This is a genomic window from Geobacillus sp. YHL (assembly GCF_022341265.1).
Lineage (GTDB): Bacteria > Bacillota > Bacilli > Bacillales > Anoxybacillaceae > Geobacillus > Geobacillus thermoleovorans.
Map to the genome: position 1 here is coordinate 172,608 of NZ_JAEIGB010000001.1, position 56,652 is coordinate 229,259.

General features: G+C 54.0%; 58 protein-coding genes, 1 riboswitch and 3 other annotated features (2 of these 62 running past the window's edge). Of the genes, 54 read left to right on the forward strand and 4 right to left on the reverse strand.

Going from position 1 to position 56,652, the window contains the following annotated elements; genetic code table 11:
• The 17 genes from polA to JCR24_RS00875 all read left to right on the forward strand — a co-directional run.
• Positions 1 to 1,345, forward strand: partial view of a DNA polymerase I gene (gene polA, locus JCR24_RS00795; protein ID WP_047758145.1) — the 3' portion only. 1,292 nt of this gene lie to the left of the window's left edge; 1,345 of the gene's 2,637 nt are visible here — the last part of the coding sequence; the start codon falls outside the window, past its left edge; it ends in the stop codon at positions 1,343 to 1,345.
• A 330-nt stretch (positions 1,346 to 1,675) separates the two neighbouring features.
• Positions 1,676 to 2,500, forward strand: coding sequence for a DNA-formamidopyrimidine glycosylase (gene mutM / locus JCR24_RS00800; protein ID WP_238979918.1), 825 nt, complete (start codon positions 1,676 to 1,678; stop codon positions 2,498 to 2,500).
• Between the two features lie 27 nt (positions 2,501 to 2,527).
• A complete protein-coding gene (gene coaE, locus JCR24_RS00805; RefSeq protein WP_014196518.1) occupies positions 2,528 to 3,133 on the forward strand; it encodes a dephospho-CoA kinase in 606 nt (201 codons plus the stop codon).
• A 116-nt stretch (positions 3,134 to 3,249) separates the two neighbouring features.
• Positions 3,250 to 4,278, forward strand: a complete 1,029-nt coding sequence (locus JCR24_RS00810; protein WP_014196517.1) for a glyceraldehyde-3-phosphate dehydrogenase — start codon at positions 3,250 to 3,252, stop codon at positions 4,276 to 4,278.
• A gap of 314 nt (positions 4,279 to 4,592) precedes the next feature.
• Entirely contained in the window at positions 4,593 to 4,967 is a 375-nt protein-coding gene (speD, locus tag JCR24_RS00815; protein WP_011232199.1) for an adenosylmethionine decarboxylase, read from the forward strand.
• A gap of 123 nt (positions 4,968 to 5,090) precedes the next feature.
• Complete coding sequence (locus tag JCR24_RS00820; protein ID WP_069304458.1) at positions 5,091 to 5,489, forward strand: aminotransferase class IV; 399 nt, start codon at positions 5,091 to 5,093, stop codon at positions 5,487 to 5,489.
• A gap of 67 nt (positions 5,490 to 5,556) precedes the next feature.
• Positions 5,557 to 6,018: a transcriptional regulator NrdR gene (gene nrdR, locus JCR24_RS00825; RefSeq protein ID WP_013144522.1), complete on the forward strand. Its 462-nt coding sequence runs from the start codon at positions 5,557 to 5,559 to the stop codon at positions 6,016 to 6,018.
• A 104-nt stretch (positions 6,019 to 6,122) separates the two neighbouring features.
• Positions 6,123 to 7,508, forward strand: coding sequence for a replication initiation and membrane attachment family protein (locus tag JCR24_RS00830; RefSeq protein WP_131872166.1), 1,386 nt, complete (start codon positions 6,123 to 6,125; stop codon positions 7,506 to 7,508).
• An 11-nt stretch (positions 7,509 to 7,519) separates the two neighbouring features.
• Complete coding sequence (dnaI, locus tag JCR24_RS00835; RefSeq protein WP_013144524.1) at positions 7,520 to 8,461, forward strand: primosomal protein DnaI; 942 nt, start codon at positions 7,520 to 7,522, stop codon at positions 8,459 to 8,461.
• A gap of 333 nt (positions 8,462 to 8,794) precedes the next feature.
• A complete protein-coding gene (gene ytxC, locus JCR24_RS00840) occupies positions 8,795 to 9,670 on the forward strand; it encodes a putative sporulation protein YtxC (protein WP_011232194.1) in 876 nt (291 codons plus the stop codon).
• Between the two features lie 45 nt (positions 9,671 to 9,715).
• Positions 9,716 to 9,946 (forward strand) — a binding site (T-box leader).
• A 59-nt stretch (positions 9,947 to 10,005) separates the two neighbouring features.
• Complete coding sequence (gene thrS / locus JCR24_RS00845) at positions 10,006 to 11,964, forward strand: threonine--tRNA ligase (protein ID WP_081130549.1); 1,959 nt, start codon at positions 10,006 to 10,008, stop codon at positions 11,962 to 11,964.
• A gap of 226 nt (positions 11,965 to 12,190) precedes the next feature.
• Positions 12,191 to 12,324, forward strand: a sequence feature (ribosomal protein L20 leader region).
• Entirely contained in the window at positions 12,319 to 12,903 is a 585-nt protein-coding gene (gene infC / locus JCR24_RS00850; RefSeq protein ID WP_075261478.1) for a translation initiation factor IF-3, read from the forward strand. Its footprint overlaps the feature before it by 6 nt.
• 13 nt (positions 12,904 to 12,916) lie before the next feature.
• Positions 12,917 to 13,117, forward strand: a complete 201-nt coding sequence (gene rpmI / locus JCR24_RS00855; protein ID WP_011232191.1) for a 50S ribosomal protein L35 — start codon at positions 12,917 to 12,919, stop codon at positions 13,115 to 13,117.
• Between the two features lie 25 nt (positions 13,118 to 13,142).
• The gene (gene rplT, locus JCR24_RS00860; RefSeq protein ID WP_011232190.1) at positions 13,143 to 13,502 is read left to right on the forward strand and encodes a 50S ribosomal protein L20; all 360 of its coding nucleotides are present in this window, start codon (positions 13,143 to 13,145) and stop codon (positions 13,500 to 13,502) included.
• Between the two features lie 57 nt (positions 13,503 to 13,559).
• Complete coding sequence (locus tag JCR24_RS00865) at positions 13,560 to 13,811, forward strand: DUF1294 domain-containing protein (protein ID WP_047758142.1); 252 nt, start codon at positions 13,560 to 13,562, stop codon at positions 13,809 to 13,811.
• A 418-nt stretch (positions 13,812 to 14,229) separates the two neighbouring features.
• Positions 14,230 to 14,715 carry a dUTP diphosphatase gene (locus JCR24_RS00870; RefSeq protein ID WP_011232188.1) on the forward strand — a complete coding sequence of 162 codons (486 nt, stop codon included), beginning with the start codon at positions 14,230 to 14,232 and terminating at the stop codon, positions 14,713 to 14,715.
• Positions 14,716 to 14,808: 93 nt separating this feature from the next.
• A complete protein-coding gene (locus JCR24_RS00875; RefSeq protein WP_074044327.1) occupies positions 14,809 to 15,894 on the forward strand; it encodes a M42 family metallopeptidase in 1,086 nt (361 codons plus the stop codon).
• A gap of 31 nt (positions 15,895 to 15,925) precedes the next feature.
• Here JCR24_RS00875 and sspI read toward each other — a convergent pair whose 3' ends face one another.
• A complete protein-coding gene (sspI, locus tag JCR24_RS00880; protein WP_013524294.1) occupies positions 15,926 to 16,135 on the reverse strand; it encodes a small acid-soluble spore protein SspI in 210 nt (69 codons plus the stop codon).
• 127 nt (positions 16,136 to 16,262) lie between these two features.
• Here sspI and JCR24_RS00885 point away from each other — a divergent pair, with 127 nt between their 5' ends.
• From JCR24_RS00885 to pheT, 6 genes are all read left to right on the forward strand, one after another.
• Complete coding sequence (locus JCR24_RS00885; protein ID WP_068894906.1) at positions 16,263 to 17,006, forward strand: HI0074 family nucleotidyltransferase substrate-binding subunit; 744 nt, start codon at positions 16,263 to 16,265, stop codon at positions 17,004 to 17,006.
• A gap of 128 nt (positions 17,007 to 17,134) precedes the next feature.
• On the forward strand, positions 17,135 to 17,659 hold the full coding sequence (gene msrA / locus JCR24_RS00890; protein ID WP_238979919.1) for a peptide-methionine (S)-S-oxide reductase MsrA: 525 nt from the start codon (positions 17,135 to 17,137) through the stop codon (positions 17,657 to 17,659).
• Positions 17,656 to 18,411: a TrmH family RNA methyltransferase gene (locus JCR24_RS00895; protein WP_238979920.1), complete on the forward strand. Its 756-nt coding sequence runs from the start codon at positions 17,656 to 17,658 to the stop codon at positions 18,409 to 18,411. Before msrA ends, JCR24_RS00895 begins: the two co-directional genes overlap by 4 nt.
• A 40-nt stretch (positions 18,412 to 18,451) precedes the next feature.
• On the forward strand, positions 18,452 to 18,823 hold the full coding sequence (locus tag JCR24_RS00900) for a hypothetical protein (protein ID WP_011232182.1): 372 nt from the start codon (positions 18,452 to 18,454) through the stop codon (positions 18,821 to 18,823).
• 55 nt (positions 18,824 to 18,878) lie between these two features.
• Positions 18,879 to 19,114: a binding site (T-box leader), on the forward strand.
• Between the two features lie 100 nt (positions 19,115 to 19,214).
• A complete protein-coding gene (pheS, locus tag JCR24_RS00905; protein ID WP_238979921.1) occupies positions 19,215 to 20,249 on the forward strand; it encodes a phenylalanine--tRNA ligase subunit alpha in 1,035 nt (344 codons plus the stop codon).
• A gap of 21 nt (positions 20,250 to 20,270) precedes the next feature.
• On the forward strand, positions 20,271 to 22,685 hold the full coding sequence (gene pheT / locus JCR24_RS00910) for a phenylalanine--tRNA ligase subunit beta (RefSeq protein ID WP_238979922.1): 2,415 nt from the start codon (positions 20,271 to 20,273) through the stop codon (positions 22,683 to 22,685).
• Between the two features lie 303 nt (positions 22,686 to 22,988).
• Here the strand turns inward: pheT and JCR24_RS00915 are convergent, their stop codons facing one another.
• Positions 22,989 to 23,912 (reverse strand): helix-turn-helix transcriptional regulator, encoded by a 924-nt coding sequence (locus JCR24_RS00915; RefSeq protein ID WP_238980004.1) that lies wholly within the window; start codon positions 23,910 to 23,912, stop codon positions 22,989 to 22,991.
• Positions 23,913 to 24,048: 136 nt separating this feature from the next.
• On the opposite strand from JCR24_RS00915, the gene modA reads away from it, so the two are divergent.
• The 3 genes from modA (at position 24,049) to crcB (JCR24_RS00930) (ending at position 25,736) form a co-directional block, all read left to right on the forward strand.
• Positions 24,049 to 24,840, forward strand: coding sequence for a molybdate ABC transporter substrate-binding protein (gene modA / locus JCR24_RS00920; protein ID WP_033025967.1), 792 nt, complete (start codon positions 24,049 to 24,051; stop codon positions 24,838 to 24,840).
• A 48-nt stretch (positions 24,841 to 24,888) separates the two neighbouring features.
• A riboswitch (Fluoride riboswitch) is annotated at positions 24,889 to 24,951 on the forward strand.
• A gap of 45 nt (positions 24,952 to 24,996) precedes the next feature.
• A complete protein-coding gene (gene crcB, locus JCR24_RS00925; RefSeq protein ID WP_238979923.1) occupies positions 24,997 to 25,386 on the forward strand; it encodes a fluoride efflux transporter CrcB in 390 nt (129 codons plus the stop codon).
• The gene (gene crcB, locus JCR24_RS00930) at positions 25,386 to 25,736 is read left to right on the forward strand and encodes a fluoride efflux transporter CrcB (RefSeq protein WP_011232176.1); all 351 of its coding nucleotides are present in this window, start codon (positions 25,386 to 25,388) and stop codon (positions 25,734 to 25,736) included. The genes crcB (JCR24_RS00925) and crcB (JCR24_RS00930) overlap by 1 nt, the downstream gene beginning before the upstream one ends.
• Before the next feature lie 311 nt (positions 25,737 to 26,047).
• Here the strand turns inward: crcB (JCR24_RS00930) and JCR24_RS00935 are convergent, their stop codons facing one another.
• The gene (locus JCR24_RS00935) at positions 26,048 to 27,328 is read right to left on the reverse strand and encodes an alkaline phosphatase (RefSeq protein ID WP_238979924.1); all 1,281 of its coding nucleotides are present in this window, start codon (positions 27,326 to 27,328) and stop codon (positions 26,048 to 26,050) included.
• Positions 27,329 to 27,605: 277 nt separating this feature from the next.
• Here JCR24_RS00935 and JCR24_RS00940 point away from each other — a divergent pair, with 277 nt between their 5' ends.
• The 5 genes from JCR24_RS00940 (at position 27,606) to JCR24_RS00960 (ending at position 33,564) form a co-directional block, all read left to right on the forward strand.
• Complete coding sequence (locus tag JCR24_RS00940) at positions 27,606 to 28,058, forward strand: MarR family winged helix-turn-helix transcriptional regulator (RefSeq protein ID WP_011232174.1); 453 nt, start codon at positions 27,606 to 27,608, stop codon at positions 28,056 to 28,058.
• Positions 28,055 to 31,219 carry an MMPL family transporter gene (locus tag JCR24_RS00945; protein ID WP_238979925.1) on the forward strand — a complete coding sequence of 1,055 codons (3,165 nt, stop codon included), beginning with the start codon at positions 28,055 to 28,057 and terminating at the stop codon, positions 31,217 to 31,219. Before JCR24_RS00940 ends, JCR24_RS00945 begins: the two co-directional genes overlap by 4 nt.
• A gap of 354 nt (positions 31,220 to 31,573) precedes the next feature.
• A complete protein-coding gene (locus tag JCR24_RS00950) occupies positions 31,574 to 32,107 on the forward strand; it encodes a matrixin family metalloprotease (protein WP_081130547.1) in 534 nt (177 codons plus the stop codon).
• Between the two features lie 33 nt (positions 32,108 to 32,140).
• Complete coding sequence (locus JCR24_RS00955; protein ID WP_021322151.1) at positions 32,141 to 32,767, forward strand: hypothetical protein; 627 nt, start codon at positions 32,141 to 32,143, stop codon at positions 32,765 to 32,767.
• A gap of 131 nt (positions 32,768 to 32,898) precedes the next feature.
• Positions 32,899 to 33,564 carry a type 1 glutamine amidotransferase domain-containing protein gene (locus JCR24_RS00960; RefSeq protein ID WP_081132331.1) on the forward strand — a complete coding sequence of 222 codons (666 nt, stop codon included), beginning with the start codon at positions 32,899 to 32,901 and terminating at the stop codon, positions 33,562 to 33,564.
• Positions 33,565 to 33,841: 277 nt separating this feature from the next.
• Here JCR24_RS00960 and rnhC read toward each other — a convergent pair whose 3' ends face one another.
• On the reverse strand, positions 33,842 to 34,771 hold the full coding sequence (rnhC, locus tag JCR24_RS00965) for a ribonuclease HIII (RefSeq protein ID WP_021322153.1): 930 nt from the start codon (positions 34,769 to 34,771) through the stop codon (positions 33,842 to 33,844).
• A gap of 111 nt (positions 34,772 to 34,882) precedes the next feature.
• Here rnhC and zapA point away from each other — a divergent pair, with 111 nt between their 5' ends.
• From zapA to JCR24_RS01075, 23 genes are all read left to right on the forward strand, one after another.
• Positions 34,883 to 35,158, forward strand: a complete 276-nt coding sequence (gene zapA / locus JCR24_RS00970; RefSeq protein WP_021322154.1) for a cell division protein ZapA — start codon at positions 34,883 to 34,885, stop codon at positions 35,156 to 35,158.
• Complete coding sequence (locus tag JCR24_RS00975; protein ID WP_020755584.1) at positions 35,151 to 35,690, forward strand: CvpA family protein; 540 nt, start codon at positions 35,151 to 35,153, stop codon at positions 35,688 to 35,690. Before zapA ends, JCR24_RS00975 begins: the two co-directional genes overlap by 8 nt.
• A gap of 41 nt (positions 35,691 to 35,731) precedes the next feature.
• Positions 35,732 to 37,456, forward strand: coding sequence for a DNA polymerase/3'-5' exonuclease PolX (gene polX, locus JCR24_RS00980; protein ID WP_238979926.1), 1,725 nt, complete (start codon positions 35,732 to 35,734; stop codon positions 37,454 to 37,456).
• Between the two features lie 20 nt (positions 37,457 to 37,476).
• Entirely contained in the window at positions 37,477 to 39,831 is a 2,355-nt protein-coding gene (locus JCR24_RS00985; RefSeq protein ID WP_370643283.1) for an endonuclease MutS2, read from the forward strand.
• Between the two features lie 14 nt (positions 39,832 to 39,845).
• Positions 39,846 to 40,253, forward strand: a complete 408-nt coding sequence (locus JCR24_RS00990) for a DUF350 domain-containing protein (RefSeq protein WP_015375560.1) — start codon at positions 39,846 to 39,848, stop codon at positions 40,251 to 40,253.
• 13 nt (positions 40,254 to 40,266) lie between these two features.
• Positions 40,267 to 40,431, forward strand: a complete 165-nt coding sequence (locus tag JCR24_RS00995) for a hypothetical protein (RefSeq protein WP_162833771.1) — start codon at positions 40,267 to 40,269, stop codon at positions 40,429 to 40,431.
• 83 nt (positions 40,432 to 40,514) lie between these two features.
• On the forward strand, positions 40,515 to 42,215 hold the full coding sequence (locus JCR24_RS01000) for a long-chain-fatty-acid--CoA ligase (RefSeq protein ID WP_025038953.1): 1,701 nt from the start codon (positions 40,515 to 40,517) through the stop codon (positions 42,213 to 42,215).
• A gap of 59 nt (positions 42,216 to 42,274) precedes the next feature.
• Positions 42,275 to 42,862, forward strand: a complete 588-nt coding sequence (locus tag JCR24_RS01005; protein ID WP_011232163.1) for a fatty acid metabolism transcriptional regulator FadR — start codon at positions 42,275 to 42,277, stop codon at positions 42,860 to 42,862.
• 25 nt (positions 42,863 to 42,887) lie between these two features.
• A complete protein-coding gene (locus JCR24_RS01010) occupies positions 42,888 to 43,661 on the forward strand; it encodes an enoyl-CoA hydratase (RefSeq protein ID WP_015375558.1) in 774 nt (257 codons plus the stop codon).
• Positions 43,662 to 43,726: 65 nt separating this feature from the next.
• Entirely contained in the window at positions 43,727 to 44,503 is a 777-nt protein-coding gene (locus JCR24_RS01015) for an electron transfer flavoprotein subunit beta/FixA family protein (protein WP_013144555.1), read from the forward strand.
• A gap of 65 nt (positions 44,504 to 44,568) precedes the next feature.
• Positions 44,569 to 45,546, forward strand: a complete 978-nt coding sequence (locus JCR24_RS01020; RefSeq protein ID WP_238979928.1) for an electron transfer flavoprotein subunit alpha/FixB family protein — start codon at positions 44,569 to 44,571, stop codon at positions 45,544 to 45,546.
• 151 nt (positions 45,547 to 45,697) lie between these two features.
• Positions 45,698 to 46,012, forward strand: a complete 315-nt coding sequence (trxA, locus tag JCR24_RS01025; protein WP_014196485.1) for a thioredoxin — start codon at positions 45,698 to 45,700, stop codon at positions 46,010 to 46,012.
• Between the two features lie 247 nt (positions 46,013 to 46,259).
• On the forward strand, positions 46,260 to 47,258 hold the full coding sequence (locus JCR24_RS01030) for a sulfonate ABC transporter substrate-binding protein (RefSeq protein WP_014196483.1): 999 nt from the start codon (positions 46,260 to 46,262) through the stop codon (positions 47,256 to 47,258).
• 150 nt (positions 47,259 to 47,408) lie between these two features.
• Positions 47,409 to 48,194, forward strand: coding sequence for an aliphatic sulfonate ABC transporter permease SsuC (gene ssuC / locus JCR24_RS01035; RefSeq protein ID WP_138187795.1), 786 nt, complete (start codon positions 47,409 to 47,411; stop codon positions 48,192 to 48,194).
• Positions 48,195 to 48,228: 34 nt separating this feature from the next.
• A complete protein-coding gene (locus tag JCR24_RS01040) occupies positions 48,229 to 49,011 on the forward strand; it encodes an ATP-binding cassette domain-containing protein (RefSeq protein ID WP_014196481.1) in 783 nt (260 codons plus the stop codon).
• A gap of 30 nt (positions 49,012 to 49,041) precedes the next feature.
• A complete protein-coding gene (locus JCR24_RS01045) occupies positions 49,042 to 50,001 on the forward strand; it encodes an aliphatic sulfonate ABC transporter substrate-binding protein (protein WP_223812691.1) in 960 nt (319 codons plus the stop codon).
• A gap of 157 nt (positions 50,002 to 50,158) precedes the next feature.
• Positions 50,159 to 50,701 carry an NADPH-dependent FMN reductase gene (ssuE, locus tag JCR24_RS01050; RefSeq protein WP_014196479.1) on the forward strand — a complete coding sequence of 181 codons (543 nt, stop codon included), beginning with the start codon at positions 50,159 to 50,161 and terminating at the stop codon, positions 50,699 to 50,701.
• Between the two features lie 12 nt (positions 50,702 to 50,713).
• Positions 50,714 to 51,835: an FMNH2-dependent alkanesulfonate monooxygenase gene (ssuD, locus tag JCR24_RS01055; protein ID WP_020278119.1), complete on the forward strand. Its 1,122-nt coding sequence runs from the start codon at positions 50,714 to 50,716 to the stop codon at positions 51,833 to 51,835.
• A 141-nt stretch (positions 51,836 to 51,976) separates the two neighbouring features.
• Complete coding sequence (locus JCR24_RS01060) at positions 51,977 to 53,188, forward strand: hypothetical protein (protein WP_238979930.1); 1,212 nt, start codon at positions 51,977 to 51,979, stop codon at positions 53,186 to 53,188.
• Positions 53,189 to 53,343: 155 nt separating this feature from the next.
• Complete coding sequence (locus JCR24_RS17450) at positions 53,344 to 53,466, forward strand: hypothetical protein (protein ID WP_014196475.1); 123 nt, start codon at positions 53,344 to 53,346, stop codon at positions 53,464 to 53,466.
• Positions 53,467 to 53,506: 40 nt separating this feature from the next.
• A complete protein-coding gene (locus JCR24_RS01065; protein ID WP_011232156.1) occupies positions 53,507 to 54,451 on the forward strand; it encodes an NAD-dependent epimerase/dehydratase family protein in 945 nt (314 codons plus the stop codon).
• Entirely contained in the window at positions 54,441 to 55,373 is a 933-nt protein-coding gene (locus JCR24_RS01070; protein ID WP_031212294.1) for a lysylphosphatidylglycerol synthase transmembrane domain-containing protein, read from the forward strand. The genes JCR24_RS01065 and JCR24_RS01070 overlap by 11 nt, the downstream gene beginning before the upstream one ends.
• Positions 55,370 to 56,652: the 5' portion of an alkaline phosphatase family protein gene (locus tag JCR24_RS01075; RefSeq protein ID WP_238980005.1), read on the forward strand. 217 nt of this gene lie beyond the right edge of the window; 1,283 of the gene's 1,500 nt are visible here — the first part of the coding sequence; the start codon lies at positions 55,370 to 55,372; its stop codon lies beyond the right edge, outside the window. The genes JCR24_RS01070 and JCR24_RS01075 overlap by 4 nt, the downstream gene beginning before the upstream one ends.

Below are 56,652 nucleotides of genomic sequence, written 5' to 3' on the forward strand. Positions count from 1 at the left end.
TGGCAAAGGGGCGAAGCGGGCCGTGCCGGATGAGCCAGTGCTCGCCGAGCATTTGGTCCGCAAGGCGGCGGCGATTTGGGCGCTCGAACGTCCGTTTTTGGATGAGCTGCGCCGCAACGAACAAGATCGGTTGCTCGTCGAGCTCGAGCAGCCGTTGTCTTCGATTTTGGCGGAAATGGAATTTGCCGGAGTGAAAGTGGATACGAAGCGGCTCGAACAGATGGGCGAAGAGCTCGCCGAGCAGCTGCGCACGGTCGAGCAGCGCATTTATGAGCTCGCCGGCCAAGAATTCAACATCAATTCACCGAAACAGCTCGGCGTCATTTTATTTGAAAAACTGCAGCTGCCCGTCTTGAAAAAAACGAAAACCGGCTACTCCACTTCGGCGGATGTGCTTGAAAAACTTGCGCCTTATCACGAGATCGTGGAAAACATTTTGCATTACCGCCAGCTTGGCAAGTTGCAGTCGACGTATATTGAAGGATTGCTGAAAGTCGTGCGACCCGATACAAAGAAGGTGCATACGATTTTCAATCAGGCGTTGACGCAAACCGGACGGCTCAGCTCGACGGAGCCGAACTTGCAAAACATTCCGATTCGGCTTGAGGAAGGACGGAAAATCCGCCAAGCGTTCGTGCCGTCGGAGTCTGATTGGCTCATTTTCGCTGCCGACTACTCGCAAATTGAGTTGCGCGTCCTCGCCCATATTGCGGAAGATGACAATTTAATGGAAGCGTTCCGCCGCGATTTGGATATCCATACGAAAACAGCGATGGACATTTTCCAAGTGAGCGAGGACGAAGTGACGCCCAACATGCGCCGTCAGGCGAAGGCGGTCAACTTTGGGATCGTTTACGGGATCAGTGATTACGGCTTGGCGCAAAACTTAAATATTTCACGCAAAGAGGCCGCTGAATTCATCGAGCGCTACTTCGAAAGCTTCCCTGGCGTGAAGCGGTATATGGAAAACATTGTGCAAGAAGCAAAACAGAAAGGGTATGTGACGACGCTGCTGCATCGGCGCCGCTATTTGCCGGATATCACGAGCCGCAACTTCAACGTCCGCAGCTTTGCTGAACGGATGGCGATGAACACGCCGATTCAAGGGAGCGCCGCTGACATTATTAAAAAGGCGATGATCGATCTGAACGCCAGACTGAAGGAAGAGCGGCTGCAAGCGCGCCTTTTGCTGCAGGTGCATGACGAGCTCATTTTGGAGGCGCCGAAAGAAGAGATGGAGCGGCTGTGCCGGCTCGTTCCGGAAGTGATGGAGCAAGCGGTCACACTTCGCGTGCCGCTCAAAGTCGATTACCATTACGGCTCGACATGGTATGACGCGAAATAAAAAGGAGTCTTGGTGTGGATCGCCGGCACCCTTAAGAAGGCCTGTGATGGAATGAAAAAGCAGTTTCACAACGACTCTTCTCCAGTTGAGAAGCCTTGGAACATCGAGTCGTCCTTCTCAACCAACATGGCCGATTTTGCGAAAATCAGCGTTTCTCACCGGCCTTCTAGGCAGAATCTTTCGGTGCGACGATTCTCGGCTGCAACTCGATGAATTGGAGCGAAACAGCTGCCGCCCCATGGAGAATCTTTCTCTCGGCGGATGAACCGGCGTCAATGCGAAAGCGTCGGCGGGAACGATGCAGGAAAACGGAGGAAAGGGGGGATCGCCATGCCGGAATTGCCGGAGGTGGAAACGATCCGTCGTACGCTTTTGCCGCTTATTGTCGGAAAAACGATTGAGGATGTGCGCATCTTTTGGCCGAACATCATCCGCCATCCGCGAGACCCCGAGGAGTTTGCGGCAAGAATGATCGGACAGACGGTGCGTGGTTTGGAACGGAGAGGGAAGTTTTTGAAATTCCTGCTCGACCGCGATGCACTCATTTCCCATTTGCGCATGGAAGGGCGCTACGCCGTTGCTTCTGCCCTCGAGCCGCTCGAACCGCATACGCACGTCGTGTTTTGCTTCACGGACGGCAGCGAACTCCGTTACCGCGACGTGCGCAAGTTCGGAACGATGCACGTTTATGCCAAAGAAGAAGCTGACCGTCGGCCGCCGCTTGCTGAGCTTGGGCCGGAGCCGCTTTCCCCGGCGTTTTCCCCAGCTGTATTGGCGGAGCGGGCGGTGAAAACGAAACGGTCGGTCAAAGCGTTGCTCCTTGATCAGACGGTCGTGGCTGGGTTTGGCAATATTTATGTCGACGAATCGCTGTTTCGCGCCGGCATTCTTCCCGGCCGGCCGGCCGCCTCTCTCTCCAGCAAAGAGATCGAGCGCCTGCATGAGGAAATGGTGGCGACGATCGGCGAGGCGGTCATGAAAGGGGGAAGCACGGTGCGCACGTATGTGAACACGCAAGGCGAGGCCGGCACGTTTCAACATCATTTGTACGTGTATGGCCGCCAAGGCAATCCGTGCAAACGATGCGGCACGCCGATTGAAAAAACGGTCGTCGCCGGCCGCGGCACGCATTATTGCCCGTGCTGCCAGCGCTAGGCGGCGTGTAAAAAGGAGAGAGGTTCCATGACGTTGACGATCGGATTGACCGGCGGGATCGCCAGCGGCAAAAGCACGGTGAGCGCGATGATGCGCGAGCTCGGCCTTCCGGTCATTGATGCTGACGAAGCGGCGCGCGCCGTCGTCCGACCGGGGGAAGACGCCTACCGTCAGATTGTCGCCGCCTTCGGTCCGGGCATTTTGCAGACAAATGGAGAGATCGATCGGGCGAAACTCGGGGCGATCGTGTTCAACGACGAAGAAGAACGGAAAAAGCTAAACGCCATCGTTCACCCGGCGGTGCGTCAGAAAATGCTCGCGGAGAAAGAAGCGCTCGTCCGTTCCGGGGCGAAAACGGTCGTATTGGACATTCCGCTTTTATTTGAAAGCGGATTGACATCCTGGGTCGATAAAGTACTTGTCGTGTATGTTGACGATGACATCCAGCTTCGCCGGCTGATGGAGCGGAACGGGTTCACTGAGGAAGAAGCGCGCGCCCGCATTCGCGCTCAATGGCCGCTGGCGGAAAAAATGAAGCGGGCCGACGCGGTCATCAACAATAACGGAACGAGGGAAGAGACACGCCGTCAGCTGTTGGCTATTTTGAAACAATGGGACGCCTTGGAAAAATAGGCGTCTTTTTTGTTCGCTTTCAGTCATTTTGTTCTCCACATTTCCTAAAAATATGATATACTATTTATACGAATATAAGAAAATAGTATAACATATATGAGAGGAGAACAAAGTGAATGAAGGCGAAAGTGGCGATTAACGGTTTCGGACGAATCGGACGGATGGTGTTCCGGCGCGCCATCAATTCCTCTGACCTCGACATTGTGGCGGTGAACGCCAGCTATCCGCCGGAAACGTTAGCCCATTTAGTGAAATATGACTCAAACCACGGTAAATTTGACGGTGAGGTCATCGCCTTGGAAGACGGCCTGCTCGTCAACGGCAAAAAAGTGAGGCTGTTAAACTCGCGCGACCCGAAACAGCTGCCGTGGAAAGAGCTTGATATCGATATTGTGATTGAAGCGACCGGAAAATTCAACGACCGCGAAAAGGCGAGCCTTCACCTTGAGGCAGGGGCGAAGCGCGTCATTTTAACCGCCCCGGGCAAAAATGAAGATGTGACGATCGTTGTTGGCGTCAACGAGCATATGCTTGACATCGACCGCCATTTCATCATTTCGAACGCCTCGTGTACGACAAACTGTTTGGCTCCGGTCGTCAAAGTGCTCGATGAAGCGTTTGGGATTGAAAACGGCCTGATGACGACGGTTCACGCGTATACGAACGACCAAAAAAACATCGATAACCCGCATAAAGATTTGCGCCGCGCCCGCTCATGCGCGCAGTCGATCATCCCGACGACAACGGGAGCGGCGAAAGCGCTTGGCCTAGTGCTGCCGCATTTAAAAGGGAAGCTTCATGGCATGGCGCTCCGCGTCCCGACGCCGAACGTCTCGCTCGTCGACTTGGTCGTCGACTTGAAGCGCGATGTGACGGTTGATGAGGTGAACGAGGCGCTGATCCGCGCTGCCGACGGCCCATTGAAAGGCATCTTGGATTTCACGATGGAGCCGCTTGTCTCGATCGATTTCAATACGAATCCGCATTCTGCGATTATCGACGGCCTGTCGACGATGGTGATGGAAGGGCGAAAAGTGAAAGTGCTCGCTTGGTATGACAATGAATGGGGCTATTCGTGCCGCGTCGTTGATTTAGCCCATCTTGTCGCGGCCAAAATGAATGAGCGTCTCAGCGTCAATGCGTAACAGCGGTTCGATGTGAAGCGCGCCGCCTGCGCTATGGCTTTTGCGATCCGCACAAACGGATCGGGCCACGGTGCGGGCGTGGGCGCTTTTTCTCTTTTTTATGCAAAAAAATTAAAAAAGCCTGTTGCAAAAACCCCCTAAACAAAGTATACTATGTCTCGTGAACTTCTTAACGGCAAGGGTAATGTGACTACTTAAAGGGTTAGGACCTCTTAGGACTAACTTTCCCCCGTGGTAGTTATACATGCCATTTTGCAACTCACTTTCTGTTTTTTTATTTGTTTGAGAAAATTGGTTAAAGGGGGATTCTTTTCATGGACACGATGGGTCGTCACGTTATCTCGGAACTTTGGGGATGCGACTTTGACAAACTGAATGATATTGATTTTATTGAAAAAACGTTCGTTGACGCCGCGTTAAAGTCGGGAGCGGAGATTCGCGAAGTGGCGTTCCATAAATTCGCTCCGCAAGGCGTAAGCGGGGTCGTCATTATTTCGGAATCGCATTTGACGATTCACACGTTTCCCGAACACGGCTATGCGAGCATTGATGTGTATACATGCGGCCATTTAGACCCGACGATTGCCGCCGATTACATTGCCGAAATGCTGGGCGCGCAAACGCGGGAAACGATTGAACTTCCGCGCGGCATGCGCCCGATCGAAGTGAAAAAGGCGCAGGCGCTGTAATTGGATCATGATAAACCGAAAGGAGCGTAAGCGAAACGCTCCTTTTTTTGCGCCCTCGGCGGTACAACAGCGGCGAAAATCATGGTATGATGGAAGAAAAAGAATGACTAGGGAGACGTGGCAATGAGCATGTGGAAAACAATCAAATACGCCTTCACAAACCATTGTGAAACGCGGGAAAATCATGAAGATGAAGAGCTAAGAAGCCATTATTACAAAGCGACGAACCGCGCCGTCATCGATGCGGTCAAGGAGCTGCTCTCGTCGCTGCCCGGCGCCGAGCTCGTTTCTGTTTCCGAAGAGCGCGGCGAAATTTGTGCGCAAACAAAGCGCGGCAAAAAGTTGTTCATCGTCGCTACCGTCATTTCCGTGCGGCCGTTTGAAACGGCGGTCGACTTTTCCGCGACGACGGAGACGAAGCTATTGCCGTTTGATTTTGGGCATAGCCGGGCGGTCATTCTCGATTTGTATCGGAAGCTCGACGCCCGCCTGCCCTATATCGGTTCCGGACTGAACAGCTAACTATATCTTGTCTGCTTTCGTCCATTCCGGTATGATAGAAAATAAGAAGATCAACGGAGTGGATGTTATGCGATGTCCTTCATGCCATCATCAAGGCACGCGCGTGCTTGACTCGCGCCCGGTTGAAGAGGGTCGTTCGATCCGCCGCCGGCGGGAGTGCGAACAGTGCCATTATCGGTTTACGACGTTTGAGCGGATCGAGGAGCCGCCGCTGATTGTTGTGAAAAAAGAGGGAACGCGCGAAGAATTCAGCCGGGAGAAAATTTTGCGCGGCTTGATCAAAGCGTGCGAGAAGCGGCCGGTGGCGCTCGAGGAGCTTGAAAAAGTGACGCAGGAAATTGAGCGCGAACTGCGCAATCAAGGCGTCTCGGAAGTGAAAAGCGAAACGATCGGCGAAATGGTGATGGAGCGCCTGTCACACATCGATGAGGTCGCCTATGTCCGCTTCGCTTCCGTCTATCGGCAGTTTAAAGATATTAATGTGTTCATTGAAGAACTGAAAGAGCTGATCAAAAAAGGGCAACGGTAAAAAGGGCTTTGGCGTTAGGCGGCAAGCCCTTTTTTCAACGTCTTTTCGGCAGGAAAGGGGAGAGCCGGTTTGAAACGAATACGGCGGAATGGAAGGTCGGAGCGATGCAGCACCATTGGAAAGAGCTGATTGCTGTCGACCGTTATACCGTGCAAAGCCGTGGGGTGTTGCAAGAGGTGGACCGTAAAGTGCTGACGCTGCTTTACCAGCCGCTCATCGGCTGCCGGGCGTTGGCGCTTTATATGACGCTTTGGGGGGAGCTTGAGCTGCTTGACGGCCAGGAAGCGACCCATCATCGGCTTATGGCGCTCATGCAGTGCGGACTGCCGGACATTTACAGCGAACGGTTGAAACTCGAAGGAATCGGGCTGCTCAACACATACGTCCACGCTCCAGAGGCGGATGAACCGAAGCTGTTTCTTTATGAGCTGCGTCCGCCGCTGGCGCCAGACCAGTTTTTCCGCGACGAGATGTTGAGCGTTTTTTTGCACCGGCAAGTCGGCCGCCACTTGTTTATCCAGCTGAGCAACTTTTTTGCCCGTCCGTCCATTGATGAAACGAAATTCACCCAGGTGACGCGGTCATTTTCCGACGTGTTTTCGGCCGTGCCCGCTGAACAAATCGTCGCCGGCCTCAGCGAAGAAGCCGGGCCCGAGCTGCTTGAAGGGAAGGATCACATCAGGCGGGATGAGGCGTCGTATGTGCTCGATGATGATGTATTCGACTTTGAGCTGTTTTTTGCCGGCCTGTCCAAGCAGCTTGTGCCGCGCCGGGCTGTGACAGCGAAAGTGAAGGAAGCGATTAAAAAGCTGGCGTTTTTATACGGCATTCCGCCGCTTGAGATGCAAAAACTGGTCCTTGGCGTCATCGATCCGGCCTATCATATCGATATTGACGCGTTGCGCCGGGCGGCGCGCGAATGGTATGAGCTCGAACATGGCGGTGTCGAGCCGCGCCTCGTCGAACGAGTGCAGCCGCTCGCCTACCGGACGATGGAAAACATCGAACCGCGCACAAAAGAGGAGCAACTAATGAAACAGCTGGAAACAATTTCCCCGCGCCAGCTGCTGAAAGAGATTTCAGGCGGCGCTGAGCCGTCGCTGGCTGATTTGCAGTTGATCGAAGACATTATGTTCCAGCAGCAGCTGCTCCCCGGAGTTGTCAACGTGCTCATTTATTATGTCATGCTCCGGACGAATATGAAGCTGTCGAAAAAATACGTAGAAAAAATCGCCAGCCATTGGGCGCGCAAAAAGGTGAAAACCGTGAAGGAAGCAATGGAGCTGGCGAAAGAAGAGGCGAAAACATACCAAAACTGGGCGAACGAAAAGGAAAAAGGGACGCGGACGGTGCGCAAAGTCGTGCGCACGGAAATCGTCCCGGACTGGCTGAACATGGATTACAGCCAGCCGGATGATGATGATTTTGACGTCGAACAGGCGCGCAAAGAGCTTGAGGAACGGCTGAAAAAATACCGTGATGAATCATAGAGGGAAAAGCCATGGAACGAGTAAACCACCTGTTGCAGCGGTTGCTTGGCAATCAACGGTTTAAACAACGCTACGAACAAATGAAACGCTACATTTTGGAGCATCCGGACGTGCAGCCGTTTTTGCGGGCGCACGAACGGCAATTGTCGGCCGATGCGGTTGACCGCAGCTTGATGAAGCTGTATGAGTTCATCGAGCAGCACGGGAATTGCCGCCAATGTCCGGGCCTTGAGCGATGCAACAACATGCTGCCGGGGTACCATCCAAATTTGGTGGTCAACGGTGGAAGGATCGACGTTGAGTACGACCGCTGCCCAAAAAAAGTGCAGCATGACGAGCGAAAACGGCAAGAGTCGCTCATTCAAAGCATGTTCATGCCGCGCGAAATCTTGCGTGCTTCGCTCTCTGACGTCGATCTCAATGACGATGGGCGGATCAAAGCGATCCGATTTGCCGAGCGGTTTGTGGCGGAATACGAGCCAGGGAAAAAAATGAAAGGCTTGTATTTGCACGGATCGTTTGGGGTGGGCAAAACGTATTTGCTCGCCGCGATCGCCAACGAGCTGGCGAAGCGAAACGTTTCGTCGCTGATCGTCTACGTGCCCGAGCTGTTTCGTGAGATGAAACATTCGCTTCAAGACCAGACGATGAACGAAAAGCTTGATTATATCAAAAAAGTGCCGGTGCTGATGCTCGATGACCTTGGGGCGGAGGCGATGTCAAGCTGGGTGCGCGATGATGTATTTGGCCCGATCTTGCAATACCGGATGTTTGAAAACTTGCCGACGTTTTTCACGTCGAACTTTGATATGCAGCAGCTCGCCCATCATTTGACGTATTCGCAGCGCGGCGAAGAAGAGAAGGTGAAGGCGGCGCGCATTATGGAGCGAATCCGCTATTTGGCCTATCCGATTGAAATCACTGGACCGAACCGCCGTGAGCAAAATATATAAAGGCGATTTGAAACGTTGCCGTTTGCACAGGCATGTTGATTAACCCATAAAAACTAGTTGAGCAGGTTCTGTTTCTAGCTTTTCTGCCGTAGTCGGCAAGCGGTTCGTTTGCCGACTGGGGCTGACCCAAAAGGGTAATTTCCCTTAAACAAAACACAACATATTTGTTTTATGCCTGTATACGGTAATAAGAAAGGGTGTCCCGATCCTTTTGGGGCACCCTCTCCTCGAACAATGAACGCCGCTAAGCTTTGTGGTTTTTTAGTCTAAACAGCCCGTTGTCCCCATATATATAAACCAAGCATTCCTTTCGGGCTAAAGGGGGGACAGCGGGTGATCGAAATCCATTTTGACGAGGCAAGCGAGGCGGAAAAATTGGTTGGGCTGCTAGATCACCGGCAACCGGATGACGGTCCGCTGTTTCATGCCGCTTATGACGGGAACAAAACCGTGGCGGTTTACATACAGGGCGAGGAGAAGCGTGTGCTTGAGGAGCATATCATCCCAGCGATGACGGCGTTTATGCAGGAGGTGATGGAAGACCGGCTGCTGCTATCCATCATTGCCAATGTTTTTTATTTCCGCGACGTCGAAGAACAGCAGCAAATTTTGGCCCTCGCTCATTCGTTTTTGGACGGCGAGCGGCGCGATTACCGGAAAAGCGCGGCGTTTGCCGCCTCGCGCACCGTGATGTTGCGCGACGCTTTTGCCTCCTTTTTGCGCGACGGCTTGTCATTTTCGTTTTCTTCGTTCGTTACGTTCCGGTTAAAGCCGTATATGGAGCGCCTCCAACATTATGTCGAGCTGGCGATTGATGAATACAAGCTGGAGCAGGAGTATCAAAATTTTGTGCAAATGCTGCGCGACTGCCTGGCTGGCCGGACGCCGCAATGGCCGCGCCTGTATTTGGTGCACGATCCGCCGCACTTCGTATTTTACGACAGCGAGCGGCGGGAGCTGTCGGCGGCGGAAGTGAGACAGTTGATCGACCGCCATCTCGTCTTCAGCCAGCCGATGTATATTGATGCATCGGTGCTCGCTCCGCTTGTCTCGCTCGCTCCGGCGGAAATTGAGCTGTACACCGATCATCCGGATGACGGCATGGTGCAGACACTGCAAAACGTGTTTCAAGAACGGCTGATCGTCTGCCGCCGCGCCGATTTTTCCCGCTTGTTTGCCGCCAACGCTGGAAATGGGGGAGAAGCTTGATTTTTCCTGCTGTTTTCGCTATAATGTCGTCATGAATATGGATGAATACAAGCGATGACGAGGACATGGGTGCATTTTTACGGTTTCCAGAGAGGGAAGGCAGCGGCTGGAACCTTCCTAACACGAAAAATGCGCTTACCCCCTCAGAGCTGCGGCAGCGAACGCAACGCCCAGTAGTTGCCGCCGGTGGACGACCGTTATTCTTGTTGAGCCATGGCATGGCGAGGCGCTGCCATGGGAAGAAGGGTGGAACCACGATGAAAACTCGTCCCTTTAGGAGGGAGGAGTTTTTTTATTTTTCCATTTTCATCATCATGACAAAGGAGTGATTGCCGATGCCAGACGTCATTCGCATCACGTTCCCAGATGGGGCGGAAAAGGAGTTTCCGAAGGGGACGACGACGGAAGACATCGCTGCCTCGATCAGCCCGGGGCTGAAGAAAAAAGCGATCGCCGGCAAACTGAACGGCCGGTTCGTTGATTTGCGCACGCCGCTTCACGAAGATGGCGAGCTTGTCATCATTACCCAAGACATGCCGGAGGCGCTTGACATTTTGCGCCATAGCACCGCCCACTTAATGGCGCAGGCGATCAAGCGGATGTATGGCAACGTCAAGCTCGGCGTCGGTCCGGTCATTGAAAACGGCTTTTACTATGATATCGACATGGAGCATAAACTGACGCCAGACGACCTCCCGAAAATCGAAGCGGAAATGCGCAAGATTGTCAAAGAAAATTTGGACATCGTCCGCAAAGAAGTGAGCCGCGAAGAAGCCATCCGGCTGTATGAAGAAATCGGCGATGAGTTGAAGCTCGAGTTGATCGCCGATATTCCGGAAGGCGAGCCGATTTCGATTTATGAGCAAGGCGAGTTTTTCGACCTTTGCCGCGGTGTGCACGTGCCGTCGACTGGAAAAATCAAAGAGTTCAAGCTGCTCAGCATCTCGGGGGCCTACTGGCGCGGCGACAGCAACAACAAAATGCTGCAGCGCATCTACGGCACGGCCTTTTTCAAAAAGGAAGACTTGGATCGTTATTTGCGCCTGCTTGAAGAAGCGAAAGAGCGCGACCACCGGAAGCTCGGCAAAGAGCTTGAGCTGTTTACGACATCGCAACAAGTCGGACAAGGCTTGCCGCTATGGCTGCCAAAAGGAGCGACGATCCGCCGCATTATCGAACGGTACATCGTCGACAAAGAAGTGGCGCTCGGATACGATCATGTCTACACACCGGTGCTCGGCAGCGTCGAGCTGTACAAGACATCGGGCCATTGGGACCATTACAAAGAAAACATGTTCCCGCCGATGGAGATGGACAACGAAGAACTTGTGCTTCGTCCGATGAACTGCCCGCACCATATGATGATTTACAAAAGCAAGCTGCACAGCTACCGCGAGCTGCCGATCCGCATCGCCGAGCTCGGCACGATGCACCGCTATGAAATGTCTGGAGCGCTTACCGGCCTGCAGCGCGTCCGCGGCATGACGCTCAACGACGCCCACATTTTCGTGCGCCCGGACCAAATCAAAGACGAGTTCAAGCGCGTCGTCAACTTGATTTTGGAAGTCTATAAGGATTTCGGCATTGAGGAATACTCGTTCCGCTTGTCTTACCGCGATCCGCATGACAAAGAAAAATATTATGATGACGATGAAATGTGGGAAAAAGCGCAACGCATGCTGCGGGAAGCCATGGACGAGCTCGACCTCGATTACTACGAAGCGGAAGGGGAAGCGGCGTTTTACGGGCCGAAGCTCGATGTGCAAGTGCGCACGGCGCTTGGCAAAGACGAGACGCTCTCGACGGTGCAGCTTGACTTCCTGTTGCCCGAGCGCTTTGATTTGACATACATTGGCGAGGATGGGAAGCCGCATCGTCCGGTCGTCATCCATCGCGGCGTCGTCTCGACGATGGAGCGGTTTGTCGCGTTCCTCATCGAGGAGTATAAAGGCGCGTTTCCGACATGGCTCGCCCCGGTTCAAGTCAAAGTGATCCCCGTGTCGCCGGAGGCGCATCTCGATTACGCGTATGACGTGCAACGGACGCTGAAAGAACGCGGCTTCCGCGTCGAAGTCGACGAGCGCGACGAAAAAATCGGCTATAAAATCCGCGAAGCGCAAATGCAAAAAATCCCGTACATGCTCGTTGTCGGCGATAAAGAAGTGTCTGAGCGAGCGGTCAACGTCCGCCGCTATGGAGAAAAAGAAAGCCGGACGATGGGGCTTGACAAGTTTATGGCCTTGCTCGCTGACGATGTGCGGGAAAAACGGACAAGATTAGGGAAAGCGCAATAAACCGTTGACAGGCGACATAAACGTTCAAGCGCTACAAGGAAGCAACGGTGGCGATGGCCCATGTCATGGGCGGTTTTTCAAAGAAATGGCGGCGTGAACAAGATTTTCTCTTGCCAATTGAATGTTGATCCGCTATAATAAAGGACGTTGTGTTTATCAAGATCCGCTCCTTGACATGCCATCGCCAAGGTGGTATAGTGTATAAAGTGGAATGATTGCTTGTTTGTAACAAAAGCAGAAGCACCCCGCTTCTCACCTGACCGACGCCAAGACGGCTGTTGGCAGGTTGTTACGGTTCGTCAATGCGAGTGTAAGGACGTACTGCGCGGGTGCTTTGTGCATCTGCGCTTTTTTTTGGGCTGGAAGTGGGGCTCTGCTGGCAAACAAGCCAGTCGGAAAAAACCTTGGAGGTGGCTCATTATTAGCAAAGATTTTATTATCAACGAACAAATTCGTGCCCGTGAAGTGCGCTTGATCGACCAAAACGGCGAACAGCTTGGCATCAAGTCGAAGCAGGAGGCGCTTGAGATTGCGGCAAGACGCAACTTGGATCTTGTGCTTGTCGCGCCGAACGCCAAACCGCCCGTTTGCCGCATCATGGACTACGGCAAATTCCGCTTCGAGCAGCAGAAGAAAGAGAAAGAAGCGCGCAAAAAACAAAAAGTGATCAACGTCAAAGAGGTGCGCCTCAGCCCGACGATCGAGGAGCATGACTTCAACACGAAGCTGCGCAATGCGCGCAAGTTTTTGGAAAAAGGCGATAAAGTGAAGGCGACGATCCGCTTTAAAGGTCGGGCGATCACCCATAAAGAAATTGGGCAACGCGTCCTTGACCGCTTCTCGGAAGCGTGCGCCGACATTGCCGTTGTCGAAACGGCGCCGAAAATGGACGGGCGCAACATGTTTTTAGTGCTCGCACCGAAAAACGACAACAAGTAAGGAGGAACCTGCGATGCCAAAAATGAAAACTCACCGCGGCTCGGCGAAACGGTTCAAAAAAACGGCCAGCGGCAAATTAAAACGCGGTCATGCCTATACGAGCCACTTGTTTGCCAATAAAACGAAAAAACAAAAGCGTCATCTCCGCAAAGCGACGCTTGTCTCGCCTGGCGATTTCAAACGCATCCGCCAAATGCTTGACAACTTGAAATAACGACCGACTATAGGAGGGAACGATTATGCCACGCGTAAAAGGTGGACCAGTGACGCGCAGACGTCGCAAAAAAGTGTTAAAACTCGCAAAAGGCTATTTCGGCGCGAAACACGCATTATATAGAGTCGCGAACCAACAAGTGATGAAATCGCTCATGTATGCGTATCGCGACCGCCGTCAACGGAAGCGCGACTTCCGCAAACTGTGGATTGTCCGCATCAACGCGGCGGCTCGCCAAAATGGCTTGTCCTACAGCCGTTTGATGCACGGCTTGAAGCTGGCCGGCGTGGAAGTGAACCGGAAAATGCTCGCCGACTTGGCGGTGAACGATCAAGCCGCGTTCGCCCAACTCGCCGACTTGGCGAAAGCGAATTTGAATAAATAACAACGATGGCCATCCTTGATCAGGGTGGCCATTTTCTTATCAAGGAAAGGGATCGATATGGTACAATACGGGATAGCGATCAACCTTCTCGCTTTTTTCGTGATGGGGGTCGACAAATACAAGGCGAAGCGCCGCCGCTTTCGCACCGCCGAGCGGACGCTTTGGCTGCTGGCGTGGTTGGGTGGAGCTCTGGGGGCAATGGCGGGCATGTACACGTTTCGTCATAAAACGCGCCATCGGACGTTTCGCTATGGTTTGCCGCTGTTGGCAGCGGTGGAGCTGTTTCTCTATTGGCGATGGATGAGGTAGAAAGGGGAGGAGAGAGTCAACTACTCCCACTTAGCTAACGCTTGAAGTGGGGGCTTGCAACTCCCCAGAAGTGCAAACGGACTTCGTCCTCCTTCCTTGACTTGGGGTTGCATCAGGGGGCAGGTTGACGACTACCCAACGACGCAGGTCATGCCTGCATCGTTACCGATTCTCTCGGTGTGTCTGTTGGCAGTACTTGGCTTCCACACACAACAGACGGACCTACGCTCGATGTTTTACGGTTACAACGTTTCCTGTAACCAACTCCATACATCGAGTAGCAGTTATTGGAGTGCCTTTATTGAACGGTTTTCTCCACGCCTTTATTATATCATACACAAAAGAAAGGGGGAACGCGCATTCCTCTCCCACTTACTCCCTTTGGTCGTTGAAGTGGGAGTCTCCTGCGCGAAATAGGATGAATTGGCCTTTGCTTTACGATATGCAGCGCATGTTGGATCGGCGCATTGAAACGGAGCATGGCTTGATGGAGGAAGATTTGTTTGCCCGCAAGCAGCTCGCCTTTCTTGTGGAGCTGGGTGAACTCGCGAATGAGACGCGTTGCTTTAAATTTTGGAGCATCAAACCGCCCGCGCCAGCCGAGCGAGTGCTTGAGGAATATGTTGACGGCTTGCATTTTTTATTGTCGCTCGGGCTGGAGTGCGGCTTGTTTTATGAAGAAAACGAAGCTCCGTCGGCGGGACGGCCGCTTGTCGAGCAGTTTCTTGCCGTGTTTCGCGCCGCCGAGCGGTTCGGGGAGACGAGAGCGCGAGGGGAATATGATGCGCTGTTTGCGGAGTATTGGCGGCTTGGCGTGGCGCTCGGTTTTTCTTCCGACGACATCGAGGCGGCGTATCGGCGGAAAAATGAAGTGAACCACAAGCGGCAAAACGAGCGCTATTGATCTTTTTTTCGGGTGGCGAATGATTCATTTTGCCAATCGTCAGCCTTTTCAAGTATAATAAAAAAGTGGACAAAACCGGAAAGGGGTGCCAAGATGGCGAAGTTGGACGAAACGTTGACGATGCTGAAAGCGCTGACCGATGCGAAAGGCGTCCCGGGCAATGAGCGGGAAGCGCGCGATGTGATGAAGACATACATAGCTCCGTATGCGGATGAAGTGACAACGGATGGCCTCGGCAGCTTGATTGCCAAAAAAGAAGGGAAATCGGGCGGGCCGAAAGTGATGATCGCCGGCCATTTGGATGAAGTCGGCTTTATGGTGACGCAAATCGACGACAAAGGATTCATCCGCTTCCAAACGCTTGGCGGATGGTGGAGCCAAGTGATGCTCGCCCAGCGCGTGACGATCGTGACGAAAAAAGGCGACATCACCGGCGTCATCGGTTCGAAGCCGCCGCACATTCTGCCGCCGGAGGCGCGCAAAAAACCGGTGGAAATCAAAGATATGTTCATCGACATCGGCGCGACAAGCCGCGAGGAAGCGATGGAGTGGGGCGTCCGCCCGGGCGATATGATCGTGCCGTATTTTGAATTTACGGTATTGAACAATGAAAAAATGCTGCTCGCGAAAGCATGGGACAACCGGATCGGCTGTGCGGTCGCCATCGATGTGCTCAAGCAGCTGAAAGGCGTCGACCATCCAAACACGGTATACGGCGTCGGCACGGTGCAGGAAGAAGTCGGCTTGCGCGGCGCGCGCACGGCCGCCCAATTCATTCAGCCAGATATCGCGTTTGCTGTTGACGTCGGCATTGCCGGCGACACGCCGGGCGTGTCGGAAAAAGAAGCGATGGGCAAACTCGGCGCCGGCCCGCACATCGTCTTGTACGACGCAACGATGGTGTCGCACCGCGGCTTGCGCGAATTTGTCATCGAAGTGGCGGAAGAGCTGAACATTCCGTACCATTTTGATGCCATGCCAGGCGGCGGTACGGACGCGGGAGCGATTCACTTAACCGGCATCGGCGTTCCGTCGCTCACGATTGCCATCCCGACGCGCTACATCCACTCGCACGCCGCCATTTTGCACCGTGACGACTACGAAAACACGGTCAAGCTGCTTGTTGAGGTGATCAAACGGCTTGACGCCGACAAAGTGAAACAACTGACGTTTGACTAATGAAAACACCGGCCGATTCGGCCGGTGTTCGTCATTGTTTAACCGCCTGCTCGAGTGTTGTGAGCATCATGTCTTTTTGCTGCTCATTGGCATGCGTCCAAATGGCTTCAAAGAGGACACCGAGGCCGGGCAAATATTTTTCCTCGCCTCGTTGGATCGCATCTTCGATCGTATGTTCCAGCTGCTCTTTCGAGTTGTTGGCTACGTTGTGCATAATGGCTTCCCGCAAGTTCAAATCCATTTGTCTCACCTCGTTGGCCGTATTGTACACCGTTATCGTTTGCCAATGGCGGCGGATTTATACATGGAGCGGCTCTCGTATATGGTATAATAGAGGAAAAACTAGACCGAAATGAGTGATGGCGGCGATGGACGAGAAACCGCTCTATGGATTGGAACGAACGGTATTTCGCCAACTGCTCCATCTATTTTCCCGTTATGCTGATGTCATTGAAAAAGTCATTTTGTTCGGCTCAAGAGCACGAGGCGATTACAAGGAAGGATCGGATATCGATTTGGCGATCCAATTTCGAAAACCGGGAGGCCCGCTGTACCTCCTGCAATCGGACTTGGATGAACTTCCGATCATTTATCCGATCGATGTTGTTGATTACAATCAAATTCACAACGAACAGCTAAAAATGAATATTGACCAAGAAGGAAAGACGATTTTTCAAACGAACGAGCACGGGAAGGTGATGGTCACAATGAGCCGGCTGATGGATCGATTTTACGATTTCGAACGGGCGCTCTCCAAACTCCGGCAAAGTGCCGCAAGAGACGCCCAAACGGATGACCTTGTTGTTGATGCGACCATTCAACGCTTTGAATTCACGTACGAACTAGCATGGAAATGGATGAAACTTTATTTGGAGCATCAGGGATACGCTGAAGTGACGAGTCCGAGGAAAACGATTCGCGAGGCGTTTCGGGAAGGGTTGATTCAAGACGGAGAGACATGGCTTCGCATGCTCGAAGACCGCAACCGGACGTCCCATACGTATGATGAAGAAACTGCCATGGACATGTATGAACGCATTCGCACCCACTATATCCCGCTGTTTGACCGCTTGCTTGACGAAATGAAACAACGGCTTGACTCGGCGACATGAGCGGCCGGCGTGCGGAACGGAACGCGCTTGGCTTTGTGAAGGAACTTGGCTTTGGTCGTGAAAGATGACAACGGCACACATTTTGCTATAATCAAAGGAAGAAACTTGACGCATGAGGTGACGACACAATGGAGAAAGCGACATTCGCCGGCGGCTGCTTTTGGTGCATGGTGACGCCGTTTGAGGAGCTCGATGGCATTTACGGCATCGTCTCCGGCTATACAGGGGGACATGTGGAAAATCCAACATACGAGCAAGTGAAAACCGGCACGACCGGCCACTACGAAGCGGTGCAAATCACCTTCGACCCGGACGTCTTTCCGTATGAGCGGCTCTTGGAGCTGTATTGGCGCCAAATCGACCCGACCGATGACGGCGGCCAGTTTCACGACCGCGGGCCGCAATACCGGACGGCGATTTTTTACCATAACGAAAAACAGCGCCAGCTCGCCGAGCAGTCAAAGCGGGCGCTCGAGGAAAGCGGGCGCTTCTCCAAGCCGATCGTGACGAAAATTTTGCCGGCCACCACGTTTTATCCGGCGGAAGAGTACCACCAAAACTACCATAAGAAAAATCCGGAACATTACAAGCAAGATCGAGCCGCCTCGGGGCGTGACGAATTTATCGCCAAACATTGGGGGACGAAGCGGTGAAGCGGATCGAATCGCCGAAAAATGCGCGCGTCAAACAATGGAAAAAGCTGCTGACAAAAAAAGGGCGCGATGAGACTGGATTGTTTTTGCTTGAAGGGTTTCATCTTGTCGAAGAGGCCATAAAAAGCAACGCGCCCCTTGTCGAGCTGATCGTTGATGAGCGGACGGCCGTCCCGCCCGGCTGGAACGTCACAGGTGTCCCGGTTGTGATTGTGACTGAAACGGTGATGAAAGCGATCAGCAGCACGGAGACGCCGCAAGGCATCGCCGCGGTGTGCCGGCAGCTGTCGACCGAGCTTGAAGGCGTGAAGACCGCCTTGCTTATTGACGCCGTGCAAGATCCGGGCAATCTTGGGACGATGATCCGCACCGCCGATGCCGCTGGGATCGATGCCGTCATCCTCGGTGAGGGATGCGCCGACTTGTACAATCCGAAAGTGGTGCGGGCGACGCAAGGGTCGCTGTTTCACCTTCCGGTTGTCAAAGGCGATCTGGCACAATGGATCGCGCGTTTCAAGGAGCAGGGCATTCCGGTGTACGGCACCGCCTTGGAGAACGCCGTCGATTACCGCACCGTTCCACAATCGTCTTCGTTCGCCTTGCTCGTCGGCAATGAAGGAAGCGGCGTCCGACCCGACCTGCTGCGCCTAACGACAGAGAACGTGTACATCCCGATTTACGGCCGCGCCGAGTCGCTGAACGTCGCCGTTGCGGCCGGAATTTTGCTTTATTCCTTGCAGGCGGTGCGGTAAAATAGAATCGAAAATCAATAGGACAAGGGAGCGGAGACAGATGGATGGCGAACTGCGGGCGTTATTGAACGCTGTGCTCGAGCGTCTTGATGTTCAAGGGGCCTACATCGAACAAATGCGCATGGATATCGTCAAGCTGCAAGGAAGCGTGAAACAACTCGAAGACAAAGTCGATCGCCTTCAAAGTGATGTGGACGCCATGAAAAAAGACATGGACGCCATGAAAAAAGACATGGATGCCATGAAAAAAGACATGGATGCCATGAAAAAAGACATGTTGGGGGTCAAAAAAGATGTCGCCGCGCTCAAGGAAGGGCAAGTGCGGCAGGAAAAAATTATGGAGCGCCTTGCCATCCGCTCGATTGAACAGGAAGCGGAAATCGATGAGCTGCGCAAAGAAATTTCGGCCTGACCTTGCCTTTGCCCACTCATTTGCGTATAATGAATAGCGACAATTTCCCATACGGACAACAACGATGACGGAGAAAAGTAGCTTGCTGTTCGCCATCCAGGGAGAAAACGCCATAGACTGGGAGCGTTTTTATGGCCGACGCAAGTGAAGTTCACCTCCTGAGTTGACACCGGGACCATCCCGACGAGGGATGTAAAGGTGTTCCGGCTTTCGGCCGTTATCGCAATGAAGTGAACAGCACGCTTATGCTGTTAACAAGGGTGGTACCGCGAGCAACAACTCGTCCCTTACCGGGGCGGGTTTTTTTTTATCATCTTAAACCGAGAAGCCCCCCGCTTCTACGCGTGAGCGTAAGTGGGAGAGCGTTCAACTGAAATGAGGAGGGATTGATGTGAAAGAACGGCTGTACGAGCTGAAACGCCAGGCGCTCGAACAAATCGGCCAAGCCCGCGACTTAAGAATGCTAAACGACGTGCGCGTCGCCTATTTAGGCAAAAAAGGGCCGATCACCGAAGTGCTGCGCGGCATGGGGGCATTGCCGCCAGAAGAGCGCCCGAAAATCGGCGCGCTGGCCAATGAAGTGAGAACGGCGATCCAGCAGGCGCTCGAGGCGAAACAAGCGAAACTGGAACAGGAGGAAGTCGAGCGGAAGCTGGCTGCCGAGGCGATTGATGTGACGCTGCCGGGCCGGCCTGTGAGTCTTGGCAACCCGCATCCGCTGACGCGTGTCATTGAAGAAATTGAAGACTTGTTTATCGGCATGGGCTATACGGTCGCCGAAGGGCCGGAAGTGGAGACCGACTATTACAACTTTGAGGCGCTCAACTTGCCGAAAGGCCATCCGGCCCGCGATATGCAAGATTCGTTTTACATCACGGAAGAGATTTTGCTTCGCACCCATACGTCGCCGATGCAGGCGCGGACGATGGAAAAGCACCGCGGGCGCGGCCCAGTGAAAATCATTTGCCCGGGCAAAGTGTATCGCCGCGACACCGATGATGCGACGCATTCGCACCAGTTTACGCAAATTGAAGGATTGGTTGTTGACCGGAACATCCGGATGAGCGATTTGAAAGGGACGCTGCGCGAATTTGCCCGCAAGCTGTTCGGGGAAGGGCGCGACATTCGCTTCCGGCCGAGCTTTTTCCCGTTCACGGAACCATCGGTCGAAGTCGATGTGTCCTGCTTCCGCTGCGAAGGGCGGGGCTGCGGCGTCTGCAAAGGCACCGGTTGGATCGAAATTTTAGGAGCCGGCATGGTGCATCCGAACGTGCTTGAGATGGCCGGTTTTGATTCGAAAACGTACACCGGCTTTGCGTTCGGCATGGGGCCGGAGCGGATCGCGATGCTGAAGTATGGCATTGATGACATCCGCCATTTCTATCAAAACGATCTACGTTTCTTGCGGCAATTTTTGCGTGTGTAACAGAAAAAGGAGGAGTTGGGAATGCTCGTTTCTTACCGTTGGCTAGGGGAATACGTCGATTTGACGGGCATCACCGCCAAAGAGCTCGCGGAGCGGATTACGAAAAGCGGCATTGAAGTCGAGCGGGTCGAAGCGCTTGACCGGGGAATGAAAGGAGTCGTCATCGGTCATGTGCTCGAGTGCGAGCCGCACCCGAACGCGGATAAACTGCGGAAATGCCTTGTCGACTTGGGAGAGGACGAACCCGTGCAAATCATTTGCGGCGCCCCGAACGTCGCCAAAGGGCAAAAAGTCGCCGTCGCCAAAGTCGGGGCGGTGCTGCCGGGCAATTTCAAAATCAAACGGGCGAAGCTGCGCGGGGAAGAATCGAACGGCATGATTTGTTCGCTCCAAGAGCTTGGCGTCGAAACGAAAGTCGTGCCGAAAGAATACGCGGACGGCATTTTCGTCTTCCCGAGCGACGCGCCGGTCGGCGCCGATGCCATCGAGTGGCTCGGCTTGCATGACGAAGTGCTTGAACTGTCCTTGACGCCCAACCGCGCCGATTGTTTAAGCATGATCGGCGTCGCCTATGAAGTCGCCGCCATTCTCGGCCGCGATGTAAAACTGCCGGAAGCGGCGGTCAAGGAAAACAGCGAACATGTCCATGAATACATTTCCGTGCGCGTTGAGGCGCCGGAAGACAATCCGCTGTACGCCGGGCGGATTGTGAAAAACGTCCGGATCGGCCCGTCGCCTCTTTGGATGCAAGCGCGTTTGATGGCGGCCGGCATTCGCCCGCACAACAACGTCGTCGACATTACGAACTACATTTTGCTTGAGTACGGCCAGCCGCTTCATGCGTTTGACTACGACCGCCTCGGTTCGAAGGAGATTGTCGTCCGCCGTGCAAAAGCGGGCGAAACGATCATCACCCTTGATGATGTCGAGCGGAAGCTGACGGAAGAACATCTCGTCATCACCAACGGCCGCGAGCCGGTCGCCTTAGCCGGCGTGATGGGCGGGGCGAATTCGGAAGTGCGCGACGACACGACGACCGTGTTCATTGAAGCGGCGTACTTTACAAGCCCGGTCATCCGCCAAGCGGTGAAAGACCACGGGCTGCGCAGCGAGGCGAGCACCCGATTTGAAAAAGGGATCGATCCAGCGCGGACGAAAGAAGCGCTCGATCGCGCCGCGGCGTTGATGTCGGAATACGCCGGCGGCGAGGTCGTCGGCGGCATCGTCGAAGCGAGCGTGTGGCGCCAAGACTCAGTGGTGGTGACGGTCACGCTCGAACGCATCAACGGCGTCCTCGGCACGGCAATGTCGAAAGAGGAAGTGGCCGCGATTCTTTCGAACTTGCAATTTCCGTTTACGGAAGACAACGGAACGTTCACGATCCACGTCCCGTCGCGTCGGCGCGACATTGCAATTGAAGAAGATATCATTGAAGAAGTCGCCCGTTTGTACGGCTACGACCGCCTGCCGGCGACGCTGCCGGTGGCCGAGGCGAAACCGGGCGGACTCACGCCGTACCAGGCGAAGCGCCGCCGCGTCCGCCGCTATTTGGAAGGAGCCGGCTTGTTCCAAGCGATCACGTATTCGTTGACGAGCCCGGACAAAGCGACGCGCTTTGCGCTTGAGACGGCCGAACCGATCCGCTTGGCGCTGCCGATGAGCGAAGAGCGGAGCGTTCTTCGACAAAGCTTGATTCCGCATCTGCTCGAAGCGGCGAGCTACAACCGCGCCCGCCAAGTCGAGAACGTCGCCTTGTACGAAATCGGCTCTGTCTACTTGTCCAAAGGAGAACACGTCCAACCGGCGGAAAACGAGCGGCTTGCCGGCGTTCTCACCGGCTTATGGCACGCCCATTTGTGGCAAGGCGAGAAAAAAGCGGCTGATTTTTACGTCGCCAAAGGCGTTCTTGACGGGTTGTTCGACTTGCTTGGGCTGTCCAAGCGCATCGCGTACCGCCCGGCGAAACGCGCCGATTTGCATCCCGGACGGACGGCGGACATTGTGTTTGACGGCCGGGTCATCGGCTTTGTCGGCCAGCTCCATCCGGCCGTGCAAAAAGAGTACGATTTAAAAGAAACGTACGTCTTCGAGCTCGCCTTGGCCGAGCTGTTGAACGCCGAAAGTGAAGCGATCCGCTACGAGCCGATTCCGCGATTCCCGTCCGTCGTGCGCGACATTGCCTTGGTCGTCGACGAAAACGTCGAAGCTGGCGCCCTCAAGCAAGCGATCGAAGAAGCCGGGAAACCGCTTGTCAAAGACGTCTCCCTCTTTGACGTCTACAAAGGCGACCGCCTGCCGGACGGGAAAAAATCGCTCGCCTTCTCGCTCCGCTACTACGATCCGGAGCGGACGCTCACGGATGAAGAAGTCGCCGCCGTCCACGAGCGGGTGCTCGCCGCGGTCGAGAAACAATTTGGCGCGGTGCTGCGCGGGTAAAACGAAAAGCTGTTCCAAAAAGCGACTCGCTTTTGGAACAGCTTTTTTTGGATGGATGGCATAGAATCGGAGCAAGGAAATAGGATTTGGAAGGTTCCGCTGAATCATCGCCTGATGTCCAAAACATGCATATAGATGCCATTTGAAGCTTTAAGATTCTTCGCTTTTCCTAAGCATTGGATCGACTGCCAAGACGTGATGGAGGCAAGCCTTGGCAGTCGAAAAAATGGACAAGCGGCTTTTCCGTTAAGGAGATGGTAAACGTTTTCGTTGCGTCGATACAGATGCGGTTGTGCTGCCCTGTCAGCCGCGTTCGGCGATGATTTGCCCGGTTTGCGACACATCGTATCCGCCAAGCGCTTCGAGTTCGGTGCGGAACGAATCGGAGCGAAGCACGTTCAAGACGGCGGCGATGAGCGGTTCGTTCTCCCGCGTCCGCAGCATGACGACATCATACTGCTCTTTCATCAGCGGAATGAACTTGACGCCGGCCATTCGCGCCACTTTTTCCGTGCCGATGCCGACATCAGCGAGACCCGCCGCCACCGCGGAGGCGACGCTCAAATGGCTTGTCTCCTCACGCTCATAGCCGCGAATAGCGGACGGTGACAGCCCATGCAGGCGCAGCTGTTCATCCAAGAGCACACGCACCCCCGCTCCTTTTTCCCGGTTGACGATCACGACGTCGCTCCTTCCTAAGTCGCTCCACGTTTGAATGCCGCGCGGATTGCCTTTTTGCACGTAAAACCCGATCGGCCTGCGCATCAAGTTCACCATGATGTACGCATGGCCTGTCAACAGCTTTTCAACATAGGGACGGTTGTACTCACCCGTTTGCCCGTCAAACAAATGCACGCTGACGATGTCACATTGCCCTTTGTATAGAGCGATCAATCCGTTGAGGCTGCTCGTATAGGTGCGAAGCGATTGATAAGGGCCGCCTTTCTCGAGATGGACGCCAAGCAAATCGAGGGCCATATCTTGACCGCTGATGATGATGGAGCGAAAAGCGGTTTCGATCGGCCGTGAAACGGCGGGGGAAACGGTGCTTGCCTCCCCTTTTTGCCCGGCGATGTACCGCTTGAGATCATCCGCGGTGATCCGCATTTGCCGCCCAACGCGAAAGGCGGGCAGCTTCCCTTTTTTCACTAAATCGTACACCGTTAGTTTTGACACTTTTAGTAAGGAAGCGATTTCTTCAATCGTGTATGACTGCGGCTCCGGCATCATGCAATCCTCCTTTCTTCCATTGTAGCGCAAAGAAAGGGAGGTGAAAAAATTTTTTCTTTCATAACTATTTATCATTATTTATAATTAGATATCATTACATATAAAAATCTAAATGGAGATAAGGGGGATGTAGATGCGAAAAATGGCATGGCTTGTCGCGGTGGTCTTGTTGTTCGGCTTGTATGGCTGCGACAGCGGTTCGAAAGAGGGGGCTGGGCAAACGAAATCGGCGGACAAAGTGGAGCTCACTATCTCCGCCGCGGCCAGTCTGCAAGAAGCGCTGGAAGAAGCGAAAACGGCGTTTGAACGAAAGCACCCGAACATCCGCATCCAATATAATTTTGGCGCGTCGGGCGCCTTGCAAAAACAAATTTCCGAAGGGGCGCCGGTCGATCTCTTTTTCTCCGCGGCTGCCGAGCCATTTGAGGAACTGAAAAAGGAAGGGCTGATCGATTCCAAACACGAAAAAACCGTGCTCGCCAACGAGCTGGTGCTCATCGTTCCGAAACAAGGAGAAGAGGCGATTCAGTCGCTCGATGACATCACCCGCGCCAAACGAGTGGCGATCGGCATCCCCGAGTCGGTGCCGGCCGGCATGTACGCCAAACAAACGTTGGAGAAGGCGGGGCTGTGGGAGCAGGTGAAAGCGAAGCTTGTTTACGCGAAAGACGTTCGTCAAGTGCTGACGTACGTGGAAACCGGAAACGTCGACGCCGGGTTTGTGTACCGGACGGACGCGCTCGTGTCGGACAAAGTCAAGATCGCCGCCTCCGTGCCAAGCGGCATGCACGACCCGATCGTCTATCCGCTTGGTGTTGTCAAGACGAGCAAACATCTCAAGGAGGCGCGGGAGTTGTATGATTATTTGACGAGCGAACAAGCGCTCCAAATATTCGAACAACACGGGTTCCGACCAAGCCGTTGAATCTGCTTCCCATTGGGAGGGGATATATGGTAAAATAAAGGCGATGCCAATCGAATAGGCGATGGAGTTCGCCATAACCGCCGGCTTCCGGCTGATGACTCCTGCTGCAAATTGAAGCGGCAGGAGTCTGTTCATTTTTGGAAGGAGGGGTCCTTATTGGTCTATCTCGCTGTCGGCATCGCCGGCATGATCGGCGCGCTTGTCCGCTATGGCCTCGGTTTGGTTGTTCCCGCCGCCGCCGTCGGCGGCTTTCCGCTCGGGACGCTTTTCATCAACTGGACAGGCTCGTTTTTGCTCAGCTGGCTCACGGTTTTCTTCACCCGCCTCCCTGCATGGCCGCCATGGTGGAAGACCGCGGTCACAACCGGCTTTGTCGGCTCGTATACGACGTTTTCGACGCTCAGTGTTGAATGTGTGGAATTGATGGAACAAGGGCGCTTTGGCATGGCGGCCGTTTATATCGCTGCCAGCCTGTTTGGCGGGTTGCTCGCCTCATGGGCTGGATATGCCGCCGCTCAACCGGAACGGAAGGAAGGGATTGGATAATGTACGCACCGCTGTTTGTGGCGATCGGCGGTTTTTTCGGCGCCATGGCCCGCTATCTCGTCAGCCGCTGGGCGGCTCGGCGTTCGCCGCGTTTTCCGCTCGGGACGCTCATTGTCAACTTGCTTGGGTCCTTCTTGCTCGGCTGGCTCGCCGGAAGCGGCGCCGCCGATGCCGCAAAACTGCTTGTTGGCACGGGCTTTATGGGCGCGTTCACCACGTTTTCGACCTTAAAATGGGAAAGCGTGCAAATGATGCAGCAACGCCAATGGGCGAAGGTTGTCGTTTATTTGGCGGCTACGTATTTGTGTGGCGTGTGGCTCGCGTGGCTTGGCTATCACGTGGGGCGGTGACCGCAGCGCCGAAAAACAAGCATTGTTTCTTAATTAGTTGATTGTGAAAAAGAACGTTCTTGGCTTGCTTTTAGAGGGCTGGTGATTGAATGAAAAATGTGAATCAACAACAGTGTTTTTCAATTTGATAAGCCTTGTAAAATCTGTTTTTCTCTTTGATCAAAAATGACCGATTTGCAGGAATGATTGTTTTTTCACCGCCCTTCTAGGCAATCAGTATGGATGAATGGATAGAAAAATCTTCCCCGCAAACGATTCGTTCGCGGGGAAACGGAGATCGATGAAGGACAACGTTCGAAACACGGATGGCGTTATCTTCTGCTTTTTCCAAACAATAATTGTTCGAGAATGTCATGAATGCGCGTATTTTCATAAATGCCGGTGAATCGCTCCGCTCCCGGGCCCATGGCAGTCAGCGGCACATCGGCGGCGGTGTGGCCTGTTGTCGTCCAGTCGAGGGCGAACGTTTGCGTAGAGCGGGCAATTGGAAACGGACCGTCTTCGCCGGAGATCGTTTTGCCGTCTCCTGACTCATCCGTGCCGCCCGGCGTTTCGATCGTCAAGCCGCCGCATTCATGGTCAGCGAGCACGAGGACGAGCGTATCCCGATGGCGCTTGTCGTACTGTTTCGCTACGGCGACCGCTTCGTCAAGCTGCTGGCCCGCTTTGATCATGAGCGATCCGTTGTTTTCATGGCTCATTTCATCAATGGCTTCTTCTTCGACAACGAGGAAAAAGCCCTTTTTATTTTGCGACAGCACGTCAAGCGCTTTTTTTGTCATATCGGGCAGCGGCACGACGGGATTGTACACATCTCCTTCTCCTTCGGGGCGCTGCTGGAACATTTCTTCGTTGGCAAACAGTCCAAGCAGCTTGCGGCCGGACGCTTGTTTCAGCTCATCGGCGGTGCGGACGTACGTGTAGCCGAGCTGCTTGGCGCGTTCAACCAAGTTTCCTTGCGTGCCTTTGCTTGCTTCTTCCGGATCTTCGGCTGGATGGTCGGGGTAATAGCCAGGATTTCCAGCAGGATACCAGTAATCTTCCCCGCCGCCCAAAATGACATCCACTTTCGTTTGTTCGATGTATTGCTTGGCGATGTCGCTTTGGGCAGAGCGATTGGCGGTGTGGGCGGCAAACGCAGCCGGCGTGGCGTCCGTCACTTGGGCGGTCGTGACAAGCCCTGTTGCCTTGCCGGCTTTTTTTGCTTGTTCCAAAATCGTTTCCACCGGTTTTCCTTGCAGATCAACAGAGATGGCGCCGTTGTACGTTTTCACGCCTGAGGCGATCGCGGTCGCCGCCGCAGCGGAGTCGGTGATGAATGACTTCGAGTCGGCGGAGTTCGTATGGACAAGCCCGCTGTATGGCATATCGTCCATCTCCAATTCTCCAGCGATCCCTTTTGTGGCAAGGCGAATGGCGTTGCGATGCGCTGTGCCCATGCCGTCGCCGACAAAAAGGACGACATTTTTCACCTCAGACGGCTTCGATTGTTTCGCTGGGGCGGCCCATGCATCTTGTCCGGCTTGATGCAGCGCCAGTCCGGCGCTCAGCCCGGCGATGAGCAAAGCCGTGCGGCGTTTCGATTGGAACATCGTTCTCCTCTCCTTTTTCAGATGATTTTGTCATTTTTATTGTACAAGCTGGATGTTAAGTGTTCGTGAATGCCATGTAATCGTTTTGAAAACATTTCCTTATTATTCGAATGGGGCGACAGAATGGGTTCTCTTTTGCCAACATTCCTCGTTGACTTTTTCTTTTTTCCTTGGTATCGTTACTAATAGTTCAACAGTTGAACTAAATGGACAAATGCCGCCGTGCAAGAGAGCATCTGGTTGATTGTGCAATCATGAAACAAACGGAGGTGAATCAATGCCGGGACGAAACATCGATGAGTGGATTGACCGCTATTTGTCCGTGTCGTTTCTCGTGATGAAACGCGGAGCGGCGCTTGTCAAAGGCAGTCTTTGCGAAGAGATGACGCACGATCAATATTATTTGCTTCGCTACATCCGCAGGCGGGGGGCGTGCACGTCAACGGAGCTCGCTGCGATGTTTGGCGTGAACAAAAGCGCGGTGACGGCGATGACAAATCGCCTCGTCGACAAAGGCTGGCTGCGCCGCGACCGTGACGAGAACGACCGGCGCGTCATCGTCTTATCGCTGACGGAGCAGGGGGAAGCATGGGTAGAGGAAATGGACCGCAGCGTCTATCGGCTCGTCGAAGAAGTGATCGCCCGCTTTCCAGAGGAGGAGATCGAAACGTTCATCCGTACGTATGAACGGTTGGCCCGCGTGCTGCAGGAGGTGGAAGAAGCGAAATGAGGGCGATGATCAAAGGAAGATGGTTTGTGCTTGCGGCGTGGATCATCATGGCGGCGGTGCTTGTGATGACCGCGCCGAACATGGGCGAGCTTGTCAGGGAAAAAGGGCAGCTGAGCGTGCCGGACGGCTACTCGTCGTCATTGGCGGCAAAATTGATCAAAGAGGCAAACGGCCAGGAAAACAAACAAAATGAACGATCCGCGGTGCTTGTCTTTTACCAAAAAGGCGGGCTGACGGCGGGCGATAAAAAAGAGATTGAACGGGCGGTAAACGCGCTCGAAAAGAAAAAAGAGGAACTTCATGTCACGAACATCGTCTCGCCGTTTGCCAGCCGGGAGTTGGAAAAAGAACTCATCTCCAAAGATGGAACGACGATGCTCATTTCCGTCAGCATCGACCCGGCCGGGCGGACGGCGAAGCAATTGACCGACGCCCTGTATAAAGCGGTCGATGGCGTCAAGGTCGAGCATTATTTCACCGGCGGCTGGATGATCGATGAAGATGTCGTGACGAGCTCGCAGGAAGGCGTGAAGAAAACGGAAGGGATCACGGTCGTCTTTATTTTAATTGTGTTGCTCGCCGTGTTCCGCTCGCCGGTGGCGCCGCTCATTCCGCTGCTCGCGGTCGGGGCGACGTATGTCGTCTCGCAGTCGGTCGTTGCGTTTTTAGTAGATAAAGTGAATTTCCCGCTGTCGACGTTCACGCAAACGTTTTTAGTCGCGGTGTTGTTTGGCATTGGGACCGACTATTGCATTTTGTTGCTGAGCCGGTTTAAAGAAGAACTGGCGAAACGCGGCGATCGGGTGGAAGCGATCGTCGCCACGTACCGGACGGCTGGGAAAACGGTGGCCGCAAGCGGCATTGCCGTCATGATCGGCTTTGCGGCGATCGGTTTGTCGACGTTTAAGCTGTACCAATCGGCGGCGGCCGTCGCCGTTGGGGTAGCGGTGCTGCTTTTGGCGCTCGTGACGCTTGTGCCGTTTTTCATGGCCGTGCTTGGCGAGAAGCTGTTTTGGCCGGTGCGGGGGAAGCTCGAGCATGGGCAAAGCCGGCTTTGGCTCGCGGCTGGCCGATTTGCGTTCGCCCGTCCGCTTTTGGCGCTGGCGATTGTCGCCGTCGTGACCGTGCCGGTGTTGGCGACGTATGATGGCAAACTGTCGTTTGATTCCATGGAAGAGATCGGCGATCATTATCGTTCCGTCAAAGCGTTTGACATCATTGCCGATCATTTCAATCCGGGAGATGCCATGCCGACGCAGGTGGTATTGAAAAGCAAAGAGCCGCTTGATTCGGAAGAAGGGCTGGCGTTGATTGAGAAAATGAGCCGTGAGATCGAAAAAGTTGATGGCGTGGCGAGCGTCCGCTCGGCGACGCGTCCGACGGGAGAGCCGATTCAGGAGCTGTATGTCACCGAACAGGCGAAACAGCTGAAAAGCGGCCTTGGCGCCGGCAAAGAGGGCATTGAGAAAATCGGCTCCGGCCTTGAGGCGGCAAGCCAAAAGTTGTCCTCGTCCGCTCCGCAGCTGAAGCAGGCGTCATCCGGCGTCGGCCAGCTCGTCTCCGGAACGGAGCGGCTTGAAGACGGCCTGCGCCAGCTGCAAACCGGTCTCAGTCAAATTGAACAAGGGGTGCGCCGGGGAGCAATGGGCGCCGGTGAGTTGAAAAACGGCTTAGTGACGCTTCGCGACAATGCGAAAAAGCTGCAGGAAGGCGCCACGCAGCTGCTTGACGGCTACAAGCAGGCGGAACAAGGACTGTCGGCGCTAAGCGGCCAGTACCGGCAAATCGAAGCGGGATTAAAAGCTGTCGCCGCTCAGCTTGCCGCCGTGCAGACGATGCTCGGGCAAGTCGAACAGTCGCATCCGGAACTCCGTCAAGATGGACAATACCAACAAGCGAAAATGACGGTCGCCGCCTTGTCCGGCCAGACGAAACAAATGGCGGACGGACTCACGCAATTGAACGGGGCGCTTGAGCAGGCGCGCGCCGGTTTGGCGAAAGCGAACGAATCGTTCGCCCAACTCGCGGCTGGTCAAGCGGCGGTCAACGGCGGCTTGGACCGGATCATCGCCGGGCTTTCGGAGCTCGAAGCCGGGTTGACGAAAGCGGCCGACGGCCAGAAACAGGCGGTCGACCAATTGCCGCAATTCTCCCGAGGGCTTGAGCAAGTGAACGGCGGCCAGCGCCAATTGCTTGAGCATTTCTCCGCGCTTGGCGGCCAGCTCGGCCAGCTTGTAAATGGCTTGGACCAAAGCGCGTCCGGCCTTCAAAAAGTGGCGGACGGCCTCGGAACGGCGGAAACGTATTTAGCCGATTTGTCATCGGCCCCGGAGAAAGAAATGGCCGGCTGGCACATGCCGAAAGAGGCGCGCGAAAGCAAAGACTTTGCGCAGGCGAAAGACGCGTATATGTCGAAAGACCGCCACATCGTGACGTTCGACGTCGTTTTAAAAGAAAATCCGTATTCAACATCGGCGCTCGGCCGCATCGATGACATTCGCGCCGCGGCCGAACGGGCAGTGAAAGGAACGAAGTGGGAAGACGCGACGATCGCTGTCGGCGGCGTCACCAGCACGTACGCCGATTTGCAGGCGATTTCGAACGCCGACTATAAACGGACGGCCGTGCTGATGTTGATCGGCATCGCCATCGTGCTCGCAGCGCTCCTTCGTTCGCTTATCATGCCGCTCTATTTGATCTTGTCGCTCGTGTTGACATATTACACATCGATGGCCGTCACCGAACTCATTTTCGTCAACGGCCTCGGCTATGCCGGCTTGAACTGGGCGGTGTCGTTCTTCGCCTTTGTGTTGCTGTTGGCGCTTGGCATCGACTACAGCATCTTCCTCATGGATCGGTTCAACGAATACCGCGGCCGGCCGGTGAAGGAAGCGATGCTGTCGGCGATGGGCCATATGGGGACGGTCATCATCTCGGCCGCCGTCATTTTAGGCGGAACGTTCGCCGCGATGTATCCGTCCGGCGTCTTGTCGCTCTTGCAAATCGCGACGATTGTGCTGACGGGGCTTCTCCTTTACGCCCTCGTCGTTCTGCCGCTGTTTGTGCCGGTCATGGTCCGCACGTTCGGCCGCGCGAACTGGTGGCCGTTTCGGCAGCCGGCAAGCGAGACAGCTGGACTGGAACAACAAAAAATCAGTTAAGAAGGCGAGTCAACAAGGGTGTCCTAAGAGACCGGGACACCCTTTCTTGTTCCTGTATGAAGCAGCAAAATGGTCGATAAAAATCAATATGTTGTGTTTGGTTTAAGGGGCATTACCCTCTTGGGTCAGCTCCTTTTTCCTTAGTCCTTTACGCACGCATAAAAAGAAAGCAAGGCGCTCTGTTTGATTCAACAGAAACGTATATTCCACGTGCTCTGTATAGTTGTTTTCCTTGATTCTTTCCCCGTGAATGTGGATCGTATGGCGCATGGAGAAAAGAGTTTTTGTTTGAATATATTGAATGTTATTTATTTTTTTTGTTAACATAGTTACAAAATATTGAATGTTGGAGTGATGAAAATGAAGTTGAGGAAAATCGCCGTCCCATTCTCGGTAACGTTAGCTATTTTGATAGCTCCCTTAATGGTGCGCGCCTATGTTTTAGAACCTTACTATTGGAAGGATGGAGTAAGCGGCCTCACGTATAAATGGGGAAGCAATCTTCAAACGTCCGGCACGGTGATTCGGACGGCTTTTGAAAATGCCCTCTCCGATTGGAATGGAACGCCAACCCCTGTTTGGTTTTCCTACAGCAGCCGTTCTTCCAACACGCTCAACTCCTACTATGTTTCCGATTCTTCCGAATATGGTGTTTGCAACATCACGTATTCAGGCAGTGAGATACTCCATTTTACAGCTATGGTTAACGCAGGGAATATTAATATCGGAAAAAGCAACGTGGCTCGAAGTGCAGCCGGGCATGAATTAGGGCACGGAATTGGATTGGATCATTCGACAGCGATAGCGATCATGAATTCGAATCGTGATCGGACGCGCATCTATACTCCACAGCAGGATGACATTAATGGCGTAAATGCAAGATATTAATGGGTTCATCTATCCAAGGGGAGGAAAAAGAGGATGAAAAAAATGGTGCTGTTCGCCGTGACGATTGGTGTTATATTTGTGGGCGGAGCCGTCTATTTCATAAAGGATGAAGGGAATATCCATAAACAAATAGGAACTGCCAAAGTAACTCGGCATATCCATACCATCAGTCATTCTGATCGTCCAAAATATACAAATATAAAGGATTTGAGCAAGGCGTCTGACTGCATCTTTATTGGAATCGTCGAAGGAGTGGCTGGTACGCGAAATCTTGCGCGTAATCCGAACGATCCAGCACAAGAAGATCCGAATATTTATATCGAAGGAGTCGACTATGATGTAAAAGTGATTGAAGTTTTAAAAGGACACGCAAATGCTCATGTTCTTGTCACTGAGCAAAAGCAAATGCGGTTAGACAAAGATGGGCCCATGGTTCAAGATGAGCATTACATCGGTTTGGCATCCGGACAAACCTATATCTTTTTTGTCAAAAAATCGAATTTGACCGGCCGTTATTACAGTGTTGGAGATCCGTTTTTCTTTGTCCTTGAGAACAACCAAGTGGTGCTAAAGACGAAAGAAAAGGATTTGCTGGAGATTTATAAACCTGAAGAAGTAAAGGCGTTCAAAGCGAGAGTGAAAGCAGCAGTGGAGGAATGATGTTTTCGTTTCCTCCACTTATTTTTATCAAGAGCGATTCGATTTCACAAGCATATTTTTTCCGCTTTTGCCCAATGTAAAGTATGATGAATGGTAGAGAACATGCTAAAACCTAAAGGAGGAATGCGGGCATGACGAAACGAGTGCTCATGGTGGTGACAAACCATACGACGATCACCGACGACCATAAAACCGGGCTTTGGCTTGAGGAGTTTGCCGTACCGTATTTGGTATTTAAAGAAAAAGGGTATGACGTGAAAGTGGCGAGCATTCAAGGCGGCGAGGTGCCGCTTGACCCGCGCAGCATCAATGAAAAAGACCCGTCTTGGGCGGAGGCGGAAGCGGCGCTGAAGAACACAACACGTTTAAGCAAGGACGATGCACACGGGTTTGACGCCATTTTCCTTCCCGGTGGACACGGGACGATGTTCGATTTTCCCGACAACGAAACGCTGCAATACGTCTTGCAGCAGTTTGCCGAAGACGGGCGCATCATCGCCGCTGTCTGCCACGGTCCGTCAGGGCTGGTGAACGCCACATACAAAGACGGCACGCCGATTGTGAAAGGAAAAACGGTCACGTCATTTACGGATGAAGAAGAGCGTGAAGTCGGGCTTGATGTGCATATGCCGTTTTTGCTCGAGTCGACGCTGCGCCTGCGCGGTGCGAATTTCGTCCGCGGCGAGAAATGGACCGATTTCTCGGTGCGCGACGGCAACTTGATCACTGGGCAAAACCCGCAATCGAGCCGAAGCACGGCGGAGAAAGTCGTCGCCGCGCTGGAAGAGCGGGCGTGAGTAATATCGGCTGAACTTGTGACAAGACGCTGCTTTTTTGGCGCGTCTTGTTTTTTTGCACGATTTTCTGGCCGTTGTCCGGAAATGAATCCCGGTCAGTCAAGAGTTTGTTGAGAACTCTTCTCGGCTCACCACGCATGTTGTCGACCACCAGTTAGCAAACCATCTGTAAACCGAAACAGGTGAAAAGGACGGAAAACGGTGGCGTTTCGCTGCTGCGGGCCGACCTTTGCAACGGAGCCAACGCTACCGTTTCCCATGGGTGTGATGGAAACAATTACCGGCGCTTGGCGATGGCCAGCGCCTTTTTCGTATTGGCGAAATGAAGCTTGGCGCACGTCTCAAGCGCTTCAGCCCCCCGCGCGCGGATGATCCGGGCGGCGGCTTCATCGGCCATGGCGCCGGCGCCTTTTGGAAGCGGGAGGCCGATGGCGCGGGATAATCGCTCCATTTCGTCTAAAAACACATAGCGGGCGATGATCGAGGCGGAGGCGACTGATACGTGGGCACTTTCTGCCTTTGGAAGGCAGTGCACCCGCTCGCTTACGATGCGCGCTTCCCCTGCGAGGCAGCGGAAATACGAGTCACGTTCTAAAAATTGATCGATAATGATTGCTTCCGGTTCGATAGGCGCGATTTTGTCGAGCAGCTTGGTGAGCGTCCGGTTGTGAAGCAGCGCCTTCATTTTCGTCTGCGGCATGCCGCTTCGCTGCCAGCGGTTGTATTGGGGGTTATCCAGCACGGTGACCGCATGCGGCACGGTTTCCATGATGGCTGGTGCGATCCGTTTGATCGCTTCATCGTTCAATTGTTTCGAATCTTTCACGCCAAGCGCCGCGATTTTGGCGATATGCGACCGCTCAACGTAGGCAGCGGCGACGACGATCGGGCCGAAATAATCGCCGGTGCCGACTTCATCGGAACCGATGGCGGAAAGAGACCCGAGTTGATGAGCTGCCAAAGCGGACGGCTGGTGGTCAGCTGTTTCGTTTGAGGCGCTCGCCCCTGATATCCATTTCGCTGCTTCTTGCTCCGCCGCTTTCCCTTGAAACAGCACTTTGCCTGAGCGGTAGGCGGTGATCACGACATCCGGGCGCTTGACGGCAAACAACGCTCCAGCCGGAAGCCGGTCGGACAAGGCGTCTTGGTAGTGAGCGCGCAAGGCGTCAAGCAGCTGTTGGTCGGCTTGAATCACATAGTTTGACAACGTTCGATCGCTCCTTTATCTTCTCTATCGTTGCTGTGTGTCGCTTCTTTCCATTATACCAGCGTTCATGATATGATAAACAGTAGGATTTGGCGAAATGGGGGAGAAAGCTTGACAGAACAGCCAAAAACGCGGGTGAGCGTCCGCATCTATGGACAAGACTACACGATCGTCGGCGCGGAAAGCCCGGCCCACATCCGGCTCGTGGCGGCGTTCGTTGACGATAAAATGCATGAATTCAGTGAGAAAAATCCGCTGCTCGATGTGCCGAAGCTGGCCGTGTTGACGGCCGTCAACATCGCCAGTGAGTATCTCAAACTGAAAGAAGAATATCAACGGCTGGCGGAAAAGCTGAAACAGGAAAAGGACGGGAAACAGGATGATTGATGTCGTGCTGCTGTTTGTCCTGTTGCTGGGGGCGATGATCGGGCTGAAGCGCGGCTTTATTCTCCAGTTCATTCATATGGCCGGGTTTTTCATCGCCTTTTACGTCGCTTACCGGTATTATGAACGGTTGGTGCCGACATTGCGCCTTTGGATTCCGTATCCGACGTTTGGCGATCCGGAGACGATGAAGCTGCTGTTTCAGAGCACCCATTTAGACGATGCCTATTATCGGGCGATTTCCTTTGCACTTTTATTTTTTGTGGTGAAAATCGTGCTTCAAATCGTCGGCTCGATGCTCGATTTCGTCGCCCAGCTGCCGCTGTTGCGCAGCGTCAACCGCTTGGCCGGGGCGGCGCTCGGATTTGCGGAAGTGTATTTGCTTGTCTTTTTGCTTTTGTATATCGGTGCGCTCGTGCCGATTGACAGCGTCCAAGAACAGCTGCAGCGTTCGCTCATGGCGACCGTGATTGTGAAACATACGCCGGTGTTGTCGGAGATGCTTGGCAACTGGTGGATTCATGGCCGCGTTTGACGGAGCGCGGCCGCGGTTTTTCGGGAAAGGGAGGGACGGGGATGAGCGTCCATAAAAAAGAGGTCATCCGCCTGCTTGAAACGATCGCACTGTATATGGAGATCAAAGGAGAAAATCCATTTAAGGTCAACGCCTTCCGCAAAGCGGCGAACGCCTTGGAAACGGATGAGCGGAGCCTCGCGGAAATTGGCGATTTCACCGCCATTCCCGGCATCGGCAAAAGCACAGCGGCGATCATCACCGAGTTTGTCGAAACCGGTTCATCATCGGTGCTCGAGGAATTAAAGCGCGATATTCCGGAAACGCTTCTTTCCTTGCTTAAGATCCCGGGGCTTGGCGGCAAAAAAATCGCCAAGCTGCATCAGGAGCTTGGCATTGTCGATATGGACGGATTGAAAGAAGCGTGCTTGGCTGGAAAAGTGCGCGCGCTTGCCGGTTTTGGCGCGAAAACGGAAGAAAAGCTGCTTGCGGCCATTGAAAAGGCAGGCAAACGCCCCGAGCGGCTGCCGCTCGCTCGGGTGCTCGCGATCGCGGCGGACATTGAACGCCAGCTCGCTTGTCTTGATGGCGTCATCCGCTTCTCGCGGGCCGGCAGCTTGCGGCGCTTGAACGAAACGGTGAAAGATTTGGATTATGTCATCGCCACCGACCGTCCGGCTGCGGTGCGCGACGGGCTGCTCGGCTTTGAGCGCGTCCGCGGGGTGCTCGCCGCTGGGGAGACGAAAGTGTCGCTTCTTTTCCAGTATGAGGATGAAGTGGCCGTTGACTTTCGGCTGGTCAGCGAGGCGCAATTCGCGACCGCGCTTCATCATTTCACCGGATCGAAGGAGCATAACGTGCGCATGCGCCAGCTCGCCAAAGAGCGCGGCGAGAAAATCAGCGAATACGGCGTGGAAGACGAAGCGACAGGCGAAGTGAAAACGTTCCGCGATGAAGCGGCGTTTTACGCCCATTTCGGGCTGCCGCACATTCCGCCGGAGCTGCGTGAAGATGGCACGGAAATCGAGCGGTTTTCCGCTGATCGGCCGCTTGTGCGCCTTGAAGACATTCAAGGCGATTTGCATATGCATTCGGCGTGGAGCGACGGGTCGTGTTCGCTTGCGGAGCTCGCTGAGGCGTGCCGCCGCCGCGGCTACCGGTATATCGCCATCACCGACCATTCGCACTATTTGAAAGTCGCCAACGGCTTGACCCCGGATCGGTTGCGGCGCCAGCGCGAGGAAATTGAGCGGCTGAACGCGCGCTATTCGGATTTTACGATTTTGGCCGGCATTGAGATGGATATTTTGCCGGACGGGACGCTCGATTACGACGATGACGTGCTCAAGGAGCTTGATTTTGTCATCGCCGCCATTCACTCTGCGTTCAAACAGCCGCGCGAGACGATCATGAAACGGCTTGAGGCGGCGCTTCGCCACCCGTACGTCGATGTCATTGCCCACCCGACCGGGCGGCTGATCGGCCAGCGCGACGGCTATGACGTCGATATCGAGCGGCTCGTGGAGCTCGCGGCGGAGACGAACACGGTGCTTGAGTTAAACGCCAACCCAAACCGGCTCGACTTGTCGGCGGCCTACGTGAAAAAAGCCGAGGAAGCGGGGGCGTATATTGCCATTAACACGGACGCCCACCATTTGGACATGCTCGAGGATATGGCGATCGGCGTAGCGACGGCAAGAAAAGGTTGGATCCATAAGGAAACGGTCATCAACACATGGCCGCTTGAAAAGCTGCAACAGTTTTTGCGCGACAAACGAAAGAAATGAATCAGCTGGGGGTCAGATACGTGCAACGAAAAGTGCTTCACACCTTGGAGTTCGATAAAGTGAAAGAGCAGTTGGCAGAGCATGCGTCCTCGCCGCTCGGTTTGGAAAAAATCGACGCTCTCATACCGTCTTCTGACTTGGAGGAGGTGGCCGCCTGGCTTGACGAAACGGATGAAGCCGCCGCTGTTTTGCGGCTTGCTGGCTATGCGCCGCTTGACGGAGTAGTCGACATCCGTCCGCATCTCAAGCGGGCGGCGATCGGCGGCACGCTCAGCCCGCAAGAGCTGCTTGAAGTGGCGGCCACCTCGGCCGCAAGCCGGCAAATGAAGCGGCTGATTATGGATCTTTATGAAGAGCACGGGGGATTGGACCGTCTGTCCACTTATGCCGATGAGCTCGTGGAGGTGCCGGCGCTTGAACATGACATTCGCCGCTCGATCGACGACCATGGCGAAGTGTTGGATGCCGCAAGCGACCGCCTCCGCTCGCTGCGCGGGCAAATTCGGTCAGTGGAAGCGCGCATCCGCGAGAAACTCGAGAACATCATCCGCTCGCCGTCGGCGCAAAAGCGGCTGTCGGACGCCATCATTACGATCCGCAATGACCGATATGTCATCCCGGTGAAACAAGAGTATCGCGGCGCCTACGGCGGCATCGTCCACGACCAGTCAGCGTCCGGGGCGACGCTGTTTATTGAACCGCAGGCGGTCGTAGAGTTGAACAATGCGCTCCGCGAAGCGCGGGCGAAAGAAAAGCAAGAAATCGAACGCATTTTGCGCGAACTTTCGGCAAAAGTCGCTGAGCAGGCCGAGCCGCTTGCGCGGGCGGTTGAGTCGCTTGCGGCGCTTGATTTTGCGTTTGCCAAGGCGAAATACGCCCGCCGGCTGCAAGCCGCGAAGCCAGCGGTCAATAGCCGAGGCTATCTTCGCTTTGTGCAGGCACGCCATCCACTGCTGGATCAAGAAAAGGCGGTGCCGAATGACATTGAACTCGGCGGCGACTATACGACGATCGTCATCACCGGGCCGAACACCGGCGGGAAAACGGTGACGTTGAAAACGGTCGGCTTGTTGACGCTCATGGCGCAAGCGGGGCTGTTCATCCCGGCGGCTGATGGATCGGAAGCGGCGGTGTTCCGTTCCGTTTTCGCCGATATCGGCGATGAGCAGTCGATCGAACAAAGCTTGAGCACGTTCTCGTCCCATATGGTCAATATCGTTGACATTTTGCGCCATGTCGATGGTGAAAGCCTTGTGCTGTTTGACGAGCTTGGGGCTGGCACCGATCCGCAGGAAGGGGCGGCGCTCGCCATCGCCATCTTGGATGAAGTGCATGGGCGCGGAGCGCGGACGGTGGCGACGACGCATTATCCGGAGTTGAAAGCGTACGGCTACAACCGCCCCGGTGTCGTGAATGCGAGCGTCGAGTTTGACACCGAAACGCTCCGCCCGACGTATAAACTGTTGATCGGCATCCCCGGCCGCAGCAACGCCTTTGACATCTCGCGCCGCCTTGGGCTTGATGAACGCATCATTGAGCGGGCGAAAGCGCAAGTGAGCGCGGAAAGCCATAACGTCGAAAACATGATCGCGTCGCTTGAACGGAGCAAAAAGCAAGCGGAGGAAGAGGAAGCGCGGGCGCGGGCGGCGCTGGAGGAGGCTGAGCGTCTGCGCGCCGAATGGGAACAAAAATGGGAAGAGCTCGAAGAAGAAAAAGCGGAGCGGCTGGCGGAAGCAACGCAAAAAGCAGCCGACATCATCCGCGCCGCGGAACGCGAAGCCGAGCGGATCATTCAAGAGCTGCGCCGCTTGCAAAAAGAAAAGCAGGCGGAAGTGAAAGAGCATGAGCTCGTCGAGGCGAAACAGCGGCTCGCTGCTGCGCTGCCGAAAGTGGAGAAGCGAAAAAAAGCGAAAAAGGCTGCCGCACGTCATGTGTTCCAGCCGGGTGATGAAGTGAAGGTGACGAGCCTCAACCAAAAAGGCTACTTGATCGAAAAAGTGTCGGACGACGAATGGCAAGTGCAGCTTGGCATTTTAAAAATGAAAATCCGTGAACGCGATTTGGAGTATATCGGCAGTGCGCCGGCGAAAGAAGTGACGCCGATTGCGACGGTGAAAGGCAAGGACGCCCATGTGAGCCTCGAGCTTGACTTGCGCGGCGAACGGTACGAAGACGCTCTCCTTCGGCTTGAGAAGTACTTGGATGATGCTGTGCTCGCTGGCTATGCGCGTGTTTCGATCATTCACGGCAAAGGGACGGGCGCGCTCCGCCAAGGAGTACAGCAGTTTTTGAAGCAGCATCGGGCGGTGAAAAGCTTCCGATTTGGTGAGGCGAATGAAGGCGGCACTGGGGTGACGATCGTGGAACTGAAATGATGGGGGCGATGGCAATGGCGTCGTTTTGGGAGCACGACATGGTGAAAACGGCGGCCAATTTCAGCGTCGCCGTGCTGTGCATCGTCGTCTTTTTAGCCGTATTTGAATTGGTGACGAAATACAAAAACTGGGAAGAGATTCGCAAAGGAAATGTGGCGGTGGCGATGGCAACCGGCGGAAAGATTTTTGGCATCGCCAACATTTTCCGCTATGCGCTCGCCCGCCATGAATCGCTGCCGTCGATGATCGGCTGGGGGCTGTACGGGTTTTTGCTTCTGCTGGCCGCGTACTTTATTTACGAATTTTTGACGCCGAAATTCAATATTGATGACGAAATTGCCAATGACAACCGGGCCGTCGGCTTGATTTCCATGGTGATTTCCGTCGGTTTGTCGTTTGTCATCGGCGAAGGGATTCAGTAAAGGGGAACAACGAATGAACGCAGTAGTCAAATGGTTGTTGATCGCAGTCGGACTGCTTTTGATCGCCGGCATCGTCTATATGGCGGTGCGCAACCGATCGGTTGATGTGTTGGCGAAAATCTTGTTTGTCATTTGCGCGTGCTTTTTCTTCATTGGTTTGGTGTACTGGTTTTGGTAACGCTCGGTTCAAGCCTGGCGTTCTTTTTTTTTGATGAAAAATTAGAAAAAGTAAAATAAAATAGAAGCAAGGGGGGATTGCATATGGAAAAACCGTGGCTCGCTCATTATCCGCCGTCCATTCCTGCTACGCTCGACTATCCAAAGAAAACGCTTTCCGACTATTTGCGGGAGACGGCGGAACAATTCGGAGACCATGAGGCGATCGACTTTTTGGGCAAAACGATGACGTTTCGCGAGCTGTACGAGCAGGCTTTGACGTTCGCGCATTATTTGCGGACGATCGGATTGAAAAAAGGGGATCGGGTGGCGGTGATGCTGCCGAACTGCCCGCAGGCCGTCATCAGCTACTATGGGACGCTCCTAGCCGGCGGCATCGTCGTGCAGACGAATCCGCTTTACACCGAGTATGAGCTTGAATACCAGCTGAACGACAGCGGCGCCTCGGTGCTCGTGACGATGGATCTTCTGTATCCAAAGGCGGAAAAGGTGAAAGGGAGGACGCCAGTCAAACATTGGATTGTCACGAGAATGCAAGATTATTTGCCCACGGTGAAGAAATGGCTGTATCCGCTTGTGCAGCGGAAGCAAAACATGCCGATTGTCCGCATCGTGGAAAGCGAAACTGTTCATCTGTTCCGCACGATCATGAGCTGCAAAGAGACGGCGCCGATCGGGGAGGACATTGATCCGGTGGAAGATGTGGCGCTGCTGCAATATACAGGCGGCACGACGGGGCATCCGAAAGCGGCCATGTTGACGCATCGCAATTTGATCGCCAATACGCTCATGTGCGCTCATTGGGTGTATAAATGCGAAAAAGGAAAAGAAACGGTGCTCGGTGTGCTTCCGTTTTTCCACGTGTACGGCATGACGACGGTGATGAATTTGTCCGTGATGATGGCGAGCAAAATGGTGCTGCTCCCGCGCTTTGATGTCAAGCAAACATTAAAAGCAATCGAGCGCACCCGGCCGACGATGTTCCCAGGCGCGCCGACGATGTATATCGCTTTGTTGAATGAGCCCGACTTGGCCAAATATGATTTATCCTCGATCAACGTCTGCATCAGCGGCTCCGCTCCGTTGCCGGTTGAGGTGCAGGAGCAGTTTGAACGGGTGACGGGCGGAAAATTGATTGAAGGCTATGGGTTGACCGAGGCGTCCCCTGTCACCCACAGCAACTTCCTTTGGGATGGGGAGCGGGTGAAAGGAAGCATCGGCGTTCCGTGGCCGGATACGGACGCGAAAATCATTTCCTTGGAAACGGGTGAGGAAGCAAAGCCGGGCGAGCGTGGAGAACTCGTCGTGCGCGGGCCGCAAGTGATGAAAGGCTATTGGAACCGTCCGGAGGAGACCGAGCAAGTGCTGCGCGACGGTTGGCTGTATACAGGTGACATCGGCTATATGGATGAGCGGGGGTATTTTTATATCGTCGACCGCAAGAAAGATGTCATTATCGCCGGCGGTTACAACATTTACCCGCGCGAAGTCGAAGAAGCGCTGTACGAGCACCCGAAAGTGCAGGAAGCGGCCGTGATCGGCGTTCCGGATCCGTACCGCGGCGAGACGGTGAAAGCGTTCGTCGTGTTAAAGCCGGGGGAGATGTGCAGCGAACAGGAGCTTGACGCGTTTATGCGCCAGCGCCTGGCTGCTTACAAAGTGCCGCGCATCTACGAGTTCCGCAGCGAATTGCCGAAGACGGCGGTCGGCAAAATTTTGCGCCGCGTGTTGGTGGAAGAGGAGAAAAAGAAACTTGACAAATCGGCAGAATTGCCCGTAAAATGAAAATATGAATGATGGTTCATTCATTTGGCGGATGGAAAGTGAGAAAAGGAGAATCCATATTGCGGAGGGAAAAGCCGAAATTTAAGCAAATCATTGACGCTGCCGTCGTCGTCATCGCCGAGCACGGCTACCATCAAGCACAGGTGTCGAAAATCGCCAAGCAGGCCGGTGTCGCCGACGGCACGATCTACCTTTATTTTAAAAACAAAGAGGATATTTTAATTTCGCTTTTTCAGGAAAAGATGGGGGCGTTCATCGAGAAAATTGAACAAGAGACAGAAGGAATTTCAAGCCCCCTAGAGAAATTGTATGTATTGGTGAAAACTCATTTTTCCGCCCTCGCCGCTGATCCGCATATGGCGGTCGTGACGCAGCTTGAGCTGCGCCAGTCGAACAAAGAGCTGCGCCATCGCATCAATGAGGTGCTGAAAGGATATTTGCGGCTCATCGACCGCATCATCATGGAGGGGATGGAAAAAGGGGAGTTTCGCCAAGATTTAGACGTCCGGCTCACTCGGCAAATGATCTTTGGCACCCTTGATGAAACGGTGACGACGTGGGTGATGAACGAGCAAAAGTATGACTTGGCCGCCCTCGCCGATCCGGTGTACGAACTGCTCGTCAAAGGGTGCGCCGCCGGGCGTTAGGAAAGGCAGAAAGGGGAGAGGCTTCATGGAGCATTTTCGCATAGCGAAAGAGGAGTTCGTCGCCGTCGTGACGTTTTCGCGGCCGCCGGCGAACGCCCTTTCATCAGCGGTTTTGAAAGAGCTTTCAACCGTGTTGGACGAGCTCGAGACCGATCCGGAAGTACGCGTCGTGCTGCTTCATGGCGAAGGAAGATTTTTCTCAGCCGGCGCCGATATTAAAGAATTCACGTCCATCGCTTCCGCTGAGGAGGCATCCGGCTTGTCGCGCAACGGCCAACTCGTGATGGAGCGGATCGAACGCTTTTCCAAACCAGTCATTGCGGCGATTCACGGCGCCGCATTAGGCGGTGGGTTGGAGCTGGCTATGAGCTGCCACATTCGCGTGGTGGCGGAAAACGCCAAACTCGGCCTTCCGGAGCTGCAGCTTGGCATCATCCCTGGATTTGCTGGCACGCAGCGGCTTGTGCGCTACGTCGGCTTTGGCAAAGCGGCGGAAATGATGTGGACGAGCGAGCCGATCACCGGACTCGAAGCGGTTGAATGGGGGCTTGCCAACAAGGCGGTGCCGGAAGAGCGGCTTCTTGATGAAGCAAAAGCGTTGGCGAAAAAGATCGCCGCCAAAAGTCCGCTTTCCGTCCGTGCGACGATTGAACTGCTCAACGCCGCGAAGGAAAAATCGTTTGCCGAGGCAGTGCGCGAGGAAGCGGAATGGTTTGGCCGCGTGTTTGGATCCGAGGATGCAAAAGAAGGCGTGCAGGCGTTTTTGGAAAAACGGCCGCCTGTCTTTAAAGGGAAATGATCCCTGTAAATATCTGAATGTTGGAACATGAAACAATGTTCGACCAAACCGAGGAGGGGAACGACATGAACATTTTTGTGTTGATGAAACGCACCTTTGACACGGAAGAAAAAATCTCCATCGTCAATGGCAAGATCAACGAGGAAGGCGCTGAATTCATCATCAACCCGTACGACGAATACGCCATTGAAGAAGCCATTCAAGTCCGCGACAAACACGGCGGTGAAGTGACGGTCGTCACCGTCGGCAGCGAGGAAGCGGAAAAAGAGCTGCGCACGGCGCTCGCCATGGGCTGCGATAAAGCGGTGCTCATCAACATTGACGATGATGTCGAAGAACAAGACCAATATACGACGGCGAAAGTGCTCGCTGAATACTTAAAAGACAAAAACCCGGACTTGATTTTAGCCGGCAACGTCGCTATTGACGGCGGTTCCGGGCAAGTCGGCCCGCGCGTTGCGGAATTGCTCGGCATTCCGTATGTGACGACGATCACGAAGCTCGACATTGCCGACGGCGGCAAAGTGACCGTTGTGCGCGACGTCGAGGGGGATGAGGAAATCATCGAAACGTCGCTGCCGCTCCTTGTCACCGCTCAACAAGGGCTGAATGAACCGCGCTATCCGTCGTTGCCGGGCATTATGAAGGCGAAGAAAAAGCCGCTTGACGAGTTGGAGCTTGACGACCTGGATCTTGATGAAGAGGATGTCGAAGCAAAAACGAAAACGATCGAAGTGTTCTTGCCGCCGAAGCGCGAAGCGGGCAAAATTTTGCAAGGCGAGATCGCTGATCAAGTGAAGGAACTCGTTCAGCTGCTCCGCTCCGAAGCGAAAGTGGTATAAGCGGAAACCGCTGTCGGCGTTCGGATGAAGCACAACGGGGAATCAAAGGATAGGGGGACTGAAACATGGCACGTAAAGTATTGACCTTAGCAGAAGTGCGGGATGGATCGCTGCGGAACGTTTCGTTTGAAGCCATTGCAGCGGCCAAAACGATCGCCGAAGGCGGGGAAGTCGTCTCGGTGCTCGTCGGCGACCAAGTGCAGGCGCATGCGAACGAACTCATTTACCGCGGTGCCGACCGCGTCGTCGTCATCGAACATCCGAATTTGAAATTTTATACATCAGATGGCTATTCGCAAGCGTTAAAAGCCGTGATTGACAAAGAGCAGCCGGAAGGCATCGTCTTCGGTCATACGGCGCTCGGCAAAGACTTGTCGCCGAAGCTCGCCATCAAATTGGATGCCGGCCTTGTGTCCGACGTCGTGGCGGTCGAAGAGGCAGGCGGCAACATCGTCTTTACCCGTCCGATCTACTCCGGCAAGGCGTTTGAAAAGAAAATTGTCACCGATGGCATCATCTTCGCGACCGTGCGTCCGAACAACATCGCGCCGCTTGAGCGCGACGAGTCGCGCACAGGCAGCGTGGAAGCGCTCGCCGTCGAGATTAAAGACTTGCGCGCGATTGTCAAAGAAGTCGTCCGCAAAACGGCGGAAGGCGTCGACTTGACCGAGGCGAAAGTGATCGTCGCCGGCGGCCGCGGCGTCAAAAGCGCCGAAGGCTTCAAGCCGCTCAAAGAGCTCGCCGAAGTGTTGGGCGGCGCGGTCGGCGCTTCGCGCGGGGCGTGCGATGCCGGCTATTGCGACTACTCGCTGCAAATCGGACAAACGGGAAAAGTCGTCACGCCGGACCTTTACATCGCCTGCGGCATCTCAGGCGCCATCCAGCATTTAGCGGGGATGTCCAACTCGAAAGTCATCGTCGCCATTAACAAAGACCCGGAAGCCAACATCTTTAAAGTCGCGGACTACGGCATTGTCGGCGATTTGTTCGAAGTCGTTCCGCTCCTCACCGAAGAGTTCAAAAAACTGAAAGTGCATTCGTAATGAACAACACGGGCGGCTGCAGCCGTCCGTTTTTTGACGGATAAATTCCGCGGCAAAAGCGAATAGTAGAAACGAAGCAAAACATTCGCGCCGACTTGCATTCCATGGTATACTTTGCTTGCAGCATTCAAGAAGATGGGAGGGAATCCATATGGCGATTGTCAACGCCACTGACCAAACGTTCGCCGCAGAAACGAAAGACGGCCTCACGCTCGTTGACTTTTGGGCGCCATGGTGCGGACCGTGCCGCATGATCGCTCCGGTGCTGGAAGAGCTTGACCGCGAAATGGGCGACAAAGTGAAAATCGTCAAAGTGAATGTCGATGAAAACCAAGAAACAGCGTCGAAGTTCGGCGTCATGAGCATCCCGACGCTGCTCGTGTTCAAAAACGGCGAACTTGTCGATAAAGCGATCGGCTATCAGCCGAAAGAGGCGCTTGCTCAGCTTGTCGGCAAACATGTGTAGTGATGGCATAGGAAAAATCCAGAGGCCTCTTCCTCTGGATTTTTATTTTTTGTTGAAAAATGGTTGACAGATGGCAGATAATTCTTTATATTTATAACCAACAATTCCTAGTGGTTAAGTTTGTTTTACACCTATTATTCATACTTTTCCTGTCTATTTAGTCATAATTAAGAAGGAGATCAAGAATGACGATCACGTACGTGTGTGAAAGCATTGCAAGAAATGAGCAAAGGAGGAAAAAGCGATCATGAAAAACAAAGTATTCTGGAAAACATTGGGCGGAATGTTAGCAGTCACTTTATGGCTGGCGATGGCATCTGGATGCGGAATACATAACGAGCCTGCGAACGCCAAATCATCGTCATCCTCTCCGCCATCTAGCAAAGTCATCCGCATCGGCTATCAAAAATACGGGACACTCAACATGTTAAAAGCGCGTGGTGACTTGGAAAAACGGCTGAAAAAATTAGGCTACACCGTACAATGGGCGTTATTTCCGGGAGGTCCTCAACTGTTGGAAGCGATGAATGCCGGAAGCCTCGATTTTGGCCATACCGGTGAAGCGCCGCCGGTATTTGCTCAAGCGGCTGGTACACCGCTCTTGTATGTAGCGACGTCACCTCCCAATCCTGTGTCCGAGGCCATTTTAGTCAAAAAGGACTCGTCCATTCAGACAGTGGCGGATTTGAAAGGGAAAAAGGTGGCGTTAAACAAAGGATCGAATGTCCATTATTTGCTTGTGCAGGTGCTCAAAAAAGCGGGATTGACACTTTCTGACATTCAGCCGGTCTATTTGCCACCAGCCGATGCTCGCGCTGCATTTGAGCAGGGGAGCGTTGATGCGTGGGCCATTTGGGACCCGTTTTACGCCGCCGCTGAAAAGGGAGGAAAGGCTCGAGTGCTCGCTGACGGCCAAGGATTGGTAGCGAACCGTGAGTTTTTCTTCGCTTCGCGTTCGTTTGCGCAAAATCATGCCGATGTCGTGCATGTCATCTTAGAGGAGCTGAAGAAAGTCGACCAGTGGGCAAACCGCGATCCGAAAGGAGTGGCAAAGTTTTTGGCGCCGGAACTCGGCATTGATGAAGCGGCGCTTGAAGTCGCATCCAAACGCCGGACATATGGCTTGGAACCGATCACAAACGAGGTCATCACCCAGCAGCAAACGATTGCAGATCAATTTCGCCAGCTAGGGTTGTTGCCAAAGAAAATCGATGTAAACGAAGCGGTTTGGCGTGAAGCCAAATGAAGCGGAGACGGAATGGGAAGGGAAAACGGGGGGTGATTCGTGACAAAAAGTCATCGGCTGGCTTCGTTCGCAGCGTCATCCGTCAACAAGGACGCAGGACGGCGGCAGCTTGGATGAGAAACCACACTAGGAATGCGGAGGGGGAACGCGATGAAATCGTCGAGATGGACAGAATGGACTTGGGGGAAGGCGGTGCCATGGGTGTTGCCTGTTGCTCTGCTTGTGGCATGGCAAGCGGCTGTAGAAGCTGGTTGGTTGTCTTCGCGGGTGCTGCCGGCACCGACCGATGTGATCGCTGCTGCTTGGAATCTCGCATCAAAAGGAGAGCTATGGCAGCATTTGTCCATTAGTTTCTGGCGAGCTCTGACTGGATTTGCGATCGGGGGATCAATCGGATTTCTGCTCGGCTTGCTCAACGGGGTGTTTCGTCCGGCGGAACGTTGGTTGGATACATCGATTCAGATGATTCGAAATATTCCGCATTTATCGATGATTCCACTCGTCATTTTATGGTTTGGCATCGGGGAGGAGGCGAAAGTATTTCTTGTTGCGCTAGGTGTGCTGTTTCCGATGTATGTCAACACATTGCATGGCATCCGCAATGTCGATGCTGGTTTGCTTGAAATGGGGCGCGTCTATGGACTTGGACCATGGCAGCTTTTTTGGCGCATTTGGCTGCCGGGCGCGTTATCGTCGATTTTGGTCGGGCTGCGCTATGCGCTGGGCATTATGTGGTTGACGCTCATCGTCGCGGAAACGATCGCTGCTGACCGCGGCATCGGGTATTTGGCCATGAATGCACGTGAATTTATGCAAACAGATGTCGTTGTGTTCAGTATTTTGCTTTACGCGCTGTTTGGCAAGCTCGCAGACAGCATTGCCCGTTTTTTGGAAAAACGTTGGCTTCGCTGGAATGTCAACTATCAAAATCGGTAACTGACATAAACGGAGTGGGAAAGGAGAGCGAGAGATGGAAACAGGACGAGGAGCAGAGCTCGTATTTGCGCAAGTGGCCAAACAGTTTGGCGATCAACAAGTGTTGCGCCGCATTGATTTAACGGTCAAACCGGGGGAGTTTATCGCCATTATTGGTCGCAGCGGCTGCGGAAAAAGCACACTATTGCGCTTGGCTGCTGGATTGGAGACGCCGACTTCCGGCATGATTCAGCTGGATGGACAGTTGCTTCATGGGTTGAATACAGCAGCTCGCGTCATGTTTCAAGACGCTCGTCTGTTGCCATGGCGGCGCGTCATCGACAATGTCGGCCTCGGCTTGAAAGGTGACTGGAAAGAACAAGCAATCACAGTGCTCGAACAAGTCGGTTTGGCAGACCGCGCGAATGATTGGCCATCGGTGTTATCCGGCGGCCAGCGTCAACGGGTGGCGCTCGCCCGCGCATTGATCAGCCGTCCACAGTTGTTATTGCTTGATGAACCGCTCGGTGCGCTTGACGCGTTAACGAGAATTGAAATGCAGCGGCTGATCGAACGATTATGGAGGGAACAACGCTTTACGGCTTTGTTGGTCACGCATGATGTTGATGAAGCAGTGATGTTGGCGGACCGCGTCGTGCTCATTGAGGACGGGGAATGCGCGCTTGATTTGCCTGTGCGCTTGCCGCGGCCGCGTCAGCGCGGCGATGCGGCGTTTGCTGATTTGGTCGATACGATTTTGCGCCGCATTTTAAGCGCAGAATCTGATGAGAAAGTCATCGCCGCGTCTTCGATGAGTGAAAAAAGGAGGGCGCTATAGACAGTGAAAAGAAGGCTCCTTTTGTTTTCGGTGTTGAGTGCATTCCTGTTGTTGGCAGCTTGCGGCCAAGAACGTTCTGCTTCCTTGTCTTCTCCTAAACAGTCGGCATCGACGGATTCTTGGCCGAAAGAATTGCACGTTGGCTTTCAAAAATCATCATTTTCTCTCTTTTTGAAAGAGAAGGGGTACTTGGAAAAACAATTGCAAAAGCATGGCGTTCAAGTAAAATGGTTTGAATTCCAATCCGGTCCCCCCCTTCTTGAAGCGTTGAATGCAGGACAGATTGACATCGGCTATGTCGGAGGAGCGCCCGCTGTGTTGGCGCAGGCCAATCCGGATTCACAGTTGGTGTATCTTGCCTATGAACCGGAAGTCGCGCGGGCGATCATCGTGCCGAAAACATCGTCGATTCATACGGTGGCGGATTTGAAGGGCAAAAAAGTGGCTTTCGGCAAAGGGTCAAGCGCCCATTATACGTTATTGACGGCGTTGGAGACAGCTGGATTGACACTCAACGACATTACCCCCGTGTATTTGCAACCGTCTGAAGCGCGAACTGCGTTTGAGCGAGGTGATGTTGACGCTTGGGTCATTTGGGATCCGTTCTTGGCTGATGCCGAAGTGAACGGCGGGGCGCGCATTTTGATTGATGCGAAAGGACTTCCAAAACAATATGGATTTATCGTGGGGCGGAATGAGTATGTGAAACAGTATGCCAATGTAGCTCAGACTGTCATTGCACAGCTGAACAAAGTCCATCAAGAAATTCACTCTTCTCCAGATGAAGCCGCCAAACTATTGGCCAAAGAAACGAAAATTGGCGAAGAAATTTGGAAACGGACGTTGAGCCGAAGAGGATATGGTGTGTTTCCGCTGACGAAGGAGGTGATCGACGCCCAGCAGCGCATTGCAGATCGTTTTTATGAAGCCGGGTTGATCTCAAAACGGGTCAAAGCGAAAGATGCTGTGGTCGTCATAAAGGAACAATAAAGTAATCCAGTAACATTAACAGTTCATGAATACAAGCCGTTCTACTGAACATGACGGGGCGTTGTAAAAGCCGGATCCCCTTGAACAACGCCCGCCAAAGGGGCAAAAGGGATGTCAAGGACGACGGGGGCAAAAAAAGAATGTGGGAGGGAAACAAATGACAACGGTGGCCATTATTTCTGGAAGCCCGTCGCACACCTCGAAAACGAATCGGGTGGCTGAATGGGTGAGCGAGCAATTGCAACAGCTCGGCCACACGGTGCATTTCATCCGATTGCGCGATTTGCCGGCTGAAGATCTGCTTTATGCTCATTCATCGAGTGAGCCGATCGCCGAAACACATGATTGGATCCGCCAGTCGAGAGCGGTCATTGCGTTAAGTCCAGTGTATAAAGGGAGTTACACCGGCATTTTAAAAGCGTATTTGGATTTGCTTCCGGAAAAGGCGTTTGCAGGGAAGCTGGTTGTGCCGATTGTCACGGGGGGAACCATTGCTCATCTGTTGGCTCTCGAATACGCGCTCAAACCGATTTTCTCCATTTTGGGCGCGCGGGAAATCTTGCATGGCGTCTTTATTTTGGATTGGACGTTGGGGCATGATGACGAAGGTCGCCTTGTGCTTTCTGACGATTTGTTGTCGCGGATGGAAGAGGTCTTTCAATCCATTTCCTGTGCAACCGAAAAAACCGTGATTGGATAAGGAGGAAAAAAGATGGAGTTGCTTTGGTTTATCCCTTCTCATGGCGACGGCCGATATTTAGGGACGACAAAAGGTGGTCGCTCCCCAGAATACAGCTATTTCAAACAAGTCGCCCAAGCAGCCGACCGCTTAGGATATACGGGCGTGCTCATTCCAACCGGCAAATCGTGCGAAGATCCTTGGCTGCTCGCTTCGGCATTGGCGGCTGAAACCGACCGTTTGCGCTTTCTTGTCGCTGTCCGTCCCGGATTGATGACGCCGACGTTGGCTGCCCGCATGGCTTCCACATTCGATCGGATTTCCGATGGCCGGCTGCTCGTGAATGTCGTCGCCGGTGGCGATCCCGTTGAGCTGGCAGGGGATGGGTTGTTTTTGTCCCATGACGAAAGATATGAGGCAACGGACGAGTTTTTGACGATTTGGCGTCGATTGCTTGCAGGAGAAGAAGTGACGTTGAGTGGAAAACATGTGTCGGTCAAGGGAGCCAAACTGCTATTTCCAGCGGTGCAAAAGCCGTATCCGCCCATCTTTTTTGGCGGATCGTCGGATGCCGGCCAACGGGTTGCGGCGCGCCATGCGGATGTGTATTTAACCTGGGGCGAGCCTCCTGAACAGGTGAAAGACAAAATCGAACGGGTAAGGGAGCTTGCTCGTCAAGAAGGCAGAAAAATCGAATTTGGCGTTCGTCTCCATATTATCGTTCGTGAGACGGAAAAAGAAGCATGGGAAGCGGCAGAGCGATTGATTCGATATGTCGATGACCGGACGATTGAAGAGGCGCAACGGGTATTTGCTCGTTACGATTCGGTGGGACAGCAACGGATGCGACAGCTGCACGGCGGAAAGCGGGATTCGTTGGAGATCAGTCCAAATCTATGGGCTGGGGTAGGATTGGTGCGCGGGGGTGCGGGCACGGCTCTCGTCGGCGATCCGGAAACCGTGGCCGAGCGTCTTCGCGAGTATGAGCAGCTGGGCATCCGCTACTTCATTTTGTCCGGCTACCCGCATCTGGAAGAGGCGTATCGAGTGGCGGAGCTGTTATTCCCGTTGTTGCACTTGAACACTCCTTCCTCTTCCTCCATTCAGGGAGAGGTTGTGGGCCACGAATTTTTCCCTAATGTGATTAAAGTTTGATTGATTGCGAAAGAGAGGACCGGCAACGAGGGAGTCCTCTCTTTTTCATCATGTGTTGACATTGAAATTCATTTTCTCTTATAATCTTATTGTATTGATATTGATTATCATTTTTTGGATGTGTGAACGGGGGGATACATAATGTCATTGAAATGGAAGTGGCTCGCCGTGTTTGCCGCCGCGGCGTTGGCGCTTGGCGCGTGCGGCCAGAGCAAACAGACGGCGGGAACAGAAAAAGAAAGCAGCAACCAAACGGCTGTGGAAAAACAAGAAAAGCCGAAAGAGGAAGAGAAGGCGGAGAACGAGAAGGAAGAAGCGGAAGCGGAAGTCGATTATGCGGGAGCGTTCAGCGAAGCGCTCGCGGAGCTTGAGAAGGCGAAGCAAGGCGGGGCGGTCGACTTCGGCAAAGTGGAGAGCATCTACAAAGAAAAGCTGCAGCCGCTTGTACAAAAACGTGACGCGGAATTTGAAGATACGCTTGACCAACATATTACCAACGCACTGGCCGCCGGCAAAGACGGGTCGCTTGAGCCGTTGGTTGTCAAGCAAATTTTTGACAAGCTGATGCAAAAAGTGTTTTACACGACGATCAAGCATGAGTTTACCGAAGCAGAAGAACATTGGGCCAATAAGGAAGAAGTAAAGGAAGAGCTTAAGGAAGCCAAAACCTTTTACGCGATTTTGCAGTCGACCGTGGAAAAGCGCGATGCGGCTTACGGAACGAAGTTGGTTGACGCGATCAACGGGGCGTTTGCCCAAATGGAGCAAGCGGTCCAAAACGATGATGCGCTCTCATTTGCCCTCGGCAAGCAAGTCGTGGACAAAACATTGATGAAAACATTCTATTTAGCGAGCGGAGCGCTGCCGCACGGCTATGCGGCGAAGGCGGCGGCTGCGGCCAAGGAAAACGCCGAAGAAGCCAAAGTGGAGCAGGCGGAAGGCTGGGCGTTTTATCAGTCCGTCTATCCGTATATGAAACGGCATGCCGCGGAGGAGGCGGACTACATTTTGAAACAGTTTGACCTGCAAACCGATGTCAAAACGCTCGATCCGAAAGCGGTGAACCATGCGTTCGTGCGCGGATGGGCGAAAGTGGCGCTTCACGAATATGAAGAAAGCAAAGAAAATTGGGGGCAAGACAAGTCGGTGATCACCGCCTTAGAAGGCGCGCTCTTTATTAACATGATCGAACAGGATATCAAAACGCTGCTTGGCGACAAAGCATACACCGACTTGAACGAACAGGCGACACGTTACCTAGAGGCGGCAAAGGCAAAAAACAAAGCTGAGGGTGACAAATGGCTGCCGCAAATTGAAGCCGCCCTGCAACAAGTGATTGAAAAAGCGAAATAACCTAGCAAACAAGGGGATGACCCAAAAGGGTAATTTTCCTTAACAAAGCACAACATATTGTTTCTTAATGATTGTTTTATACCTATATACGTAATAAGAAAGGGTGTCCCGATCCTTTTGGGACACCCTCTTGTATGACGAAGGAGGCAGCGGATTTGATGTCGGCAGAGTGCTCGATGGTGGATGTCAGGCAGCTTGTGTGCCTTCAGGGCAGCCGTCTGTCCGGAAACGTTTGGTTTTTTTCATGGCGCCGCGACTTTTCCGAGCGGCTGTGGTAAGATGCTGATGGATAGTCCATTTTGTAATGGGGTGAAACCGTTGAAAATTGTTGTCACTGGAGGAGCCGGATTTATTGGCAGTCATTTGGCCGCTCGTCTGCATGAACAAGGTCATGAAGTGGCAGCGATCGATTGTTTTCATCCGTACTATCCTGTTGAGCGGAAGGAGCGGCAGTTTCACGCGCTCACCGGCGGCCGGGTGCCGCTTGCCCGCTTCGACTTGCTTGATGGGGAAGCGACGAAGCGTTGGTTCAGCCAGTTTCGCCCCGATGTCGTCTACCATTTGGCGGCGCTGCCGGGCGTGCCGTATTCGTTGGCGCATCCGCTCGCTTACATCGATTATGACATTAAGGCGACGGTGAACGTTTTGGCGGCGGCGGGGGAAGCGGGGGTGGCGCATGTGCTGTTTGCCTCATCGTCATCGGTGTACGGCGACCGCGGCAACGTCCCGCTCCGGGAAGAGATGGCTGACGGCCGCGTCGTTTCGCCGTATGCGGCGGCGAAATACGGAGCGGAGTCGTTTTGTCATGCTTATGCTCATTTATATGGTTATCAAATGACGATTTTTCGCTATTTCACCGTTTACGGGCCGTGGGGTCGTCCGGATATGGCGATCGGCACGTTTTTGCGCCGATTGCTGGCGGGCGAGGAGATTGTCGTATATGGCAAAGGAACGGCGCGTGATTATACGTACATCGATGATATTGTGGAGGGCATGATCGCAGCACTTCACCGCAGCGGTGGGCGAAGCGAAGTGTTCAACTTGGGCGCCGGGGCGCCCGTCACCATGGAGCAGCTGCTCGCTGAGTTGCGGAAGCACTTTCCCGATCTGAAAATCGTGCACGCGCCGGAGCGGAAAGGCGATGTGAAAGCGACATGGGCGGACATCACGAAGGCGGAGCGGGCGTTTGGTTACAAGCCGAAGGTGGCGTTTGCCGAAGGGCTCGCCCGCACGGTGGCGTGGGCGCGCGAATATGAGCGGTAAACCGGCGGCTAAAGCGGCGTTGCAAGCAGCTGGGCTCGCGCTTCTTTTCTTTTCCGCTTGGTTGACATACCGCTGCTTTGACGGCCGGCAGATGCTCCATCATCTATCCAGGCTAGTCAGCCGCCCGATCGAGATGGCTGCCGCTGCTTTCGTATATGGCTTGTCGTTTTGGCTGCGGGCGTGGGCGTGGAAGCGATATGTCGGAAAGCCAATCGCCTTCTCTGTTTATTGGCGTGCCGTGCTGCTTAGTTTGTTTGTTAACCATCTAGCCCCAGTGAAAATCGGTGATGCTGTGCGTATGGCTTTGCTTGCCCGCCAGCCCGGTGTTTCAGCCAGCGAGGCCATTGAATCGGTGGCGGTGATGCGGCTCCTTGATATGGCGGTGCTTGGTGGATTGACTGTCATTGGGATGTATGCGTATATGCATTACATTCCCCGCATTTCTCTCTTGGCAGCGGCCGTTGCGGCCGGGTTCGTGCTGACCGTGATCGTGTTTCGCCGTCCGCTCCGCCTCGATCGGTTATGGCGGCGATGGCGGAGCGTATTTCACGGCTGGAGCGGCGCGGCGATGGTCGGGGCGGTGGCGGCGAGCTGGCTGTGTGAGGCGGCAGTCATAGGCGTGATCGCCAAAGCGGTCGGTATACCGCTTTCTTTTGGACAGGCGGTGTGGGCAAACAGCGCGACCGTTTCCGGACAAATTGCCCAAATCGCTCCCGGTGGACTCGGAACGTATGAGGCGGTGATGGGGTTTGCCTTAACTACGGTTGGTGCACCGTGGGATGTGGCGTATATGGCCGCGGTGTTGACACATGCCTTTAAATTTCTGTTTTCTTACGCCGCTGGTGCCGCGGTATTGTGGTTTTGGCGGTCCGACTGGCAGGCGGTGCGGAGCGTATGGAGAAAGGAAAGGGAGAGGCGATGAAAGAAGCATCACGATTCGAAAAAATCGCGGCGCGCTGCTGGAATTTGCTGAATGAAGGAAAGCCGTTCACGCCGATTTTTGTCGTGGGAACGATGAGCATCTACCATGCCGCTGATCTTATGGGCGGCCATGCATGGACATGGCTGATTGGCCTGACGGCGGTGCTGCCGTTGTTTGTTGTCTATTATGTGTACGATTATCCACTGTTTTTGCGCAATTATTTATGGATCCCTTATGTCGTGTTTCTCATCGTTTGGTCGTTCGCTGATGCGTCGTTGTTGTTGTTGGCGTCGGGGCTTTACTTTTTCTTTACCGTCTTTTTTTGGGGGACGCTGTATTACCATTTGCGCATCGGCACGTCGTGGTGGAATTTCACCCGCTTTTGGAAGCTGGTGCTGAAAAACAGCGATTCGACGAGCGGCAACGCCCAAGAGCAGCTGCCAAAATGTTTTCTTCTTTTGTCCGTATGGGAATACGCTTCGCAGCAGATCGATCAAGGAGCGGCTTTGGCGCCGCTGTGCGGGGCGCTTTGGCTGTTTGCCGCTGGGGTGTGGCTGTTTTCATGGATTTTGCATCGGAATTTGTTCGACTGGCAGCCGGAGATCATTCCGACTTATACGAACAATGTGCCGAGTCCCACCGCGCCGGTCAGTGACAAAGTGTATGTCATCGTGATTGATGGGATGCGCAAAGACCGGTTTGAAGCGGCCAACGCCCCGTTTTTAAAGCGGCTGCGCGCGCAAGGGACGGAATTTGCGCAAATGGAAACCGTCTATCCGGCGCGCACGGTCGTCTGCTTCACCTCGATGCTGACGGGGACGTATCCGTTTGAGCACGGCATCCGGTCCAATATGGTATGGAAGCTTGGGGCGAAAGTGGAGACGATTTTCGATTCGCTCCGGAAAATCGGAAAAACCGGCCGCTTGCTTGGCATCGCTCATTTGGTCGATTCGTTCGGCGACGATGTCGAAACGGTGACGGCCGTCATGCCGAACGACCTCGCCGACCGTTATATCATCGAGCGGGCGAAACGCATTGTGGAAGAGCAGCACCCGGACTTGCTTGTCGTGCAATTGATCGCCACCGACCAGACCGGCCATAGCCGCGGTGTGCTGTATGACGAGTATATCGAAAAAATTGAAGAAGCCGACGCGTTGATCGCGGAGTTTGTCGGCTGGCTTGAGGAACGGGGCGAGCTCGAGCGCGCGACATTGATTGTCTGCGCCGACCATGGCCAAGCGGATGGCATCGGCGGCCACGGCCATCTCGATGAAGGGGA

Bases quoted from the DNA above. Each gene is read 5' to 3' on its own strand.
- polX (WP_238979926.1), top strand. From the start codon at position 35,732: ATGAGCGTCCATAAAAAAGAGGTCATCCGCCTGCTTGAAACGATCGCA.
- ssuD (WP_020278119.1), top strand. From the start codon at position 50,714: ATGGAGTTGCTTTGGTTTATCCCTTCTCATGGCGACGGCCGATATTTA.
- JCR24_RS00945 (WP_238979925.1), top strand. From the start codon at position 28,055: ATGAGGGCGATGATCAAAGGAAGATGGTTTGTGCTTGCGGCGTGGATC.
- JCR24_RS00990 (WP_015375560.1), top strand. From the start codon at position 39,846: ATGGCGTCGTTTTGGGAGCACGACATGGTGAAAACGGCGGCCAATTTC.
- sspI (WP_013524294.1), bottom strand. From the start codon at position 16,135: ATGGATTTGAACTTGCGGGAAGCCATTATGCACAACGTAGCCAACAAC.
- mutM (WP_238979918.1), top strand. From the start codon at position 1,676: ATGCCGGAATTGCCGGAGGTGGAAACGATCCGTCGTACGCTTTTGCCG.
- JCR24_RS00915 (WP_238980004.1), bottom strand. From the start codon at position 23,912: ATGCCGGAGCCGCAGTCATACACGATTGAAGAAATCGCTTCCTTACTA.
- JCR24_RS01070 (WP_031212294.1), top strand. From the start codon at position 54,441: ATGAGCGGTAAACCGGCGGCTAAAGCGGCGTTGCAAGCAGCTGGGCTC.
- JCR24_RS01000 (WP_025038953.1), top strand. From the start codon at position 40,515: ATGGAAAAACCGTGGCTCGCTCATTATCCGCCGTCCATTCCTGCTACG.
- coaE (WP_014196518.1), top strand. From the start codon at position 2,528: ATGACGTTGACGATCGGATTGACCGGCGGGATCGCCAGCGGCAAAAGC.
- JCR24_RS00935 (WP_238979924.1), bottom strand. From the start codon at position 27,328: ATGTTCCAATCGAAACGCCGCACGGCTTTGCTCATCGCCGGGCTGAGC.
- ssuC (WP_138187795.1), top strand. From the start codon at position 47,409: ATGAAATCGTCGAGATGGACAGAATGGACTTGGGGGAAGGCGGTGCCA.
- modA (WP_033025967.1), top strand. From the start codon at position 24,049: ATGCGAAAAATGGCATGGCTTGTCGCGGTGGTCTTGTTGTTCGGCTTG.
- nrdR (WP_013144522.1), top strand. From the start codon at position 5,557: ATGCGATGTCCTTCATGCCATCATCAAGGCACGCGCGTGCTTGACTCG.
- msrA (WP_238979919.1), top strand. From the start codon at position 17,135: ATGGAGAAAGCGACATTCGCCGGCGGCTGCTTTTGGTGCATGGTGACG.
- JCR24_RS01060 (WP_238979930.1), top strand. From the start codon at position 51,977: ATGTCATTGAAATGGAAGTGGCTCGCCGTGTTTGCCGCCGCGGCGTTG.
- ssuE (WP_014196479.1), top strand. From the start codon at position 50,159: ATGACAACGGTGGCCATTATTTCTGGAAGCCCGTCGCACACCTCGAAA.
- JCR24_RS00885 (WP_068894906.1), top strand. From the start codon at position 16,263: ATGGACGAGAAACCGCTCTATGGATTGGAACGAACGGTATTTCGCCAA.
- JCR24_RS01040 (WP_014196481.1), top strand. From the start codon at position 48,229: ATGGAAACAGGACGAGGAGCAGAGCTCGTATTTGCGCAAGTGGCCAAA.
- JCR24_RS01015 (WP_013144555.1), top strand. From the start codon at position 43,727: ATGAACATTTTTGTGTTGATGAAACGCACCTTTGACACGGAAGAAAAA.
- JCR24_RS00900 (WP_011232182.1), top strand. From the start codon at position 18,452: ATGGATGGCGAACTGCGGGCGTTATTGAACGCTGTGCTCGAGCGTCTT.
- JCR24_RS01010 (WP_015375558.1), top strand. From the start codon at position 42,888: ATGGAGCATTTTCGCATAGCGAAAGAGGAGTTCGTCGCCGTCGTGACG.
- JCR24_RS00975 (WP_020755584.1), top strand. From the start codon at position 35,151: ATGATTGATGTCGTGCTGCTGTTTGTCCTGTTGCTGGGGGCGATGATC.
- JCR24_RS00810 (WP_014196517.1), top strand. From the start codon at position 3,250: ATGAAGGCGAAAGTGGCGATTAACGGTTTCGGACGAATCGGACGGATG.
- JCR24_RS00875 (WP_074044327.1), top strand. From the start codon at position 14,809: ATGGCGAAGTTGGACGAAACGTTGACGATGCTGAAAGCGCTGACCGAT.
- JCR24_RS00950 (WP_081130547.1), top strand. From the start codon at position 31,574: ATGAAAATGAAGTTGAGGAAAATCGCCGTCCCATTCTCGGTAACGTTA.
- pheT (WP_238979922.1), top strand. From the start codon at position 20,271: ATGCTCGTTTCTTACCGTTGGCTAGGGGAATACGTCGATTTGACGGGC.
- rplT (WP_011232190.1), top strand. From the start codon at position 13,143: ATGCCACGCGTAAAAGGTGGACCAGTGACGCGCAGACGTCGCAAAAAA.
- JCR24_RS00830 (WP_131872166.1), top strand. From the start codon at position 6,123: ATGCAGCACCATTGGAAAGAGCTGATTGCTGTCGACCGTTATACCGTG.
- speD (WP_011232199.1), top strand. From the start codon at position 4,593: ATGGACACGATGGGTCGTCACGTTATCTCGGAACTTTGGGGATGCGAC.
- JCR24_RS00955 (WP_021322151.1), top strand. From the start codon at position 32,141: ATGAAAAAAATGGTGCTGTTCGCCGTGACGATTGGTGTTATATTTGTG.
- JCR24_RS00960 (WP_081132331.1), top strand. From the start codon at position 32,899: ATGACGAAACGAGTGCTCATGGTGGTGACAAACCATACGACGATCACC.
- JCR24_RS01020 (WP_238979928.1), top strand. From the start codon at position 44,569: ATGGCACGTAAAGTATTGACCTTAGCAGAAGTGCGGGATGGATCGCTG.
- dnaI (WP_013144524.1), top strand. From the start codon at position 7,520: ATGGAACGAGTAAACCACCTGTTGCAGCGGTTGCTTGGCAATCAACGG.
- crcB (WP_011232176.1), top strand. From the start codon at position 25,386: ATGTACGCACCGCTGTTTGTGGCGATCGGCGGTTTTTTCGGCGCCATG.
- rpmI (WP_011232191.1), top strand. From the start codon at position 12,917: ATGCCAAAAATGAAAACTCACCGCGGCTCGGCGAAACGGTTCAAAAAA.
- JCR24_RS00995 (WP_162833771.1), top strand. From the start codon at position 40,267: ATGAACGCAGTAGTCAAATGGTTGTTGATCGCAGTCGGACTGCTTTTG.
- trxA (WP_014196485.1), top strand. From the start codon at position 45,698: ATGGCGATTGTCAACGCCACTGACCAAACGTTCGCCGCAGAAACGAAA.
- JCR24_RS00870 (WP_011232188.1), top strand. From the start codon at position 14,230: ATGAATTGGCCTTTGCTTTACGATATGCAGCGCATGTTGGATCGGCGC.
- JCR24_RS00940 (WP_011232174.1), top strand. From the start codon at position 27,606: ATGCCGGGACGAAACATCGATGAGTGGATTGACCGCTATTTGTCCGTG.
- JCR24_RS00820 (WP_069304458.1), top strand. From the start codon at position 5,091: ATGAGCATGTGGAAAACAATCAAATACGCCTTCACAAACCATTGTGAA.
- JCR24_RS01030 (WP_014196483.1), top strand. From the start codon at position 46,260: ATGAAAAACAAAGTATTCTGGAAAACATTGGGCGGAATGTTAGCAGTC.
- JCR24_RS00865 (WP_047758142.1), top strand. From the start codon at position 13,560: ATGGTACAATACGGGATAGCGATCAACCTTCTCGCTTTTTTCGTGATG.
- thrS (WP_081130549.1), top strand. From the start codon at position 10,006: ATGCCAGACGTCATTCGCATCACGTTCCCAGATGGGGCGGAAAAGGAG.